At 62.4% G+C, this 57337-nt stretch carries 51 protein-coding genes, 1 tRNA gene and 1 pseudogene (1 of these 53 cut by a window edge); 22 read left to right on the top strand and 31 right to left on the bottom strand.

The features are described 5' to 3' along the window. The 3 genes in view from hisS to aspS are tightly spaced (at most 46 nt apart) and all read left to right on the top strand, a layout consistent with a single transcriptional unit that may run on beyond the window. On the top strand, window positions 1–622 hold the 3' portion of the coding sequence (gene hisS / locus LAN70_13855; GenBank protein MBZ5512235.1) for a histidine--tRNA ligase. Its footprint begins 743 nt before the window's first position; only the last 622 of its 1365 coding nucleotides appear in the window; its start codon lies beyond the left edge, outside the window; the stop codon is at window positions 620–622. Window positions 623–668: 46 nt separating this feature from the next. Beyond that, window positions 669–1568, top strand: coding sequence for a class I SAM-dependent methyltransferase (locus LAN70_13850; protein ID MBZ5512234.1), 900 nt, complete (start codon window positions 669–671; stop codon window positions 1566–1568). A gap of 3 nt (window positions 1569–1571) precedes the next feature. Beyond that, on the top strand, window positions 1572–3419 hold the full coding sequence (aspS, locus tag LAN70_13845; protein ID MBZ5512233.1) for an aspartate--tRNA ligase: 1848 nt from the start codon (window positions 1572–1574) through the stop codon (window positions 3417–3419). A 164-nt stretch (window positions 3420–3583) separates the two neighbouring features. Here aspS and LAN70_13840 read toward each other — a convergent pair whose 3' ends face one another. Next, complete coding sequence (locus LAN70_13840; GenBank protein MBZ5512232.1) at window positions 3584–3997, bottom strand: DUF2846 domain-containing protein; 414 nt, start codon at window positions 3995–3997, stop codon at window positions 3584–3586. A gap of 386 nt (window positions 3998–4383) precedes the next feature. On the opposite strand from LAN70_13840, the gene mutL reads away from it, so the two are divergent. The 4 genes from mutL to LAN70_13820 all read left to right on the top strand — a co-directional run bounded on the left by mutL (window position 4384) and on the right by LAN70_13820 (window position 9516). Next, the gene (mutL, locus tag LAN70_13835; GenBank protein ID MBZ5512231.1) at window positions 4384–6483 is read left to right on the top strand and encodes a DNA mismatch repair endonuclease MutL; all 2100 of its coding nucleotides are present in this window, start codon (window positions 4384–4386) and stop codon (window positions 6481–6483) included. 95 nt (window positions 6484–6578) lie between these two features. Beyond that, complete coding sequence (locus tag LAN70_13830) at window positions 6579–7481, top strand: hypothetical protein (protein MBZ5512230.1); 903 nt, start codon at window positions 6579–6581, stop codon at window positions 7479–7481. Between the two features lie 60 nt (window positions 7482–7541). Continuing rightward, window positions 7542–8222 (top strand): (d)CMP kinase, encoded by a 681-nt coding sequence (gene cmk, locus LAN70_13825; protein MBZ5512229.1) that lies wholly within the window; start codon window positions 7542–7544, stop codon window positions 8220–8222. 46 nt (window positions 8223–8268) lie between these two features. Continuing rightward, a complete protein-coding gene (locus LAN70_13820) occupies window positions 8269–9516 on the top strand; it encodes a serine/threonine protein kinase (GenBank protein ID MBZ5512228.1) in 1248 nt (415 codons plus the stop codon). A 22-nt stretch (window positions 9517–9538) separates the two neighbouring features. On the opposite strand, the gene malQ is transcribed toward LAN70_13820, so the two are convergent. The 9 genes from malQ to cofG form a co-directional block, all read right to left on the bottom strand. Next, window positions 9539–11086: a 4-alpha-glucanotransferase gene (gene malQ / locus LAN70_13815; protein ID MBZ5512227.1), complete on the bottom strand. Its 1548-nt coding sequence runs from the start codon at window positions 11084–11086 to the stop codon at window positions 9539–9541. 170 nt (window positions 11087–11256) lie between these two features. Continuing rightward, window positions 11257–13248: a peptidyl-prolyl cis-trans isomerase gene (locus tag LAN70_13810; GenBank protein MBZ5512226.1), complete on the bottom strand. Its 1992-nt coding sequence runs from the start codon at window positions 13246–13248 to the stop codon at window positions 11257–11259. Window positions 13249–13395: 147 nt separating this feature from the next. After that, window positions 13396–14091 carry an NADPH-dependent F420 reductase gene (gene npdG / locus LAN70_13805; GenBank protein ID MBZ5512225.1) on the bottom strand — a complete coding sequence of 232 codons (696 nt, stop codon included), beginning with the start codon at window positions 14089–14091 and terminating at the stop codon, window positions 13396–13398. Window positions 14092–14239: 148 nt separating this feature from the next. Further along, window positions 14240–15517: a 5-amino-6-(D-ribitylamino)uracil--L-tyrosine 4-hydroxyphenyl transferase CofH gene (cofH, locus tag LAN70_13800; GenBank protein ID MBZ5512224.1), complete on the bottom strand. Its 1278-nt coding sequence runs from the start codon at window positions 15515–15517 to the stop codon at window positions 14240–14242. A 42-nt stretch (window positions 15518–15559) separates the two neighbouring features. Further along, window positions 15560–16078, bottom strand: coding sequence for a DUF1579 family protein (locus tag LAN70_13795; GenBank protein ID MBZ5512223.1), 519 nt, complete (start codon window positions 16076–16078; stop codon window positions 15560–15562). Between the two features lie 55 nt (window positions 16079–16133). Next, window positions 16134–16886: a coenzyme F420-0:L-glutamate ligase gene (cofE, locus tag LAN70_13790; protein ID MBZ5512222.1), complete on the bottom strand. Its 753-nt coding sequence runs from the start codon at window positions 16884–16886 to the stop codon at window positions 16134–16136. A 397-nt stretch (window positions 16887–17283) separates the two neighbouring features. Continuing rightward, window positions 17284–17949, bottom strand: a complete 666-nt coding sequence (gene cofC / locus LAN70_13785; protein ID MBZ5512221.1) for a 2-phospho-L-lactate guanylyltransferase — start codon at window positions 17947–17949, stop codon at window positions 17284–17286. Next, window positions 17946–18935: a 2-phospho-L-lactate transferase gene (gene cofD, locus LAN70_13780; protein MBZ5512220.1), complete on the bottom strand. Its 990-nt coding sequence runs from the start codon at window positions 18933–18935 to the stop codon at window positions 17946–17948. The genes cofC and cofD overlap by 4 nt, the downstream gene beginning before the upstream one ends. 9 nt (window positions 18936–18944) lie before the next feature. Further along, window positions 18945–20978 carry a 7,8-didemethyl-8-hydroxy-5-deazariboflavin synthase CofG gene (cofG, locus tag LAN70_13775; protein ID MBZ5512219.1) on the bottom strand — a complete coding sequence of 678 codons (2034 nt, stop codon included), beginning with the start codon at window positions 20976–20978 and terminating at the stop codon, window positions 18945–18947. Window positions 20979–21129: 151 nt separating this feature from the next. Here cofG and LAN70_13770 point away from each other — a divergent pair, with 151 nt between their 5' ends. Both LAN70_13770 and LAN70_13765 read left to right on the top strand, forming a co-directional pair. Beyond that, complete coding sequence (locus tag LAN70_13770; GenBank protein MBZ5512218.1) at window positions 21130–21963, top strand: XdhC/CoxI family protein; 834 nt, start codon at window positions 21130–21132, stop codon at window positions 21961–21963. A 65-nt stretch (window positions 21964–22028) separates the two neighbouring features. Next, window positions 22029–22105, top strand: a tRNA-Arg gene (locus LAN70_13765). 103 nt (window positions 22106–22208) lie between these two features. Here LAN70_13765 and LAN70_13760 read toward each other — a convergent pair. Continuing rightward, window positions 22209–22802 (bottom strand): hypothetical protein, encoded by a 594-nt coding sequence (locus tag LAN70_13760; protein MBZ5512217.1) that lies wholly within the window; start codon window positions 22800–22802, stop codon window positions 22209–22211. Window positions 22803–22903: 101 nt separating this feature from the next. Continuing rightward, window positions 22904–24439, bottom strand: coding sequence for a B12-binding domain-containing radical SAM protein (locus tag LAN70_13755; protein MBZ5512216.1), 1536 nt, complete (start codon window positions 24437–24439; stop codon window positions 22904–22906). Window positions 24440–25291: 852 nt separating this feature from the next. Between LAN70_13755 and LAN70_13750 the strand changes: the two genes are divergently transcribed. The 3 genes from LAN70_13750 (at window position 25292) to LAN70_13740 (ending at window position 26557) form a co-directional block, all read left to right on the top strand. Continuing rightward, window positions 25292–25486 carry a hypothetical protein gene (locus LAN70_13750; GenBank protein MBZ5512215.1) on the top strand — a complete coding sequence of 65 codons (195 nt, stop codon included), beginning with the start codon at window positions 25292–25294 and terminating at the stop codon, window positions 25484–25486. A 513-nt stretch (window positions 25487–25999) separates the two neighbouring features. Continuing rightward, the gene (locus tag LAN70_13745) at window positions 26000–26209 is read left to right on the top strand and encodes a hypothetical protein (protein ID MBZ5512214.1); all 210 of its coding nucleotides are present in this window, start codon (window positions 26000–26002) and stop codon (window positions 26207–26209) included. A gap of 78 nt (window positions 26210–26287) precedes the next feature. Beyond that, on the top strand, window positions 26288–26557 hold the full coding sequence (locus tag LAN70_13740; protein ID MBZ5512213.1) for an RNA-binding protein: 270 nt from the start codon (window positions 26288–26290) through the stop codon (window positions 26555–26557). 175 nt (window positions 26558–26732) lie between these two features. On the opposite strand, the gene LAN70_13735 is transcribed toward LAN70_13740, so the two are convergent. The 4 genes from LAN70_13735 to LAN70_13720 form a co-directional block, all read right to left on the bottom strand. Further along, window positions 26733–27467: a hypothetical protein gene (locus LAN70_13735; GenBank protein MBZ5512212.1), complete on the bottom strand. Its 735-nt coding sequence runs from the start codon at window positions 27465–27467 to the stop codon at window positions 26733–26735. Window positions 27468–27593: 126 nt separating this feature from the next. After that, window positions 27594–28280 carry a hypothetical protein gene (locus LAN70_13730; protein MBZ5512211.1) on the bottom strand — a complete coding sequence of 229 codons (687 nt, stop codon included), beginning with the start codon at window positions 28278–28280 and terminating at the stop codon, window positions 27594–27596. 205 nt (window positions 28281–28485) lie between these two features. Next, window positions 28486–28887 (bottom strand): peroxiredoxin family protein, encoded by a 402-nt coding sequence (locus tag LAN70_13725; GenBank protein ID MBZ5512210.1) that lies wholly within the window; start codon window positions 28885–28887, stop codon window positions 28486–28488. A 160-nt stretch (window positions 28888–29047) separates the two neighbouring features. After that, the gene (locus LAN70_13720) at window positions 29048–29341 is read right to left on the bottom strand and encodes a hypothetical protein (protein ID MBZ5512209.1); all 294 of its coding nucleotides are present in this window, start codon (window positions 29339–29341) and stop codon (window positions 29048–29050) included. Between the two features lie 163 nt (window positions 29342–29504). On the opposite strand from LAN70_13720, the gene LAN70_13715 reads away from it, so the two are divergent. Then, the gene (locus LAN70_13715) at window positions 29505–31415 is read left to right on the top strand and encodes a multicopper oxidase domain-containing protein (protein ID MBZ5512208.1); all 1911 of its coding nucleotides are present in this window, start codon (window positions 29505–29507) and stop codon (window positions 31413–31415) included. Between the two features lie 38 nt (window positions 31416–31453). On the opposite strand, the gene LAN70_13710 is transcribed toward LAN70_13715, so the two are convergent. Together LAN70_13710 and LAN70_13705 are read right to left on the bottom strand one after the other, a co-directional pair. Further along, window positions 31454–31789: a type II toxin-antitoxin system PemK/MazF family toxin gene (locus LAN70_13710; GenBank protein ID MBZ5512207.1), complete on the bottom strand. Its 336-nt coding sequence runs from the start codon at window positions 31787–31789 to the stop codon at window positions 31454–31456. Continuing rightward, a complete protein-coding gene (locus LAN70_13705; protein ID MBZ5512206.1) occupies window positions 31783–32031 on the bottom strand; it encodes an AbrB/MazE/SpoVT family DNA-binding domain-containing protein in 249 nt (82 codons plus the stop codon). Before LAN70_13705 ends, LAN70_13710 begins: the two co-directional genes overlap by 7 nt. Before the next feature lie 477 nt (window positions 32032–32508). Between LAN70_13705 and mtgA the strand changes: the two genes are divergently transcribed. Then, window positions 32509–33141: a monofunctional biosynthetic peptidoglycan transglycosylase gene (mtgA, locus tag LAN70_13700; protein MBZ5512205.1), complete on the top strand. Its 633-nt coding sequence runs from the start codon at window positions 32509–32511 to the stop codon at window positions 33139–33141. 136 nt (window positions 33142–33277) lie between these two features. Here mtgA and LAN70_13695 read toward each other — a convergent pair whose 3' ends face one another. The 5 genes from LAN70_13695 to LAN70_13675 all read right to left on the bottom strand — a co-directional run bounded on the left by LAN70_13695 (window position 33278) and on the right by LAN70_13675 (window position 36775). Next, complete coding sequence (locus LAN70_13695; protein ID MBZ5512204.1) at window positions 33278–33520, bottom strand: zf-HC2 domain-containing protein; 243 nt, start codon at window positions 33518–33520, stop codon at window positions 33278–33280. Beyond that, window positions 33521–34132 (bottom strand): sigma-70 family RNA polymerase sigma factor, encoded by a 612-nt coding sequence (locus LAN70_13690; GenBank protein MBZ5512203.1) that lies wholly within the window; start codon window positions 34130–34132, stop codon window positions 33521–33523. It abuts the gene before it with no gap. A gap of 341 nt (window positions 34133–34473) precedes the next feature. Then, on the bottom strand, window positions 34474–34926 hold the full coding sequence (locus LAN70_13685; protein ID MBZ5512202.1) for a hypothetical protein: 453 nt from the start codon (window positions 34924–34926) through the stop codon (window positions 34474–34476). A 9-nt stretch (window positions 34927–34935) separates the two neighbouring features. Further along, a complete protein-coding gene (locus LAN70_13680; protein MBZ5512201.1) occupies window positions 34936–35364 on the bottom strand; it encodes a LytTR family transcriptional regulator in 429 nt (142 codons plus the stop codon). A gap of 211 nt (window positions 35365–35575) precedes the next feature. Further along, window positions 35576–36775, bottom strand: coding sequence for an aminotransferase class V-fold PLP-dependent enzyme (locus tag LAN70_13675; protein ID MBZ5512200.1), 1200 nt, complete (start codon window positions 36773–36775; stop codon window positions 35576–35578). A gap of 274 nt (window positions 36776–37049) precedes the next feature. Here LAN70_13675 and LAN70_13670 point away from each other — a divergent pair, with 274 nt between their 5' ends. Together LAN70_13670 and LAN70_13665 are read left to right on the top strand one after the other, a co-directional pair. After that, the gene (locus LAN70_13670; protein ID MBZ5512199.1) at window positions 37050–38333 is read left to right on the top strand and encodes an MFS transporter; all 1284 of its coding nucleotides are present in this window, start codon (window positions 37050–37052) and stop codon (window positions 38331–38333) included. A gap of 175 nt (window positions 38334–38508) precedes the next feature. Then, a complete protein-coding gene (locus LAN70_13665; GenBank protein MBZ5512198.1) occupies window positions 38509–39282 on the top strand; it encodes a phosphate ABC transporter substrate-binding protein in 774 nt (257 codons plus the stop codon). A 53-nt stretch (window positions 39283–39335) separates the two neighbouring features. On the opposite strand, the gene LAN70_13660 is transcribed toward LAN70_13665, so the two are convergent. Beyond that, window positions 39336–39497, bottom strand: coding sequence for a hypothetical protein (locus LAN70_13660; protein MBZ5512197.1), 162 nt, complete (start codon window positions 39495–39497; stop codon window positions 39336–39338). Between the two features lie 154 nt (window positions 39498–39651). Between LAN70_13660 and LAN70_13655 the strand changes: the two genes are divergently transcribed. After that, the gene (locus LAN70_13655) at window positions 39652–40239 is read left to right on the top strand and encodes a GNAT family N-acetyltransferase (GenBank protein ID MBZ5512196.1); all 588 of its coding nucleotides are present in this window, start codon (window positions 39652–39654) and stop codon (window positions 40237–40239) included. A gap of 26 nt (window positions 40240–40265) precedes the next feature. Here LAN70_13655 and LAN70_13650 read toward each other — a convergent pair whose 3' ends face one another. Further along, window positions 40266–40928 carry a PilZ domain-containing protein gene (locus LAN70_13650; protein ID MBZ5512195.1) on the bottom strand — a complete coding sequence of 221 codons (663 nt, stop codon included), beginning with the start codon at window positions 40926–40928 and terminating at the stop codon, window positions 40266–40268. Between the two features lie 344 nt (window positions 40929–41272). On the opposite strand from LAN70_13650, the gene LAN70_13645 reads away from it, so the two are divergent. The 4 genes from LAN70_13645 to LAN70_13630 all read left to right on the top strand — a co-directional run bounded on the left by LAN70_13645 (window position 41273) and on the right by LAN70_13630 (window position 45169). Continuing rightward, window positions 41273–42163, top strand: coding sequence for a universal stress protein (locus LAN70_13645; GenBank protein ID MBZ5512194.1), 891 nt, complete (start codon window positions 41273–41275; stop codon window positions 42161–42163). 69 nt (window positions 42164–42232) lie between these two features. Next, a complete protein-coding gene (locus tag LAN70_13640) occupies window positions 42233–42454 on the top strand; it encodes a hypothetical protein (protein MBZ5512193.1) in 222 nt (73 codons plus the stop codon). 88 nt (window positions 42455–42542) lie between these two features. Further along, window positions 42543–44384: an adenylate/guanylate cyclase domain-containing protein gene (locus LAN70_13635; protein ID MBZ5512192.1), complete on the top strand. Its 1842-nt coding sequence runs from the start codon at window positions 42543–42545 to the stop codon at window positions 44382–44384. Further along, complete coding sequence (locus LAN70_13630; GenBank protein ID MBZ5512191.1) at window positions 44381–45169, top strand: DUF928 domain-containing protein; 789 nt, start codon at window positions 44381–44383, stop codon at window positions 45167–45169. The genes LAN70_13635 and LAN70_13630 overlap by 4 nt, the downstream gene beginning before the upstream one ends. 23 nt (window positions 45170–45192) lie before the next feature. Here LAN70_13630 and LAN70_13625 read toward each other — a convergent pair whose 3' ends face one another. The 6 genes and pseudogenes from LAN70_13625 to LAN70_13600 form a co-directional block, all read right to left on the bottom strand. Continuing rightward, on the bottom strand, window positions 45193–45864 hold the full coding sequence (locus LAN70_13625; GenBank protein MBZ5512190.1) for a hypothetical protein: 672 nt from the start codon (window positions 45862–45864) through the stop codon (window positions 45193–45195). Continuing rightward, complete coding sequence (locus tag LAN70_13620; protein MBZ5512189.1) at window positions 45851–46351, bottom strand: helix-turn-helix domain-containing protein; 501 nt, start codon at window positions 46349–46351, stop codon at window positions 45851–45853. Before LAN70_13620 ends, LAN70_13625 begins: the two co-directional genes overlap by 14 nt. 558 nt (window positions 46352–46909) lie before the next feature. Continuing rightward, window positions 46910–50233: a CHAT domain-containing protein gene (locus LAN70_13615; protein ID MBZ5512188.1), complete on the bottom strand. Its 3324-nt coding sequence runs from the start codon at window positions 50231–50233 to the stop codon at window positions 46910–46912. A gap of 24 nt (window positions 50234–50257) precedes the next feature. Beyond that, on the bottom strand, window positions 50258–51268 hold the full coding sequence (locus LAN70_13610) for a dihydroorotate dehydrogenase-like protein (GenBank protein MBZ5512187.1): 1011 nt from the start codon (window positions 51266–51268) through the stop codon (window positions 50258–50260). Continuing rightward, a pseudogene (nifJ, locus tag LAN70_13605) lies at window positions 51265–54839 on the bottom strand (pyruvate:ferredoxin (flavodoxin) oxidoreductase). Before nifJ ends, LAN70_13610 begins: the two are co-directional and overlap by 4 nt. A 145-nt stretch (window positions 54840–54984) precedes the next feature. After that, the gene (locus LAN70_13600; protein ID MBZ5512186.1) at window positions 54985–55173 is read right to left on the bottom strand and encodes a DUF2934 domain-containing protein; all 189 of its coding nucleotides are present in this window, start codon (window positions 55171–55173) and stop codon (window positions 54985–54987) included. A 372-nt stretch (window positions 55174–55545) separates the two neighbouring features. Between LAN70_13600 and LAN70_13595 the strand changes: the two genes are divergently transcribed. Then, window positions 55546–57337 (top strand): DNRLRE domain-containing protein (locus tag LAN70_13595; protein MBZ5512185.1); only part of this gene is annotated, 1792 nt, incomplete at its 3' end.

The raw sequence follows: 57337 nt of genomic DNA, 5'->3' as shown, positions 1-57337 counted from the left end.
CCCGCAAGACCAGCCCATTATCGCCAAGCTCCCCACGATCGGCAAATTTCTCGACGAGCCCTGCCGCGTGCATTTCGGCGAAGTCCAGCGCATCCTTTCCGGGCTCAACATCCCATTCGTGCTGAACGATCGGCTGGTCCGAGGCCTGGATTATTACGAAAAAACCGCTTTTGAGTTCACCCATGGAGCGCTGGGGGCGCAGAACGCGATCCTGGGCGGAGGAAGGTACGACGGATTGTCGGAGACGCTGGGGGGACCGCGGGCGCCGGGAATCGGGTTCGCGATTGGCGAGGACCGGCTGATCCTGTCGCTGCGAGAGACCGCGGAAGCGCTGGCGAAAAAGCCGGACGCGTACATCGCCCCGCTCGGCGCCGGCATGAATGCCGAGGCGGCGAACCTGGCGCGCGAGCTGCGCCGTCACGATCTGATCGTCGAACTGGGCGATGAGAGCTTCCGGCTGAAGAAGTCGCTGGAGACGGCGAGCAAGATCGGCGCGCGCTACGTGGTGATCGTCGGAGAAAACGAGGTCAAAGCCGGCGCCTTCGCGCTGAAGAACCTTGCCAGCGGCGAGCAGGTGACGGTGCCGCGGACGGAACTCGCAGCGCGAATTCAAGCTGCGTAGGATGCCGCGTGTAAAATGATGGATTGCCCCGGCAGGGGCGGCCATCATGTCTGTTTCCAAGCCACAAGCGAAGCCGTTGCAGGGCGATGCCGCTCTGGTCGGCAGGCATTACGATTCCTGCGTGGACGCGGAAGCGGCGCGCCTGGAGAAGTATTCACCGGTCGAGTACGCCATCACGTTGCGCTACTTCTCCCGCCTGCTGCCGCCGGGAATCACCATCGCCGAGGTCGGCGTTGGCACCGGACATTACGCGGAATTTTTCGCGCGGCGCGGGTGCACGCTGCACCTGGTGGACGTTTCCGAGGGCCTGCTGCAGGCGGCGCGTCATCGGCTGCGCTCCTCCGGGCTGGAACAGAACATCGGCTCGGTCCACCGCGCCTCCGGCACGGATCTGCCGCTGGCCGACGCCAGCATGGACGCGGTCCTGTTGATGGGGCCGCTTTACCACCTGCGCGACCCGCAAGACCGGGAACAGTCAGTGTGGGAGGCGGCGCGAGTACTGAAAGCGGGCGGGCTGGTCGCCGCCGCCGCCATCAACCGCATTTCGTTTCTCCGGGACATGTTCCGCTACATGTCGGACCCGTTCACCAAGGACTTCTTCGACGCGCAGAGCCAGGAAGCCAGCCGCACATTGCGTCAAGACCTGCGCGGCCAGTTCGTTGCGGACTTTCTCAAGAGCGGCAATCTCGATCCCGAGCACGCGCCGCCCATCGGGTACGCGCATCTGACCACGGCGACGAAATTCCATGCGCTGTTGACGGCGCACTTCGAGGAGCTTGCGCTGGTGGGCACGGAATCGTTCACCGCGCCCTGGCAGGACAAGCTAGCGTCGATGCCCCCGGAAGAGGCCGCCGGCTGGCTCGACATCGTGGAGGCCACCGGCCAGTGGCCGGAAGGCATGGCGTACTCGGACCATTTCCTGTTTATCGGCCGCAAGATGAGCTGACTTATGCTCGACTTTTTAGGTGATCTTCGACGCACTCACACCTGCGGTGCGCTGCGCGCCGGCGATGCCGGATTGCGCGCCGTGCTCATGGGATGGGTGAACCGCCGGCGCGACCTCGGCAACCTGATTTTCATTGACGTCCGCGACCGCACCGGGATCACGCAGGTGGTGTTCGACCGCGAGCGCAGCCCAGGCCTGCACGACAAGGCGGCCTCGCTGCGTTCGGAGTTCGTGATCGCGGTGATCGGCAAAGTCGAGCAGCGCGATCCGGGCACGGTGAACCGCAACATCGGGACCGGCGAGATCGAGGTGGTGGCGGAAGACCTGCTGCTGCTGAACGAGTCGAAGACGCCGCCGTTCCTGCCCTCCGAGCCGACGCTGCCCAATGAAGAAGTGCGGCTCAAGTACCGCTACATTGACCTGCGGCGCGCGGCCATGCAGGCCAACATCGAGCTGCGGCACAATGTCGCGGCGGCGATCCGGCAATATCTCGCCTCACGAGGTTTCCTGGAAATCGAAACGCCGTTCCTGACGCGCTCCACCCCCGAAGGCGCGCGCGATTTCCTGGTCCCCAGCCGGGTGCAACCCGGCAGCTTCTATGCCCTGCCGCAGTCGCCGCAGTTGTTCAAGCAGATCCTGATGATCTCGGGCTTCGACCAGTATTTCCAGATCGTGCGCTGCTTCCGCGACGAAGATCTACGCGCCGACCGCCAACTGGAGTTCACGCAGATCGATTTGGAGATGAGCTTCCCGCAGCAGGAGCGGGTGTTCGAGGTCACCGAGGGATTCCTGAAGGCGGCGTTCGCGGCGGCGGGCGTCACGATCCCGACGCCGTTTCCGCAGATGACCTACGACCAGGCGATCCGCTTCTACGGCACGGACAAGCCCGACCTGCGCCTGCCGCCGATGTACGAGGTGGGCCACGCGCTGCCGGCGGAGATGATCGCGCAATTGAAGGTCGCGGCGGACGCGCCGGTGATGGCAATCCGCATTCCCAAGGTAGGCGAGCTTTCCCGCAAAGAGCGCGACGAAATCAAGCCACTGTTCGGCCAGCGCTCCGAGGCCAAGGTTTTCGAGGATTTCAAGCGCCTGGAAAAATCGTGGCCGGAGGCGCTGGAGAAAGTGCGGCACATCGCCGAGGCCGTGGCGGATGACTTGATCGTGCTGGTCGCGGGTCCGGAGCGCCCGGCGGAGCACAAGTCCGAAGGCGGAGTGAAACCGGAGGTCAAGCAGCACGATCGTCCGGTGTACACGGCGGCGGGCGCGCTGCGCCTGGCGCTGGGGCAGAAATATGCCGAGCGGCACAAGGCGTACGCCGGCGCGCGCAACGATGCCGCGTCGTACCAGTTCCTGTGGGTGACCGATTTTCCCATGTTCGAGTGGGACGAGGATGGCCAGCGCTGGGCCGCGGCGCATCATCCCTTCACTTCGCCGCACGAGCAGGACATGGACAAGCTGGAGAGCGATCCGGCGTCGGTGCGCGCGCTGGCGTACGACGTGGTGCTCAACGGCACCGAGTTGGGCAGCGGCTCGATCCGTATTCACCGGCAGGACATCCAGCAGAAAATTTTCAAGGCGCTGGGCATGACGCCGGAAGAGGCGCAGGCGCGGTTTGGATTTTTTCTTGAGGCGCTGACCTACGGCACGCCGCCCCACGGCGGAATCGCTCTGGGTCTGGACCGGATCGTGATGATCCTGGCGGGCGCGGATTCCCTGCGCGAGGTGATTCCCTTCCCCAAGACCGCCCGGGCGGTGGACCTGATGATGGACGCGCCGACGCCGGTGAGCAATCAGCAGTTGCGCGAGCTGAGCATCGAGGTGAAGGCGAAGAAAGAAAGCGCGGGGGAGTAATTCGCCATTTTTACTACTGTAGTAGTAATTACGGCGAATAATACTACTTTAGTAGTATATATCGCACCCGTGCCGAGGCTGCGATTGCAGATCTTGCCCCGGATACCGGGCCACACCGGCCAGAGCGGGACGGTGATCGAGATCGCGCCTGGCGATCTGCTCAATCATTGCCCGCCTGCTGGGTTCCGACACACGCCGGCGACTTGGTCGGCTTTGAGTGGTTCCAAGCGATCAATCTGTTGTCGCGCCTGCACCGCATCGACAAGCTCGAACGTTCCATTCTCACTGAACGGACCTGTCGTGCCGACGACCCGAAGGAAGTAGTCCCCGCCAGGCTTCACTTCCAGATCAATGCCGGTCTTGGCGTTATTCGAGGTAAACGTGTGTTTGCCGGCGGCGACGTTCATTTTTACGTACTTCCCGCCCTGCACCGCTGCGATGCGTTGCCCATCGCAGAACGCGATCGGCTTCCAGCCCCGGTGATGATCCACCAATCGGAAGATCGTGACGGTGCCGACGTCCCCCGCCGCAGCAGAACACACCAGGAAAAACGTGAGAAGAACAGCGCGTTTTCTCAAGAGCCACCTACCCCATTCCATGGAATGCTGGATCGTACCACCGGCAGTGGCCGTGTCAAGGTAAGCCGCCCATTCTCGATTGTCGATTATCGATTGCCGATTGGGAAAACCTGGATCGGTTCTCGGTTGGCGGTTAGCGGATCAAACCCATTGCCGATTGCCGATTGTCGATTGCCGATTTGGAAAGCAGATCCCTCCCCTTCGGCTTCGCTCAGGGCTAAAGGCGCGCTCGGGATGACACTCCTTAGGGAGGCGGCGAGCTTCCGGGAGGCGGTGAACTTCTGCTCATGCTTTTGCGACGGAAGCAAGAACTGACGACCGAGAACCGAAAACCAATGACCGACAACCTGTTTTTCGTATACTGCGATTGACCTCACACTCTTGCCATGGGCCGCATTCACATTCTCCCCGAGCACGTTGCCAACAAGATCGCCGCCGGCGAGGTGGTGGAGCGCCCGGCTTCGGTGGTGAAGGAACTGCTGGAAAACGCGCTGGACGCGGGGGCGCGGCGCATTCGGGTGCAGGTGGAAGGCGGCGGCAAGAAGCTGATCCAGGTCACCGATGACGGCTGCGGCATGGTGCGCGACGATGCCCTGCTGGCGTTTGAGCGGCACGCGACATCGAAGATCCGCAGTGCCGACGATTTACTGACGGTCGCGACCCTGGGGTTCCGCGGCGAGGCGCTGCCGTCGATTGCGTCGGTGTCGAGACTGAGGCTGGAGACGTGCGCGGCGGATTCAGAACCATCCCCACCCTATCGCTCCACCTCGACTGCGCTCGGGGCAGGCTCCACCGGGAGCGATAAGGGTGGGGCAACTCTCGTTCCGTCTGGCACGGTGGTCGAGATTGCGGGGGGAAAAATCCTGCGGGTGGAGGAAGCGGGGCTGCCGGCGGGGACCTCGATCACGGTGCGCGACCTGTTCTTCAATGTGCCGGCGCGGCGGAAATTTCTGCGCTCCGAATCGACCGAGCTGGCGCAGATCGCTTCCCTGGTGACGCACTACGCGCTGGCGCATCCGGACAAGCATTTCGAGCTGCATTCGTCGGTGAACGCGATGCTGATCGCGGCGCCGGTGGGGTCGCACCAGGAGCGCATTTACCAGGTGTTCGGGCGGGAGACGCTCGATCAGTTGCTGCCGTTGGCGGCGGTGCTGCCGCTGGCGCGCGTGGGTCTGCCGCAACCACCACCGTGGGCAAAGCGCGACGAAGACGAACCGCAGGAAAAGTTCGTGCCGGGCGAGTTGCGGCTCCACGGGTTCGTATCCAAGCCGGAAATTCAGAAGCTGAACCGGAATTCGATGTTCGTGTTCGTCAACGGGCGGCTGATCCGCGACAAGGTGGTGCAGCACGCCCTGACCGAGTCCTACCGCAACATCCTGCCGCCGACGGTGTACCCGGTCGTCCTGCTGTTCCTGGAGTTGCCGAGCACCGAGGTGGACGTGAACGTGCATCCATCGAAGGTGGAGGTGAGGTTTCGGCAGGGTTCGGTGGTGCACGACTTTGTGCGCGACTCGGTGAGAGCGGCGCTGATGAAGGCGCGCCCGGTGCCGCAGTTCACCCGAGAGATCACGGCGCAGCCGACGGCGTCGCCGGGTCTCACGCCCGGTGCGAGATTTCCCGAAAGCCCCCACCCTGTCGCGCCCCCTCGCTTCGCTTCTGGGCAGGCTCTCCCAGGCGCGACAAGGGTGGGCCACCCGGGTGAGCTCGGAATCACGCAGGCGGACGCGGATTTTGCGCTGCGCGCGCCGACACTGCCGCCGGTTTCGCAGCGGCTGGAATTTCAGGGCTCGATTGAGGTGGAGGGCAATGCGGCGGTCCCGGTCGCGCGTTTTGCATCGCAGGCGGTGGCGCCCGACGGCGGATGCGGGCGCGAACTTGCCGATCTGCCGCCCAGCGATGCGCCGCCGTTCGAATCGCTGAAACCGCTGGGGCAGGTGCGCGAGTCGTTCATCCTGGCGGTGAATGAAGAAGGGCTGTGGATCATCGATCAACACGTGGCGCACGAGCGCGTGCTGTTTGAGAAAGTACTGCGGCAGCGCGCGGCCGAGCGGGTGGAGTCGCAGCGGCTGCTGATGCCGCTGATCGTGGAGCTGTCGCCGCAGCAGCAGGCGATCTTTGCCGAAATCTGCGACGAGTTGCGGCACAACGGCTTCGACGCGGAGCCCTTCGGATCGCGCACGGTGGCGGTGAAGACCGCGCCCGCCGGCGTGGACGCCGGCGACGTGGAACGCATGCTGCACGAGTTGCTGACGCAGTTCGAGCGCGAAGAGCAGGCGCTCAACCTGGAGATCGCGCGGGCGCGCATCGCCGCTTCCATCGCTTGTCACGCGGCCATCAAGATCAACACGCCGCTGACCGCGGACAAGATGGAATGGCTGCTGCGCGAATTGGCCAAGACCGAGTGCCCGTTTTCATGTCCCCACGGGCGGCCGGTGGTGTTGCGGTATTCTGTTCGCGACATCCAGAAAGCGTTTAAGAGGATCTGACGATCGGGTGATCTGATGATCGGGTGATCGGGTGATCTTGAACCCGCACCCATGGTTGTCGCAAATCGCCCGATCGCGCATGCACTACATCAGCCATGACTGAACAGGAATTGCAGCAAGCTCGACGTCAAAAATGGCGCCTGGACGGGCGCGGCATGCGCACGGTGGAGGAGGCGCGCGAGTTCATGGAAAGCGTCGGCATGTGCCTGCTGTATCCCACCAAGCCGGCGGTGCTGGCGCCGACGTTTCTGGGGGCGTTGGCGGGAACCGACGAGGGGTTGCCGACGGCGAAGCTCGCGTTTGCCGACGCGCGGGCACATGAGGCGATCGAGTTGATGGTGCGCCTGCTGCGCGAGAAGGCGGCGTTCGAGGGCAGTGTGTTCGGCGAAGCCGGGTTTCTGGTGTCGGAGGCGGTGTTCCCGTACCTGTACGGCGCCTTCGGCGACAAGAATCCCCGGCAGACGCCGAAGCCGGGAGCGCACTCGGAGTACTCGCCGCTGGCACGCGACGCGTTTGAGGCGATCCGAACGCATGGTGCGATGTCCAAGCCGCGCTTGCGCGAACTGCTCGGCGGCGAACCATCGGCGCCGGCACTGGACCGGGCGCTGAACGAGTTGTGGTCGCGGCTGCGGATCACGCGGGTGGATTACACGCCGGAAGAGGGCGCGAAGTGGGACGCGCTGTATCGCTGGGCGCCGGACCGGGTGCGGGCGGGAATGCATACCTCGCTGCCGGAAGCGCTGTCGGCGCTGGTGTCCAAATATCTGGAGGCGGTGGTGGCGGCGGAGCAGTCGGAGGTCGAGGAATTTTTCGGGCACATGGTGCCGAAATCGCGGGTGAAGGAGGCGATCAACGCGCTGCTGGCGGCGCGCGAGTTGAGTTTCGTCAACGTCGGGAAGAAGTCGATGGTGCAGGTGGCGCAGAGAAGAGAGGCATTCGTGGCGAAAGCACGTTCGGCGCAACGTGTTAGCGAGTGGCCAAGAAAGCATAGATCCTGAGTGCGCCAAAAGCGGGCGCACTCAGGATGACGCCTTCAAGGGTTATCGATAGATCGAGGAATGGCGGAAGAGAGCAAGAACCTGGTGATCGCGATTGATGGGCCGGCGGGAGCGGGCAAGAGCACGATTGCGTCGCGGCTGGCGCGCAAGCTCGGCTACGTGAACCTGGAAAGCGGAGCGATGTACCGCGCGCTGGGCCTGAAAGCGATCGAGAACGATGTCTCGTTCGACGACGAAGGCGCGCTACTGGAGCTGGCGCGCAATTCGCGCATCGAACTGCAGCCGCGGGTGGACGGCAACCGCGTGCTGCTGGATGGACGCGATGTCAGTGAACGCATTCGCGAGACGGATGTGACCGCAGCGGCGTCGCGCGTGTCGGTACACCCGGCGGTGCGTACCTACATGGTGGCGCGGCAGCAGGAGATGGGCGCGCGCGGCGGGGTGGTGATGGAAGGGCGCGATATCGGGACGGTGGTGTTTCCCAACGCCGACGTAAAGATCTTCCTGGAAGCGGCGCCCGAGGTGCGAGTGGAGCGGCGGCTGAAGCAGGGCAGCGGCGAGGAGAAAGACGTCGCGGCGGAGTTGCAGCAGCGCGACCAGCGGGACCGAACGCGGGCGGCGTCGCCGCTGGTGGCGGCGCAGGACGCTGTGGTCTTGGATTCGACGCATCTCAGCATCGATGAGGTCGTGGAAAAAGCGGAGGCGTTGGTCAGGGTGAAGATGAAGGTTAACTGGAGCTGAGAGCGTTACCATGGAGCAGTTCGCAAACGTAGTGTTGGAGTAAGTAATGGCGCAACAAACGCCTCGTCAATTCAAGACTGCCTTCGAGACCTACGAGTTCGTGCAGCAGGTTGGTGCTGGTGGAACCGGGGCCGTGTTTGAAGTAACCGCGTCGGACGGAGAGCACTACGCGCTAAAGGTGTTGGACAAGACCAAGGCGACACGCGAGAAGCGGAAGCGGTTCGAGAACGAGATTCACTTCTGTTCGACCGAGCGGCACCGCAACATCATTCACGTTCTAGGCTCCGGCATCACCGAAGACGAATCGCCGTTCTACGTTATGCCGCTGTACCCGAGCACGCTGCACAAGGTCATGGCCGCTGGAATCAAACCTGCTGATGTGTTACCGGTATTTGACCAGTTGCTCAGCGGACTTGAAGCCGCCCATCTGATGGGCGTGTGCCACCGCGACTTGAAGCCCCAGAACATCCTGCATGACCCCAAATCAAACACTTATGTTCTGGCGGATTTCGGAATTGCCAGGTTCGGGGAGGCGGATCTGCACACTCTCGTGGAAACCGGCAAGCATGAGCGATTGGCAAATTTCATGTATGCAGCACCTGAGCAGCGCGTCCCTGGCCGCGTGGTAGGGCAGCCGGCTGACATCTACGCAGCGGGACTGATTCTTAACGAAATGTTCACCGCTGAAATCCCGCAGGGTGCCGGGTTCAAACCTGTGGGGGCAGTCGCGCCCGATTTTGCCTACTTAGATGGGCTCGTCGACGCCATGAGACAGCAGGTTCCGGAGCGGAGGCCCACTGTTGCAGCGGTGAAGGAGGAACTGATCGCCCGTGGCAACGAATTCATCAGCCAGCAGAAACTCGATGCGCTGAAGAAACAGGTGGTGCCTGAGACAGACATTGACGATCCTTTGGTCAGGAATCCAATTACGCTGATCGCACCAGAAGATTACGATAAAGACCAGCTGGTGCTGAAGCTCAGCGGTGCACCCAACCCGCAATGGATTCGGCTTTTCCAGAATCCGAGCGGCGGCTACACTTTCATTGACGGAATGGTGCAGCCCAACCTTTTTGCCTTTCACGGTATTCGCGCGGTCATCCGCATTGCCGACGAACGATACACTCAGCGGGCCGTAGACTATTTCAAGCAGTATCTGCAGCAGGCAAACACGGCTTATGCTGCTTGGGCTCAAGAGCAGCATCGACAAGAAACTGACGCGAAGCGACGCGAACTTGCTCGCAGGGTCGCGGAAGAAGAGAAACGACAACGAGTACTCTCGACGCTGAGGGTATGACGGACGGGCCAACCACGCGCTGTCATGCCGCGAAATCTTCGCTCGCTTCTCCGGGGCGCTGCTGATCGGCGGATGGAGCGGCGGAGTTGCGGTCGCTGACCGCGGAAAGCCGCGCCAGACGTTCGGCGTATTCCGCCTTCAAATCCCCCGGACGATAACGCCAGGTCCAGTTGCCGTCGCGGCGGCTGGGAACGTTCATTCTCGCCTCGCTGCCCAGCCCGAGAACATCCTGCAAAGGAACGACGGCGAGCCGCGCGGGCGAAGTGATGGCAGCACGAATGAAGGCCCAGTGTATGCCCGCGGGATCGCTGCCGACGTAGTCTTGGGCAGCGCGGCGCTCCTCGCCCCAGATGGAGTTGAACCAGCCGAGGGTGGTGTCGTTATCGTGCGTGCCGGTGTAGACGACGCTGTTGGGCGGGCAGCGGTGGGGCAGGTGGATGTGCGCGCCGGGGTTGCCGAAGCCGAATTGCAGCACCTTCATGCCGGGGACGCCGAGCCGCTCGCGGAGGGCGTGGACCTCGGGGGTAATCATGCCGAGGTCTTCGGCGATGAACTGGAAGCCGCCGAGGGCCTGGCGCAATACCTGGAAAATGTCGTCGTTGGGACCGCGCACCCAGCGGCCATGAATCGCGGTAGGCTCATGCGCCGGAATTTCCCAATAGGACTCGAAGCCGCGGAAGTGGTCGAGACGCAAGTTGTCGCACAGCTCGAGCGCCCACTTCATGCGTTGCACCCACCAGTCGTAGCCGCGCGATTGCAACACGTCCCAGCGATAAATGGGGTTGCCCCAACGCTGGCCGGTGGCGCTGAACGCATCGGGCGGCACGCCGGAAACGACGGTGGGATTCAGTTGGTCGTCGAGCTGGAAGAGATCGGGATGCGTCCACACATCGGCGCTGTCGTAATCCACGAAGATGGCGACATCGCCAATGACGCGAATGCCGCGCCGGCGTGCGGCCTGATGGAGGGCGCGCCACTGCTCGAAAAATGCGAACTGGGTGACGCGGGAAACGTCGAGGGCGGCGCCGAGTTCCCGGCGCACGCGGGCCAGCGCCTGCGGCTGGCGGCGAGCGAGGTCGCGCGGCCACTGGTTCCAGGCGCCGCGCGGGTAACGGTCGCGGAGGCGAACGAAGAGGACGTAGTCGTCGAGCCAGAAGGCGTTGTCGGAACAGAATTTTTCATACCGGCTGCGCGCGGCAGCGCCGGCGTTGGCCAGGAAGTTGCCGGCCGCTTCCCGCAACAGCGGCAACTTGATGGCGCGCACGTGGTCGTAGTCAATCGCTCCGTGGTGTTCCGACAAAACCGCGAGGCGGCCGCGGTCAATCCAGCCGGCATCGGCGAGTCGTTCCAGGCTGACGAGCAGCGGATTTCCGGCAAAGGCGGAGATGGAAGAATAGGGAGAGTTGCCGATCGCCATCGGCCCCAAAGGAAGGATCTGCCACAGCGTCTGATGGGCGGCGGAGAGGAAGTCAAGAAATTCATAGGCGGCCGGGCCGAGGTCGCCGATGCCGCCGCGCGCGGGCAGCGACGAGGGATGCAACAGGATTCCGGAGGCGCGTTCGGAGATCAAATTCAGCTCTCAGCTATCAGCTGTCAGCTATCAGCCGTCAGCGTCAGTTTAACGATTGAGTCAGATGCCTGCGAAGGGTCAAGCCACAACGCTCACGACTTCGGTCCCAAGCTTGTGTCTCTCTGGTCAGCTTGAGAGCTGATAGCTGATAGCTGACAGCTGCCTTCGCGTTAGTAGCCGGTTTCGGAGCCCTGGGTCGGCGTCGTAATCCGTTTGAGCTCCTGCTGGTTGATCTTGATCTTGCCGCTTTTCTCCATCTGCTTCTGGAGGTTGGTGGCAAAGACCTCGAGGAACTCGTTGCGCTTTTTCTGCAGGAGCTGGTCGCGCAGCCGCTCCTTGGAGGCGGCAAACTGCGCCGGCGGCGGCTCCTGTTTTTCCAGCAGGGCGACGACGACGCCGTTGCGTCCGGTGTTGATGGGCGCGCTGATCTCGCCCGGCTTCATTTCAAAGACGGCCTGCGCCGGACCGGAGAGCGAACCGAGGTCGGGCACCTGGCCAGTCGGTCCGACCAGATCGCTGGTCTTCACCGTGGCCCCGACTTCCTTGGCGGCCTTCTTGAGGTCGTGCAGGGAGCGCGCTTTCTCCGAGAGCTCAGCGGTTTTCTGCTGCAGCATCTGGGCCGACTTGTCGCCCTTGAACTCCTGCTCGACGCGGGCGCGGATTTCCTCGAAGCTGGGGCTGCGCGCCGGCTCGACCTTGGTGACCTGGTAGATGACGTATCCCGCCGGGATGTGGACACGGTCGGGCGCGCTCTTGTCGCGCGCCCCGAAGATGGCGGACATCAACTCCGGCGCATTGCCGACGCCGGGCAGTGAATCGGTGCGTGTGAACAGGCCGGTGTCCACGACTTCGAAGCCATTGTCCTTGGCCGCCTTGTCGAGGCCGGCGGTGCGGGCTTCGTTCTGGGCCTTGGAAGCGAGCGCGTCGGCACGGCTGGCCGCCTTGTCGGAGGCGAGCTGCGGCTCGATCTGCGGCTTGACCTCGTCGAGCGGCTTGACGTGCGCGTCCTGCTTGTCATCCACGTGGATGATGTGGAAGCCGAAGGTGGAGCGCACGATGCCGCTGGTCTGGCCCTTCTGCATAGAGAACGCCGACTGCTCGAATTCGGGGACGGTCTGGCCGCGCTGGATCCATCCGATGGAACCGCCGTTGTCCTTGCTGCCGGGATCTTCGGAAAATTTCTTGGCCAGCTCCGCGAAATTGCCGCCGGCCTGCACCTGCTTGAGGACGGATTCGGCCTTCTCGCGCGCCGCCTTCACCGCCGCCTCGTCCACCTTGCCGTCAGGACCGGGCGCCGGCGTCTTGATCAGAATGTGGCGGACGTTCACCTGCTCGGGCACACGGTATTGGTCGCGATGCGAGTTGTAGTACTGCTGGAGCTCCTGGGGCGTGACCTGCACCTGCTGCCGCACCCGGTTGGTGTCAATCACGATGTAGCGCGCCTGGCGCTTCTCGGGAATGGCGTTGGCGTACTGCTGCTTGTGCTGGTCAAAGTAAGCCTTCAGCTCGGCGTCGGTGGGGTGGACCTGCTTCATCAGGTCTTCGAGGGTAACGATGGCGTAGTCGAACTTGACCTTGGTGTTCTCGCGCTGGTACTGCTGCGCCAGTTCCTGATCGGAGACGGTGACGCCGCCCTGGATCGCGGCGGTAAGCTTGCGGATCAGTAGGTCGCTCTTGAGCAGCGCCTCGAAGTTCTGCACGCCCATGTTGAAGTTCTGCTGGATGAAGTTCTCGTAATTCTCCTGGCCGACGAAGGTGCCGCCGGGGAACAGCGCCGAGGCGAAGCTGCCGTGCTGCAATTCGCTCTGCAGCTCGGCGTCGGTGACTTTGAAGCCCATGCGATGGGCCTCGGCGACCATCGCCTTCTGGACGATAAGCTGCTGCGCCGCGCGCTGCATCAGGAACGGCATGAACTGCTGCGGGAAACCGCGCGGGAATTGCTGCTTGCCCATTTGACGGGCGGCGTCCTGCACTTCGCTGACGGTGACTTCCTGGTCGCCGACCTTGGCGATGATGTTGCCCTGCGGGTTGCCGAAACCGAAGGCATCGCCGAGGATGCCGCCCGGGATGAGGGTGATGGCCATGGCGCCGCAGATGACGACCAGCAGCCCGCCAAGGACAATCTTCTTCACCTTGCCGGGGGTTTGCAGAAATCGAATCATGGGTCTAGTTGCTCCAGAAATACGTGCGCAATCATTTCATTATAAACGAGAGAGCGGAGCGGGACTGAGGTGATGGCATTGGTGATTTAGTGATTTGTGATTTAGTGATTTCGATAGATCAGTAGATGGCAAACAGAAATCGCTAAATCACAAATCACTAGATCGCACATCTTCTTCGATTCCCGTGATCCTCAAACCCGCCGAATGCACTTTGTGGCGGATGTTGAGGGTGATAAGCAGGGCGGTGATCTGCTCCACGATGCGCGTGTTCTCCAATTTGCCGCCGTCGAGCGGGCGCGCGCCGGGAATCTTGCGGGCAAGCTCGTAGGCGACTTCTTTCGCCTTCTCGTGGTCGGTGCAGACAATGACGTCACATTCAACGGGCAAATCGGCTTCCAGCAGCGCGGCCGAGATGTTCTGAAACGCGCCCACGACCGCGATGCCCTGCGGCACCATTTCCGCGGCTTGCTGCGCCGCCGAGCCCTGCCACACGCCGAGCACGCGCGAGCCGCGGTCGCCGACGCCGCTGGCCAGCGGTACGGTGGCGCAGACCAGCACCGTGCCGGGGCGGAAGTGATTGCGCAACTGCTTGAGGATTGCTGCCTGACCCTCGAAGGGAACCGCCAGCACCACGACATCGGTGGCGCGGACGGCGGCGGAATTTTCCATGCCTTCGACGACGGCGTCCGGTCCAAGGCGGCCGCAGAGGTCCTGGGCAGTCATGCGGGCGCGGTTCTCGTCGCGCGAGCCGATGATGACGCGCAGCCCGGCGCGCGCCCAGCGCGAGGCCAGGCCGCGTCCTTCGGGGCCGGTACCGCCGACGATGGCAACGGTGGAAAGCATGAGAGTTTCAGTTTCAGTTTCAGTTTCAGCTGTTAGTTCCCAGCTTTGCCATGACGACACGCAAAACCGAGATTCCTCGGGGCTTCGGCGCTTCGCGCCTCGGTCACGGCTGAAGCCGTGACCTACCGAGCCCCTCGGAATGACAAAACTAAATGGGCTCGTGCGGCACGGCTCCCTCGACTTCGCTCGGGACAAGTTCCGCCGTGCCCTTCCCGAAAGCCGTACCCTTCCCGAAAACATTGGCATTCCCGACTGCTGTGTCATCCATCAATTTCAATCTTGTGTAGGTGGTATTGCGCTCGGCGGGGGTGCGGCCGAGTTCGCGAATGCGCTCGTGGAACTGCTCCGGGCTGAGGTACTCGCCGGAGGTGGCGCCCGCCAGCCGCGAAATGCTTTCCTCCATCAGCGTGCCGCCGTAGTCGTTGGCGCCGGCGCGCAAGCAAAGTTGCGCCGTCTCGCGGCTGAGCTTCACCCACGACACCTGCACGTTGCGGATGGCGCCGGCAAGCATCACCCGGGCCAGGGCGTGGATCTTCAAATGCTCGGCGAGCGTGGGGCCGGGACGCGCCATGCCCTCCTGGAACAAAACCGTGTTCTGGTGGATGAAGCCAAGCGGCACAAACTCGGTGAAGCCGCCGGTCTGAGCTTGAATGTCGCGCAGCAGCAGCAACTGGTTGACCCAGTGTGCGGTGGTCTCGATGTGGCCGTACATCAGGGTTGAGGTGGAGCGGATGCCGCACTGATGCGCGGTGGTGATGATCTCGCGCCAGCGCGCGGTGGAAAGCTTGTTGCGGGAGATGAGCGCGCGGACGTCGTCGTCGAGAATTTCGGCGGCGGTGCCGGGCAGGGTGTCGAGGCCGTTGTCGCGCAGCATGGTGAGGTAATCGCGCGTGCTCATGCCGGTAAGCTCGATGCCGTAGGAGACCTCCATGGGCGAGAAGGCGTGGGTATGCATGTCGGGCACGGCGCTTTTGACGGCGCGGAGAATGTCGCGATAGTAGAAAGGCGGCAGGCCACGCGGCAGCCCGCCCTGAATGCAGACCTCGGTGGCGCCGCGCTGGCGAGCTTCACAGGTGCGGCGGGCGACGTCTTCGAGGGTCAGAAAATAGGAGTCTTGTTCGCGCGGGCCGCGGCTGAAGGCGCAGAACTTGCAGCCGACGAAGCAGACGTTGGTGAAATTAATATTGCGATTGACGACGTAGGTGACGACGTCGCCGACGATGGAGCGGCGCAATTCGTCGGCAGCAACGGCCAGGGCAAGCAGGTCAGAATTTTCGGCGGCGGCGAGGCGGAGACATTGTTGGCGCGTGAGGCAGGCGCCGTCGTGGGTTTCGAGCACGGCCTCCAAGGCAGCGCGGATGTCCGGCGAAGCTTGCTGACAAACGTCGCGCCAGCCAATCGTTCCCAGGTGATTGAAGTCCGTCATTCGATGCGGTCTCGCGGTCATTTGCCCTCTGAGGCGCCGTGTTTATTCAGGCTTGACGGCCTGCTGATCGGCGAAGCTCTTCCACTTCCCTGTCGCGTCTTTGTTTTCCAACTGGAAGCGCCAGCTCTTCGCCTGCGGGTTCCAGGTGAAGGTATTGTGAAACGGCCCGTCAGCATATTCAAAGGTGAAGCGGATGCTGTTGCCCGAGCGCGTTCCGTAGCCGAGGAACTCGGAGTATCGTCCCCCATAGATGTCGAGCCAGTGGGCGACATAGCGTTCGCTAGTGTTGTCGTAGCCGATATAGACGTCGGCCTCGTACGGCGGCTGGCCCGGCGCTGCGCTGACGGCCTTCTCGTGGAACCGCAGGAACTGGTGGTTCAGCACCCACTCCGCTGTTAATCGCATTTCGAGCTGCCGGCCCATCACTGGACCGCTTACCTTCCACTGGCCTTGCAAGTTGTCGAGCAGGTCGTCGTGGAAGATGCGATTGGGTCCGTCCAGTGGCTCCTGGGCCATCGCGAAGAATGCGAACATCAGCAGGAACACCGGGAGTCTTTTCATAGCAGCGAAACTCGATACAAACATCCGTGCCTCCGGGCAACATCTCCTCTGATCGTCAGCGAAACAAATCGCGCTTCGCGGGGCGGATCAGGTCGCGACCGCGGCCGCGTCCCGGCTCATAGTCGAACCCGCGAATGATACACGCCGGCAGGCGCGAGAGCTTGCCACAGGCCAGCCCGGCCATCCCGGCCAACTCGTCGGCAGCGGCTTCCAGGCTCACCCGCAGCGGGTAACCGTAGGGATCGCGCTGCGCGCGGTAATCGCGAAATGCCTTCATGCCGGCCACGCCGATGGCCGCCTCCGCCAATCCTTCGCGCCACGGGCGCCCGAAGGTGTCGGTAATGATAACCGGAACGGCGAAGCCCAGGCGGCGCCGCAATGCGCCATAGATCCGCTGCGCCGACTTGTCGGGGTCATGGGGCAGCAGCACCGCGCTGTGCCCGCCATCCACGTTGGACACGTCCACGCCGCTGTTGGCGCAAACGAAGCCGTGCGGCGTCTCGGTGATGAGCACGTTGCGGCGGCTGCGGACCACGCGCGCCGCCTGCGCCAGCCCAAGTTCGACGACGCGGGCATCGAGGTGGTGGAGCTGCGCCCGTCGCCGCGCCGTCGCCCGCGGGCGCACCTGGTCGAGGGCGATGATCTGCCCTTCGGCCTTGGAGACAATCTTGTGGGTGACAACCAGGATGTCGCCGCGCCGGAACGATATGCGCGCGCGCGTCATCGCCGCGCGGATGATGTCCGGAATCGAGTCTCCCGGCAGGACTTCCCCGATGCCGGGAACCGGTATGGCGGTGAGGGGAGACATGAGGCGGAATAAATGTATCAGGGAGTACTGAGTACCGAGTACTGAGTACCGAGTACCGGGACGTGAGGGGCTATCAAAAGTGGTGAGGAGGAATTATTTCCTGTCTATTGTCCGGACCGGCGGCCTCCTGGCTCGTCGAAAGTTTGGCTGCGGGCGGAGCAGCGGCGGGATTCAATCCGGTCAGCCAAATACGTGCCGAGATAAAGCGTAATGAAGGACAGCGACGTCACCGCTAGAAACGACATCATCAGGCGCCTCCGGAAATGAACCCCATCCGGGGAAGACAATATCGCGGAGGGAAAGGCGGGAAAATGTCACGCGGGTAACATCGCTCGTGACGAAGGTAACCTGGCGGCGGTCAGCGCCGACCCGGGCTCACGGCCCGGGACTTATCTTTTCAAGCACTTGCCTTGCCGCGCCAGCGCTCCGGAAGCTTCCACTCGCAGAGCAGCTTCTGGGTGAGGGTGCGCATGGGAAAGCCGAGCAGTTGGGCGAGGTCGGCGGGACGGTCAATGTCGAGCGCGATCCCGGGAAGATCGGCGTTGTCGAGCACGACTGAGGTCTTGCCGGTAGCGCGCGCGGCGGCGTGATGGGGCAGGAAGCTGTCGTTACCAAAACGCAGCGGGAACAACGCGCACGGCCGGCGCAACACCGCGTTGGTGCCGCGGGCGTCGGCGGCGGGCACCAGCACCGAACCTTCCTCGGGCATGGCCGCGAGCACCGCCTCGACTTCGCAGGCGCGCAGCAGCGGAATGTCGCCCGGCAGCACCATGGTGAACTGGGCGCCGCGCTTTTCCGCCTCGGCAGTGGCCATGGCAATGGCGTCGCTCTCGCCGAGATTGTCGTTGTCAACGATGATCTGGAAACCGTAGTGGCGCGCCAAGCCGGTGGCGAAGGCATCATCGGTGACAAGAGCAATGGCGGGCCGGGGCTTGACCTCCGCCAAGGCAGCACAGACGTCCTTCAGCATGGTGCGCGCCAGCGTGGTGCGCTGCTCCTGGGTCAGCACCGAGGCGAGCCGCTGCTTGGCGGTGGACATTTCCTTCACCGGAACCAGGATCATCGCGCCCTGCCTGCTACCACCCCATCGCGCGCGGCGCGCGCTGGGGACCCCAGTGCGGCGCGCGCCGGGATGATGGCCGAAACCGCCGCGCGCGCGAGTTCGGCTTTGGCGTTGTCGGAATCCATGATGGTGTTGGTGAAGGTGACGTGAATGCCGAGCTTTTCGATGTCGGCGGCGTGCGGACGATCGCGCTCGTCGGCGATCAGCGCGTCGAGAAAGTCTTGATAAGCTTGTGCGACGCCGGCGATCGAGACCGGCAACTGTTGCGTCTTCATCAATTCGCCGGCGGGGCCGGACACGGCAGCGCCACCGACGATCGGGCTCACCGCGACCACCTGGGCCGCGGTCTGGCAAAGCGCAGCGCGAATGCCCGGCACGCTGAGGATGGGGCCGATGCTGGTGATGGGATTGCTGGGTGCGATCAGCACCGCCGCGGCGTCACGGATCGCTGCGACGACACCGGGCGCGGCCTGCGCTTGTTCCGCGCCCACGAAACGCACGCCCTTGGCCGGCACGCGGTAGCGCTCGCGCACGAAGTATTCCTGGAAGCTCAATTCGCCGGCGTCGGTGAGGACGCGCGTCTGCACGCGGTCGTCCGACATCGGCAGGATGCGCGCGCGTACGCCCATTTCCGACGCGATCTCCGAAGTGGCCTCGGTGAGCGTGTGCACGGTGAGCAGTTGGGTGCGGCGGAGATGGGTGGCCAGGTCGCGGTCGCCGAGTTGGAACCAGGCCGGCGCGCCGAGCTGCCGCATGCGCTCCAGGCAAGTGAAGGTGTCGCCCTCGACGCCCCAGCCGCGCTCGCGACTCAGGATGCCGGCCAGCGCATAGGTGATGGAATCGAGATCGGGGGAAACGTGCAGCCCCCACCAGGTGAGGTCATCGCCGGTGTTGACGATGGCCGTGACTTCTTCGGGCGGCACAACGCGCACCAGTCCCTGGACGAATTTTGCGCCGCCGGTTCCGCCGGTGAGTACGGTGATCATGGTTGCGGTTTACGGTTCACGGTTATCGGTTATCGGTTGAATTGCCGAACTGCCGGATCGAGAAGCTGCGGACGGCACGGTGGCGTTCGGCACCGTAGGGGTCCCCTTCGACGAGCTCAGGGCAGGCTCTCGACTCGGGCGTGCGCCCTCGCTCGGGATGACACCTCTAAAAGGAGGCACTTGATTCGCAGGGAGACCCTGGGCTGAGCTCGTGCTCATGGCGTATCCGTCCGCATCCGCCGCGGCGCGCGTTTTCTGCGCGGCCGGACCTCCGGCCTGTGCGACGTTCTCCAGAAACTCCGGATAGACCGGCAGGCGCTGGCGCAGCGCACACCCGGCAGCGCGGGTACGCTCTTCCAGTTCGCGGAGATGAGGCCATGGGCGCTCGGGATTGATGTAATCGGGCGTGAGCGGCGAAATCCCGCCCCAGTCGTTGATGCCCGCCGAGAGCAGTTCGTGATAATTCGGCGCGGACAGGTTCGGCGGCGCCTGAACATTCATGTTACGCAGAATGAGCCGCGCCACGGCGACGGTGCGCAGCATCACGCCCATGCTCGGCTCGGCACGGCGCGACATCGGGATCCCGGCTTTCACACGGAAATTCTGCACGATTACTTCCTGGATGTGCCCGTAGCGGCGGTGCAGTTCGGCGATGGCGAACAGCGAGTCCACCCGGTCGCGCGCGGTTTCTCCGATGCCGACCAGGATTCCGGTGGTGAACGGAATCGCCTGACGGCCGGCGGCCTCGATCACCGCCAAGCGCAGCGCTGGCGCCTTGTCGGGCGCGCCGCGGTGGGCCGCCAGTTTCATGAGCTTGTCGCTGGTGGTTTCCAGCATCAGGCCGACGCTGGGCGAAACCGCGCGCAGACGCCGCAGCCATTGCGGGCTCATGAGGCCGGGATTGGCGTGGGGAATGGTGCCGGTCTCGCGCAGCACCAGCTCGCACATCGCTTCCAGATAATGCAGAGTGGATTTGTACCCGAGGCGGCGCAGGGCAGCGCGCATTTCCGGGAAGACGAGTTCCGGCTTGTCGCCCAGGCTGAACAGCGCTTCGCGGCAGCCCAGGCGCTCGCCTTCGCGGGCCACGCGCAGGACTTCGTCGGGCGTCATGGTGTGCGCGCCGGGCTGGCCGGGATCGCGCCGGAAGATGCAGTAGCCGCAATAATCGCGACAAAGATTGGTGAGCGGCAGGAAGACCTTGCGCGAGTAGGTAATGACGCCGGGTTTGAATTGCTCTTTGAGGCGGATGGCGGTGGCGAGCAATTCGGGCAAGTCGCGATCAGTGCATTGGATGAGGTGCAGCGCCCGCTCGGGCGTGACCGGGAGGCCGGCGCGGACCTCGTCGAGATAGGAAGAGAGGCGTGCCGTCCCTTCGGGACTTTTCAAGCGAGTCGCCGGTCGCCGGTCGCCAGTCTCCAGGCGAAAGGTCCTGGCGACTGGAGACTGGCGACTGGAGACTGCGGCGTACTCCCGCACGCGAGCGCGGTACGCAGCCGGGCTGTCGAGATCGCGCCAGATGGCGTCGGTTGCGACCGGCACCGATCTGACGCGCGCGGCATCGCGGTACACGATTTCGCGCGCCGTCTGCGATTGTTCAAATTCCGCGCGCAGCTCCGACGCAAAGATCACCGGATGTCCGCCGCGACGCTTGCATCTCGGTATCGCGATCGCTTGCCCGGTTAAGCGCGTGCGGAATGCCGCCGCCAGCTTCGCAATCACCGGGCGCGTGAGCAGTGGATAATCCACCGGGTAGAGCATGAAATCGGCGCCGGGCGCGATCCCGGCAAGAGCTGCCTGCAGCGACGACATCTGTCCCGCACGCCAGTTCGCGTTGACCACGACGCGCGCGCCGGCAGGGATGAATTCGCGCACGCGCTCCGCCTCACTACCCAACACGACAACCGGGGCTTGCAGCGCGGCGCAGTTTTCGACCGCGATTTCCAGCGCGGTTCTGCCGCCGAATCTGGCCAGCGCCTTGGGGAACCCCAGGTCGGAGGCGCCGGCGGCCAGGATGATCGGAACGATGGTGCCGTCCCCACGCATAAGGGCTGAGCTTACATCAAACGCGGCGTGGGGCGCTTCTCTTGCTCAACTGAAGGCCAGAGGGCGGAAAGACCTACATCTGCCAAGAACGCGGATGGGGGGCACCCGTGACTTTGACTTGCCCCGGTTCATCCAACATAATCGATGCGCGATGGATATTTACCAGGAGATCGTGGGGTTGCGGCAGGCGGGGCGGCGCGGCGCGCTGGCCACCATCACCAACGTCCGCGGCTCGATCCCCTCGTTCCAGACATCGAAAATGCTGGTGCGCGACGACGGCTCGATCGTGGGCACGATCGGCGGCGGCTGCGTCGAGGCCGAGGTCTGGCAGGCGGCGCGCGAGGTGATGGAGCAGGAAAAACCGCGCACCCTGACCTTCAACTTAAACGAGAATCCGAAGTACGATAGCGGGCTGGTTTGCGGCGGGACGCTGGAGGTGTTCATCGAACCGGTACTGCCCATCCCTGTGCTTTACCTGTTTGGCGCCGGGCACGTTGCCTACAACACGTTCAAGGTGGCGCGCGGCGCGGGGTTCGACGTGGTCATCGTGGATGACCGCGAGAGCTATGCCAACCGCGAGCGCTTTCCCGACGCGCGCGACGTCATCGCCGAGGACTTCGACCAGGCCTGCGCGCGGCTGGCGCCGAATGAGAATTCCTACATCGTGATCGTCACCCGCGGGCACCGCGACGATATGCGCGTGCTGCGCTGGGCGGTCACGACTCCGGCGCGCTACATCGGCATGATCGGGTCGCGCCGCAAGACCATCTCCATCTACAAGGAACTGGAAAACGAGGGGCTCGATGCGGCGCTGTTTGAACGCGTCAATGCGCCGGTCGGGCTGGAAATCGGGGCGGTCACTCCGGAAGAAATTGCGGTGGCGATTGTCGCCGAACTGATCGCGTTCCGGCGTAATTGCGAAACGGCGGTGGCGCGCAAGAAGCTCGCGCAGAACCAGGAAAAACAAGTACCGAGTACCGAGTAGGGGGTACCGAGCGGAAAAGGCTGTGGCGGCCAGAAACCGGATGGCCACGGTATAATCAAAAACGCGCGCCCGTAGCTCAGCTGGATAGAGCGATTGCCTCCGGAGCAATAGGTCGGGAGTTCGAATCTCTCCGGGCGCGCCAGTTCTTTTTAAAGCGCACACCGGCGGTCCCATATCAAAGTCAACCGTGGGCGGCGAGAGTTCCCGCTGCCCGCGATTGCCTGGAACGATCCGGAAGAAACCAACTACCTTCGGCGGCCGCCCGCGTTGTATCCCTCAGCGTAACCGGCTCTGTAACCCTCCCGGAAGGCGTTTTTGTACGCCGTCTCGCTGCCCATCGAAGAGTTGTAGCCGCTGGTTCCATTCTGGTAAGTGCTGCTGTAGGTAGGACGATTACTGTGGCCGTTGTTGCGGTCCGCTCGTCCGTAATCCAAGCCAGTCTTGAAACCATTGTCGTAGGCCAGGCGCTGGACATCGTTGCCGTATGGGCGATTGCCGGTGGGCCCGCGCTGGCCGGGCCGACCTTGGTATGTGCCGTGGCCTTGATAAGCCTGGTTGTAACCGAATTCGTAGGCGCGCCGGTCCGCGTCATTGTTGGGATGCACACGGTAGCGGAGAGCGCGGTGGTTGTCGCGGTCTTCCTGCCCGTGTTTCAAGCCCTGCTGGTAATTGGGGTTGTTGGCGTAGGCGTTGTCGTTATTCTTGTCGTTGTCGTGCCCGCGGCCGTGCTCGAGCCCTTGCTCCGACTGATACGCGGCGGCGATAGCCGGCGCACTCAACACAGTCACGGCAAATGCCAGGGCCAAAGCCCACACGGCGTGACGCAGATTCAGTTTCATGGGAAACCTCCAATCTTGATGTTGATTTGAGGCCACATTCGTCAGTATCTATTCTGACGCCTTCAATAGCTGGTCAGTATTGAACACATTGCGAGTCCCAATCAATCTGCGGCAACGGGTAGCATCTCCTTGTCTGCCTGGGGAACTTGCAGGTGCGGCAGGGGGCGGCCGGCGAACAGGAGCCGACAGGGCTTCGCCAGCCAGCGTGCCCATCGCGCCGACGAAGATTTCCTCGCGCTGTCGGTCGCAATGCCGGTATCGGCGTACATGTGCCGGTAGATCCTGGAAATGAGCAGAAACGCCACGCGCCCCTTCTGCGACTTGATAAACCGGGAGCGTTTCCAGATGGAGCGCCACGTATAAAACTTGTCCCACACGGCCTGGGTCTGGCGGCGGATCTCCTCTGCCGACATCACCGGGTGCGGCCAGTAAAGCTTGGGACGAAGAGCAGTGGGGATGAGCCACCGTCGGGTGATCGGTATGCCCGCAATGGTTTCGGGCGTGTCTCCCAGAGTCTTTTCCCATTTAATAAAGTCCACGGTGCCGGGAAAGGGCGTGAGCATCACAAACTGCGCAAATGTGATTTCGGCCCGCTCGGCTACATCCTCGGTGGCCATGAACGTGGCGGGATTGTCGCTGGGCAAGCCAAAGATGAACGATCCGAGCACATGGACACCGTGGCGCCGGAAGGTCTGAAGACGCTCCACCAGGTGTTCACCCGCCAGATTGAAATCCTTGTAAACGTCTTTGAGACCTTCGGGGGTGACCGATTCCACCCCCACCAAAGCGCCTATTATGTGCGCTGCCCGCATGGCGTCGAGAAACTCCGGATCTTCCGCGGCTTCCATGGTGATCTGAGTGAAGAAGCGCACGTCAGGCAGCTTCGCCAAACGCGACATGAGTTCGAAGCGTTCCGCGCGCAGCGATTCCAGTTCATGCAGACGGGCTGAGTTGTTCTGTTGCGCGGCCAGGCGCAGGTCACCGAGGGTTACCGGATAAAAGTTGTCGTCGGCGAGCGCGATGAAGCGGAAGCCCAGCCGGCGCAATTCGACAATTTCCTCGATCACGGCATCGGAAGAACGCTGGCGGGGGCGCTGGCCGTCGGTGCGCCAGACGGAACAGAAGGAACAATGCTTGGGACAGCCTCGAACGGTTTGCACCGAAGCCCACATGTACCGGTTCCGCGGCAGCAAGTCCCAGCGTGCGGGAGAAAACTGGCTCGCCTGGATGCGGCCGCCGGCATAGGTCGGCTGGGGAGCGCCGCGGCTGCAATCTCCGAGAACAATGGGCCAAGCCTGATCGCCATCGCCCTGGACAACGGCGTGGGCGCCGCCGAGCTCGGCGGCCTCTTCCGGATATAACGTCGCGTGAATTCCGCCGAAGACCACGTAGGCGCCGCGGTCACGGGCCATTCTCCCAATCTCGTAACCGCGCAGCGCGTTCGCGGTATGCACGCCGATGCCAACCACGTCGCCGGGTTGAATGCTGGCCGGATCAACCTGGACGAGGGTCTCGTCCACGATCGCCGGGTCTCCATAACACTTCGGGGTTGCAGCGGCCAGAACATACAGCCATCGCGGAGTAATGACGGCTGTTCCGAACGACACATCACTGGGGTTTACAAGGTGGACCTTCATGCGCCCATGACCCGTTTCCTCCGATTGAGTGCCGGCTAGTCGTGCAGGATGACGTTCAGCAAAGAACCGTGAATCTGCATCGCGCCGGCGCTGTATGCAACATTGCGTTGTCCTCTTTGACGGAACCCGAAGTGCCGTGACCCTGGGCCGGCGGAACGGCAAGTCTGTCAGAGCGGTTCCGGATGAATATTTCGAACTGCGGCGCCTTGAAACGCCGGTTTGCTCCAGAAGGCAAGGCCGCCGTAACCCTTAATCCAGCGGCAGGAGCGGAGGTTGAGAGTAACCAGTATCGCGGTCGACTGCGAATACAGGGGGGTGTGCACTAACGCACGCGGAGACTAATGATACACGACTTTGTCCGATAGCGGGCAGAAGGAGTTTTGGCCGAGCAAAATTGAACAGTCCCTGGCTTGGCGCGGGCGTAGGATGATTTCAGGTGCGCATGATGGAGAATTTCAAAAGCAGCAGAGAGGCCGGTGCTTGGCAGCCCGGCCAAAATCTAGCGTTCTTGATCATCGCCTGCGGAATGATCCTGGGCGGGGTGCTCGTGTTTCTGCTCTGATCGCGGACCAAGCACGCGCCACGGTCCCGCCTGAAAGGTGCAAAACCGATGAGCGACAATCACGTGACCTACGAGGGCGTGACCTACCATCTCGTGGAAAACCTGCCACCCCTGAAGTGCCACGTGGTAACGTGCTCCTGTTGCGGGGGAGTGGGCCAGATGTACGGACGAAGGTGCAGAGAATGTAAGGGCCGGGGTCTTGTGTATCCGCCACTTTCGGATGCGCGAACTGAAAGTACAGGTGGTTAGAACGAGGTTTGCGCTAACCGAGGGACGGCGAAGGGAGACGAATGTCGAACTCCAAGTTGCAAGCAGCCATCGACGAACTGGAAAGGCTTTACGGGACCGTCAAGGCTTTCAAAGCGCGCAATGGGACGCTGCCGAATCCCGACAGCGATGCCGGGCGCGCCGTGTTAATCCTGGAGGCGTTCGCCGATGAACTGAAAAAGATGCAAATCGGACGACTGGTCTACGCCGAGATGTAGCCACTGCTGGGCCGCCGGCCCCCGCGCCCCACGAGTTTGGACGGATTGTGGGCGTGTTCCGGCGTCGCAATCACTGGCTAGAGTGGCGGCGACGATTCAACGTGGGCGCGACTTGCTTGCTTCTTCTGGCGCGCTGTCACCCGCGGTCCGGGTGCACTCAATGCCGCGCACAACTCGCGATTGCGTTTCCGGCGAAGGATCTTCTTCTTGCGCAAACGCCCGAATCTCGATTTATCACCGTTGCGTTCCGACAAGCAGTTGCTCCTGTTCTCTGCGCCCCGTCTGCCGCTCTTGAGGAGAACCGGCCCATTGGCCGGGGCGTGTTCCACCTAGTATGGCCTCATTGCCTGGTCGCGTTTGTGCAAAATTGACCACTTTCAGCGTCAGCACAGGCGTAGGATGAGAGAGGTGCCCACATGGGAAGGTCGGAAAGCTTTCCAGACGCAGGTCTCAGCGGCTGGAACCGAACCCGATTCCGTGAGTGCCCCAATATCGTTGCGAAAGGGACTACCCATGATGAACACCAAGTTTGTTGTCAAAGTGAACCGCGTCGGCAGGCGCACGGTTGAATACGTGCAGCGGATTGACGCGATTCCCCTGCGGACGACCACCAACCTCAAATTGGCATTGGTAATGGGAAAATTCACCGCCGAAGACGTTATCAAATCGATTGCTACTCCCCGCTGCAAACCGGAGTTAATTTCGGTACAGGTCATCGCCTGACAATTGATCGCGGGAGGGTGTGATCCTGCGCATCGCATGGGCCAAGGCTCACCACGGGAGCTTCGGAAAGGAATTCTTATGAAAAAACTTTATGTTGGCAATCTCTCGTTTTCCACGACAGAGAGCGATCTGCGCGAAATGTTCGCAGCCTTTGGCGCGGTGGCAACCGCTTCGCTGGTGACTGATCGGGACACCGGCCGCTCGCGCGGATTCGGCTTTGTCGAAATGACCAACGACACCGAGGCAGCCGCCGCCATTGCAGCATTGAACGGCAAGGATTCGGGCGGACGTCCGCTCACGGTCAACGAGGCGCGGCCCAAGAAGAGCGGCGGTGGCGGTCGCTACTGATATTGGCCTTGCATTACCCCGCGATCGCGTTTTGATTACGCCTGGAAAACTCACAACTGTACCGATGCCGAATCGTTCAGCGACCAATGAGTCGTAGGCCGCGGTCATTCACGTCGAGTGTAGAGGAAGATGAGGCCGGCGCAACGCCGGATGCCGGCCGCCGCCGGATCGAGAGTTAATCCTTCTTGGCGATCTTTACCGCCCGTCCCTTGCGATAGGTAACGGTCAGAGCGTGACCGCCGTTGGGGTATTTCACGATTTTCACGTCGGGATCGGTTTGTTGCGGCTGCGGGACGCCCATGCCGACCGCGAAGTCAGCCTGGAATTCGTTCATGCCGAGTGTGACCTCGTGGTTGCGGATCGCCTCCCAGGTCTCCGCCGGCCAGAAGCCGTAGAGCTGGCGCGGATCTTCATAAAAAAACATCTGGTCGGCATAGATCTGGAACGAGCCGCCGGACTCGGTGCCCACCGGCACGGCGTAGCTGCGTCCGGATTTCTCGAAAATCGCAGCAATCTGGTGATAGTTGGGCTTGTTGGGCGTGGGCTGCGCGACCACGTTGGTGATGTGCAGCTCCTCAATTGGCCCGAGCAGGCCCGCTTCGTGCACGAAATCGGCGCGCCGCCTGGCGGAGTCGTAGGGATAGTAGGTGTAGCGGTAGCCCTCCTGCACCCAGACGGGCTGCCTGGTCAGTTCGCGCGCGGAAGCCAAGTCGTACGCATGCAGCTTGCGCGGCACCACGTAGGCTTCGCGATTCAGCGGGCGAACCGCCGCTTTGGGCTTGGGGGCCGCCGGGCGCGTGCGCTCGCGGAGGATGAAGTACAGCCGCACGCCGGCGGCGACCAGCGCCACCAGCAGCAGGAATTGCAGCAGTTTTGCCGCCGTGGATTTGCCGCGCTTGCGTCGTGCCATGAACCGGGCTCCAGGCTGCACAGGCTGCAGGACGTATCCCTGCAAAACCGCCGCCTAATCGCCATTGTACCGACGTTGGTCGCCTGAGGTGAGCGACAGAAGTTCATCGTGCAGCGCAATCAGGAATCAATCGGCGGCCGCCGAAGACGAACTCCGTCCACGCGCCATCTGCCACAGCAGGTCGAAGATGGCCGCCGACATCAGCAACAGCGCCAACCCGAACCACGGCCAGTTGAATCGCGCGGGCAGCATGGTGCGCAGCGCCGGCTCGCCTCCGGAGACCGCGCGCATCGAGTCCTGCATAAAGACCGCCAGGGCCAGCAGAATCCCGACGGCATTCAGCGCCAGCGACCAGCGCGAAGGCCAGAAGCGCGCCTCGCCAAACTGCGTGACCAGGGTACCTCCCACCACCATCAGCGCCGCGATCGTCACCGGCGCGATCACCGGCGCCCACCACGGCAGCGGGATGAGAAACAGAACGTCCCAGTCGAGGAGCGACTGCGGCCACCCGGCAATCATCGCCAGAAAAACGTAGTAGAGGATGTCCCACACGCCGAAGGCGATCAGCGAATACGACAACCGCGTGCGCCAGTTGCGTCCCGCAAGCCAGCCAACGGCAAACAGCATCAGCAGCGTGGCCAGCTCGCGTACGAGCTCGGTATTGCCCAGCGCCTGATGCCGCGGCAGCGGGTTGAGCTGGTAAGGATTGACGCGGCCCACCAGCATCCGCAAGTACACCACGGTGGCGGATTCCATCCACCCCATCGCCGTGCCGAACAACACCACCACGAGCCAGCGGTTTCGCTCCGACATGAATGTATTTTATGGGATGAAAACGCTCGGTGCGCGGGTACGCAGTTCAGAGTCCGGCGCCATGTCTTCCCGGAACGATGGCGGCTAGCCTGGATTTCCACGGTGGGGAATCGTTCTAGCAGAGATATGGTCGATCCTCGCTGCGCTCGGCCGGGACACGCGCTCACATCATCAGATGCAGATTGAGTAGGGCCCGGCCGTCAACTCATTTTCGCGGCGAGACGAGGCCGTAGCGGAACATGTTGCGCAGCGCGCGCAACATGGCGGGGCGCAGCGTTCGCTTGGCCGCCTGCGTCGCCTGGGTGCGCACGCACGCCAGCACCTCGTCGGCGCCGGCGCGATGTCGCACGTCCTCGATGGAGGAGAGGCGCACGCGCCGCTCGCCGTCGAGCACGAACGTGGCCGGCACGGCGATGCCGCCCTTCTCGCGAGGATTGAACAAATCCCAGTCGCGCACCACCTGCCGCTCGACGTCGCACCAAATTGGGAAGGACACGCTCAACGTCCGCCGCAGATGCTCGGTGCGCTGCGGCTCATCCACCGACAAAGCGGCGACGCGATATCCCGCCCGCAAAAAGGCGTCCGTACGGTCGCGATAATCCGCCAACTGGCGGATGCAGAAGGGTCACCAGTGGCCGCGGTAGAAAACCAGGACGCACGGAGTCAGGGACGACAAGCTGCGCTTCTCGCCCGTCGAATCCGAGAGCACGATCTCGGACGCTACATCACCAACGCGCGGTGCGCTCATGGCCACACGATTTCTCAGTTTAGCGCGCGTACTCGGCGCTGATGTCGCGTAAGGCCTCGATCGTGCCGCGCCGGCTGGCTTGGTCGGCAAAGCGCTCGGCAATGCGTGAGAGCGTGGAGAAGATCTGCGTGCCGCGATAGATAAACCCCGGCGCCTGCTCCCACGCGGTTTCGAACTTGTCCGGATACTCGGCGGCGAGAACCGCCAGCCCCACGGTGGCCAGCGCGATCCCGGCGGGGCGGCGACCCTTGATGAACATCAGAGCGCCCGCGCTCAGCGACCCAATGACCAGTGCTTTTCTCCACTTCGGCATGACTTTCTCCATGACCTGCTCCCCGCGGCGGTTTCCAAGCATTGAAACAATCATAAACCGTCGGCCTGGTTCGCGAAACGCGCTACTGAGGCCCATCTTCCTATTGACAGCATGATCCCATTTGGCGAACAATCCACGCACCTAATTCCTGCGGGGTGGCTCAATGGTTCGTCTTGTCTGTCGCGCGGTCTTGGTGTGCCTGTCCGCGCTGGCCTCAGTCGCAGCACAATCCGCACCGGTTGCGATTGTTGCCAACCAGAACCGCATTCCCGCCGGCAAGCTGGAATCCGGCGTCCTCAATGTGCAACTCGAGATCGTGCAAGGCGCCTGGCACGCCGAGGCCGAGGACGGACCGCGGTTGAACTTGCAGGCGTTTGGCGAAGCCGGCCACCCGGCGCAGATACCCGGCCCGCTGCTGCGCGTGCCGCAGGGCACCAAGATTCATGTGACCGTGGCCAATAAAGTGAAAACGAAGGCCACCGTTCATGGCCTGAACACCCGTCCCGGCGATGACAAGGACGCGCTCGAAGTTCCGCCCGGCGAAACCCGCGAGCGTACCTTCCTCGCGGGCGATCCCGGAACGTACTTTTACTGGGCGCGCACCACGGCGCCTCCGAACGTTCCGCCCCTGGGGGTGCTTCGGCAACCAGTTTTCGAGGATGCCCACCTGAACGGCGCCTTCATCGTGGATCCGCCGGGCGTGGTCGCCGCCGACCGCGTGTTCGTGATCAATGCGATGTTCGTCAAGCCCGATGTCACCCACGACAACTTCGAAGTCGTCAGTATCAATGGCAAGTCGTTTCCGTTTACCGAGCCGCTGGAATATACCGCCGGCGACACCATCCGCTGGCGCGTGATCAATCCCAGTTTTGCCGTACATCCCATGCACCTGCATGGCGCGTTTTTCAAGCTGCTCAGCCTCGGCGACTCGGAGAAGGACGCCCAATTCGCACCCGGCGACCGCCAGTCAGTGGTCACCGAAGCCATGCGGCCGGGCAGCACGATGATGATGGAGTGGTCGCCGGAGAACGCCGGACGTTGGCTTTTTCATTGTCATTTTCAGTTTCACATGTCGAGCGACGAACGCCTCCCGGTTTTCACGCGCGTCATACCCAGCCAGTACGGCCCCGAAGAGCCGGCCGTTGCCGGCCACCAGCACCACGGCGCCGGCGCCATGGAAGCGATGCATGACATGGCCGGCCTGGTGCTCACGATCAACGTGAAACCCGCGGCGGGCACGCCGCCCGCGGCCACTGCCGGCAAACCGGCGCGCAAGATCGATCTCATCATCGAGCCCAACGTCGAAGCCGCCGGGAAGGAACCGAAGTTCTCCTGCTCGGTGCGCGAGAAGAACAAGGTGCTGGTGTCGGAGGACCGCGCCGTCGGGCCGCCGATTGTGGTCACGCGCGGCGAACCCACCGAGATCACCGTTCTCAATCATCTCAAGGCGCCGACCACCATTCATTGGCACGGCCTGGTGCTGGAGAGCTACTACGACGGTGTGGTCGGCGGTGGCGTGGGAGACCAGGTCACGCCGGCGGTTCCGCCCGGCGGCAGCTTTGTCGCCCGCTTCACGCCCACTCGCGCCGGCACTTTTATCTATCACACGCACGCGGCCGATCCGAACCAGCTCAGCGGCGGCATCTACGGCGCGCTCATCGTGCTGGAACCCGGGAAACCGTTTGACGCCGAACACGACAAGCTGCTGGTCATCGGCACGCGGGATACGTTCTTCTTTGCCAAGCGCATCACCATCAACGGCATGGAGAAGCCCCAGCCGATGACGCTCGCCACGGGCGCAACCTACCGGCTGCGCCTGATCAACATGGCGCCGAATCTGATCGCGAACTTCCGCCTCGGCAGCAAGGACAAACCCGCGACCTGGCGCGCTCTGGCGAAAGACGGCGCCGATGTGCCTCCGCGCCTGGCGCGCTCCGGCGATGCGGTCCTGAACATCACATCGGGTGAAACGTACGATTTTTCCTTCCGCGCTGATTCACCGGGCGAGATTCCTCTTGAAATCGAGAACCCTCTCAGCCAAGCAAAACTGCTCAGCGCAATTGTGGTGCACTAGGCTGAAGGCGTTCGAGGGCGGATCCGGTCGATTCGATGTTACAAGCGGGTGAACATTTCCAGCAGCGTGGTGGTGGCCCGCTGCGCGGTACTGGTCGAGACGGTTCCGAGCTTTCGCACAAGTCGCTGCCGGTCTACGGCGCGGAGTTGGTCCAGAGCCACCTGTCCACGTTTTCCATGAAACCGTACCGGCACTCGTGTGGGGTAGGGGCGCGTGACGGTGGTCATGGGAGCAATCATAACCGTCTGCAGATGCCGGTTCATTTCATCCGGCGAGACCACTATGCAAGGGCGCGTCTTCTGAATCTCAACACCCTGGGTCGGATCGAGCGACACCAGCCAGACTTCGTCCCGGCGTGGCGGTTGACTCACCATTTCCATTCCTTGCGGTCGAACTCATTGGGTCCGGTCTCCAGAAGGAGTTCGTCGTGTACAGCCCGTCCAGCGGCACGGAACGCTTCCTCCCATCCTTGACGCGGCCGACGTTCCGGAGAAATCACCAGGCAATCATTCTCGACTCGTAAGTCGACGGTCTCGCCCAACCCGCATTGCTCGATGAGGGGCTTGGGAATGCGAACGCCGCGGGAATTGCCGATGCGGACAAGGTCGGTCCTCATGCCTCGATTACCTCTGTAATTACATTGTAATCACAGCGGACGCTCGCCGGCAAGAGGCAGCAGGGCGAGGGCGCGCGTGACGGGCGCGTTCGTGAAATTCCCATCCTTCGCGAAACCTAGCGCAAGGGTGGCCACACGCCAGTTCTCGGTTATCGGCTTTCGATTGTCGGTGGTTACTCTCGAAAGTGGATCGCTGCCGAGTGGCCCGTCATCCGGGCCCATTTCACTTCCCACAAGCCGACTTCTCGGGACTGATCCTACTTTACCTTTGTAGCGGGGTTCAATGTGATTCAGGACCAAGGGGCTTTGTCCCGAGTGGCCTGAGTAGAACGCAGCACTCCGTGTTCGCGCGCGCAAGATCGGCCATAAGCGGCAGCCCAACCCAGGCTGTTATTCTGCAATGTGACTCCAAGGCCAAACCCACACCCCAAGACCCCGCTGCGGAAGGGTTTCCTCCGATCCTTTGTTCGATGGCTTATCACCGGCGTGGTGCTCATTTGGGTGCTTGCCGCGCTGATGCTTGCGGCCGCCCGGTGGATCGACCCACCGACAACCGCGGTGCACATCCAGCGCCGCTTGCAGGCCTGGATTCACCACACGCCGTATCACGAACGCTACAAATTCATTCCGCTCGGCCAAATCTCGCCCGATCTCCAGCACTCTGTAATCGCCGCGGAGGATGCGCGCTTCTACCAGCATCATGGGTTCGATTGGCACCAGATCCAAATCGCTGCCGAAGAGGATTTGGAAGGCGGTCGCATTCGCGGAGCTTCCACCATCACGCAGCAACTCGTAAAAAACCTATTCTTCGGAACGGGCCGCTCTTTCCTCCGCAAGGGCGCAGAGTTCACACTGGTACCGGTGGCCGAATTCGTCCTCGGCAAGCGGCGCATTCTGGAGATCTACCTCAACGTGGTCGAATGGGGCCCTGGTATTTATGGTGCAGAGTCGGCGTGTCGTTACTACGATGGAACCGCGGCCCGGAATATTGGCCGGCAACAGGCGGCACGGCTTGCCGCGATTCTGCCGGCTCCCCTGAAGCGACGTCCCGAGCGCATGAATAACTACAGCGAGCTCATTCTCGAGCGGATGCGCCAAATGGGTTGGTAATCGTGAGCAACATTTTACCCATGCTGCGCCTATGATTCCTCTCGCATTGGGTTCTGGCCGGATGGTCGTCGGTTCGGAGATTACTATCTCGACAACAGAGCATATGGCCGGAATCGACGCGCAGGATGCGCGCGCGCTAGCGGCTCGAGGCAAGATGTGCGGCGAACTTGGTGTAGAGGCGCCGGCTGAAGTCGGCGGGGAGGGCGAAAGCGCGGTTGTCGCCGATGAGGACGAGGACGTTGTGGGTGCTGTCGAGCAGCGCGGCGCAGTGGCGGCAGTGGGCGAAGTGCTGCTCCATCCGCTCACGCAGCCCGGGATCAACATCGTGATCGAGGTAGTTCGAGATCTCGCGCCAGATCTCGTGACAGCTCACTTGCATCTATTTCCCCTTCCGCTTGAGATGCCAGCCACTCAGTTCGGTAACAAGACGGTCGCGCATTTGCAGCCGCGCCCGTAGCAGGCGGACCTTCACGTTGCCGGGAGTAATGCCCAGGATTGCGGCGGTTTCGGCAACGCTGAGCAGTTGGACGTCGCGCAGCACCAGCACCTCGCGGTACTTATCGTTCAGCGCCGCCAGCGCCCGCGTCAGCGCCTCGCGGAGTTCCCGCCGCTCCAGCGCCTGGGAGGGAATTTCGCGCCAGTCGCGGAGTTGGATGGGAACATAGTCGGGATCGTCGGGAGCGTCCAGAGATTCCAGGCGTACGCGCTGGCGCGAGCGCAGGCGCATGCGCGACTCGTTGATGGCAATGGTCACCAGCCAGGTGCCGAAGCGGGCGTCGCCGCGGAACTGGTGCAGGTTGCGGAACGCCTTGAGGACCGTGTCCTGGGCGACGTCCTCGGCTTCGGATGGATCCTGGAGAATGGAGTAGGCGGTGACGTAGATGGAGCGTTCGTGCGGCCGAACCAGGTCATAGAAAGCCTCGGAGTCGCCGGCGCGGATGCGTTCGATGAGCGCCTGCTCGTCGGGGCGAGGCTGAGGTTGCGTGGCCAATTCTTTTTTCGTTTCGTCCCTACGGTGTCTGTGTCATAGCCGTGCCGCGCCGCTGGCGCTCACGAGTTCTGTTCCACTTTTCCCACCGCTGCCGCGGTGGGCTAACGAATTTCGCCGCTCCGCGGCTGGTTTCGGTTCGCTTTTGGACCACTGCAACGCGCGAAATCGAGCTATGACACAGACACCTACGGGACTCAGGATCATCTTCCAAGTTTTACCCATGGCTATCGCCCCTTCGACTTCGCTCAGGGCAGGCTCTGGGCTACCAGCGCACGTCCCCATTCGGCTTCGCTCAGGGCAGGCTCTGCGGGACTGAAGCCTGGGGTCGTCTCCGTTTCCGTCTAGTGATGCCAGCCGGGGTAGACGCTGGGATGGAGCACGAGCTCGGATAGGACCATGAACAGCGTCAGCACGGAGGCGGAGAACACGATGCCGTTGCGCAGCTTGTCGCGGAAGCGCAGCGGCTTGATGCGCCATTGCGCCTCGGGCTGGCGGCGAAGCCGGCGCGCGTTCCTGAGCACGAACAGGTTGAACAGCGAGCCGATGGCCGCTAGTGCGAGCAGCGGCAGACGCACCAGCTCGGAATGAAGCCAGGAAGCTTGCAGCACCAGTCCGGTGGCGGCGCCGGTGGTCAGAATGGAAATGCGGTTGGCGAAGACAAAGATCGCGCACCCGGTTTCAAACAGCAGGATGGGAAGCGAACCCAGGACGATGGAATAGCGCGGCGCCTTGGTTTCGAGTTTCGGTTCCGGGATGGGCATGGCAGGAGCCGAGGGCGAAGCCGTGACCGACATGAAAACACCTCAACTGATGGGATGGCCGGTCGAGGCGGAAGTCGGCAAAGAATTTTTCGCATGTCCGGCCTGCTCCAGCATCTTGCGCACCGCCGGTTGATAGCCGCGGCTCAGGGGCACGCGCGCTCCGTCGCGCAGCACGACGCTCATGCTGCCGCGCGCGGGCATGTGGAACTGCTGCACCCGCGACAGGTTGACGATGGCATTGCGGTGCACGCGCATGAACTGGCGCGGGTCGAGCGACCCTTCCACGGTCGCCATGGTGGCGCGCAGCAGGTGGGTGCTGAGGCCGACGTGCAAGCGGACGTAGTTGGCCGCCGACTCGATCCAGTCCACCTGCTCGACCGGAACGGCAAAGACGCGCGCGTCGAGCTTGACGACAAACCGCTGCAGGAACTTGGGCTGAGTATCAGCGGACGGAACAGATGGCCGATCCATGGGGAACCTCAGCGCTGAATTCAGATTGTTCATGGTGAACCCCCGCCGCGGAGCCATCCTCAGGATCCGCGGGACACAGTAAGCCTGTGGTAGTAGACCACGGCAATCGAAAAAGGTTACGGGCGGGGGTTTGTAAAATCTTTTGTAACAATTGCGGGGGCGGCTGGCGGCGATTGGCGATCGGCCGTCGGCAACAACGGGTTACGAGTCCTCACCGCGCGAGCACGCCTTCGGCGGCGGGAACGGCGGGCTTGCTGAGCACGTCCATCGCGGCCTGCACGCCACCGGACTTGTGCGCGACGCCGGCGGCGCGCAACCCCATCTCAACCCCGGAGAGCGTGCCCATCAGCATCAGGTCGTTGAAGTCGCCGAGGTGGCCGATGCGGAAGACCTTGCCCTTCACCTTGCCGAGGCCGGCGCCGAGCGACATGTCGAATTTCTCGAGCGCGATCTTGCGGAAGGCGTCGGCGTCGTGGCCTTGCGGCATGAGCACGGCGGTGACGGAGCTGGAGTACTCTCGCGGATCGAGAGCGAGATTCTCCAGTCCCCATCCTTCCACGGCGGCACGAGTGGCGGCGGCGTGGCGGTTGTGGCGCGCGAAGACGTTGTCGAGTCCTTCCTCGTGCAGCATGGCGATGGCTTCCTTTAATCCGTAGAGCAGAGTGGTGGCGGGCGTGTAGGGAAAGTAGCCGGCGGCGTTGTCCTTGAGCATCTGCTGCCAGTCCCAGTAGGAGCGGCTGAGGCGCGCGGTCTGGTTGGCGGCGAGCGCTTTTTCGGATACGGAGTTGAAGGCCAATCCCGGAGGAAGCATCAGGCCCTTCTGCGACCCGGAGACGACGACGTCCACTTGCCACGCGTCCTGGTTGAGTTCACAGGAGGCAAGCGAGGAGACGGCGTCAATCATGAACAGCGCGGGATGCTTGGCGGCGTTGATGGCCTTGCGAATTTCGGGAACGCGAGTGGTGACGCCGGTGGAGGTCTCGTTGTGCACGATCATGACGGCTTTGAACGCGTGATTGCCGTCTTCGCGCAGGCGGCGCTCGACGTCGGCGGGATCAACGCCATGGCGCCAGTCGCTAGGAACGAATTCCACATCGAGCCCGTGACGGCGCGCGACCTGCTGCCACAGGGTGGCGAACTGGCCGGTTTCATACATCAGGACCTTATCGCCGGGCGAAAGCGTATTGACGATGGCGGCTTCCCAGCCACCGCTGCCGGAAGACGGAAAGATGATCACCGTGCCGGAGGTGCGGAAGATGGATTTGATGCCGTCGAGGACTTCGTGGCCGAGGCGGGCGAAGTCGGGACCGCGATGGTCCATGACAGCGGCGTGCATGGCGCGCTGGATGCGGTCGGGAACGTTGGTGGGGCCGGGAATTTGCAGGAAGTGACGGCCGGGGCGATAGGTCATGACGCGTGCCTCACAAGCGATGATGTCGGATGATAGCGAACCTGCTATTGCGACATAGGGAACAGGAAAATGCAAGCGAAACGGGAGGTAGTCGGTAGTGCGGAAAACCCAACCTTTGGCAAATCACTTCACTGAGCGAAATATATTTCGCCCAAAATCCGCTTGCTTGCCGCGAAAAACAGGCACATCATACTCCGCCCGCCAGGGTCAGGTGATTCGCTCTTCGGTCTTTATCAGGTGATTCAATTCTCGTTGTTACCAGGAGAGATTCCCCATGCGTCCACGTCTGGTCCGTGCGACGAACGTCGTGCTCGGACTGCTCTGCCTGATGTACTTCCTGACCTACGTTGACCGGGTCAATATCAGTACCGTGGTTGCGTCCAACCAGTTCCTGAAGGAAATTCCGCTGAGCAAGGTGCAGATCGGGCTGGTGTTCTCCGCCTTCGCCTATCCCTACCTGCTGTTCCAGGTGATCGGCGGCTGGGTAGCGGACAAGTTCGGGCCAAGGAAAGCGCTCACCATCTGCGGCCTGATCTGGGCCGGCGCAACCATCGTCACCGGCCTGGTGCACGGCATGGTGGCCCTGTTCGTCGCCCGCGTGATCCTGGGATTCGGCGAAGGCGCGACCTTCCCGACCGCAACGCGCGCCATGTCGTACTGGATATCGAAGGAACGGCGCGGGTTTGCGCAGGGCTTCACGCACGCCTTCTCGCGGCTGGGGAATTCGCTGACGCCGTGGGTGGTGGCGACGCTGATCGCGGCGATTTCGTGGCGCGCTTCGTTCCTCATCATCGGCTGCATCAGCATGTTCTGGGCGCTGGCCTGGGGACTTTATTTCCGCGACAAACCCGGCGATCACCCCGGCATCACGCAGGAAGAACTGGCGACGCTGCCAACGCCGGCCACCAAGGCGAAAGTGCAGGTGCCCTGGGGACCGCTGATCAAGCGCATGGTCCCGGTCACCATTGTCTATTTCTGTTACGGGTGGATCCTGTGGCTGTTCCTGAGCTGGATCCCGTCGTTCTTCAAAGGTCAGTACCAGCTCGACCTGAAGAAGACGGCGGTCTTCGCTTCGGGCGTGTTCTTCGCCGGCGTGGTGGGCGACACGCTGGGCGGAATCGTCAGCGACAAGCTGTTCGAGAAGACGCACAGTCCGCGGTTCGCGCGCTGCAACATGGTGGCGGTGATGATGTTCCTGTGCGGCGTTGCCATGGTGCCGCTCATGTATACGCGCAACATCAATGTGGTGGCGTGGGCGCTGACGTTCGGCTTCTTCTTCGCCGAGATGACGATCGGCCCGATGTGGGCGATCCCGATGGACATCGCGCCGAAATTCGCGGGCACGGCGAGCGGGCTGATGAACACCGGGTCGGCGCTGGCGGCGATTGTGTCGCCGGTGGTGGGCGGCTACCTGATCCAGAGAACAGGAAACTGGACGCTGCCGTTCAAGGTGTCCATCGGCGTGATCCTGGTAGGAGCGATCTTGTCGTTCACCATGCATCCGGAGCGTCAGTTCACGGACGAAGCGAGCCCGGCGGCCGCGGGAACGGGCAGGTGAGCGCGTGCGTGAAAATCAGTGTCCATCATTGAAGACCCCCACCCTGTGCCGCCCCTTCGACTGCGCTCGGGGCAGGCTCACCCGCGCGGCACAAGGGTGGGGCAACCGAAGGCAGCTTCTTGCGGTCGCGGCTGTCGTTATCGTGTTGATGGCAACGGCGGCGTTAGGCGGGAACATGCAACAGGCAACATCCAACAAGGCGGTGGAGAAAACCGGCGCGCGTACGCTGAGCTACGAAGGCGCGACCACCATCGGGACCAAGATCATGCCGGAGGCGGCCAAGCTGTTCGCGGCGCGCACGGGCGTGACCTTCAGCCAGATTGGCGGCGCCGGCGCCGATGCCGGATTCCGCGCGGCGGAAGAGCGTCGGGTGGACCTGGGCGGCGTGGCCCGGGAATTGACGCCGGCAGAAAAGAGCAAGGTCGCGGGCGCCGTGGTGATCGGGTACGACGCGATGGGAGTGTTCGTCAACGCCGGCAACCCGGTGAAGGCGCTGACGCGCGCGCAATTGAAAGAAATCTTTGCCGGACGGGCGACCAACTGGAAAGTGTTCGGCGGGCCAGACAAGCCGATCACCGTGTACAGCGAAAAGCTCACCGGCGGCCGCGCCACGGTGAAGGCGTTCAAAGACATGGTGCTCGGCAGCGAGCCTTACGGCCCGGTGAAAGAACGGGAGGACGCCGCCGATTACATGAAGGACGTAGCGACGGATGAGACCGCGATTGCGGCGTCCTCCATGTCGTTTGCCGTGCCGGGTGTGAGGGCGATCGCGGTGGACGGCGCGCCTCCGACGACGGCGGCGGTGCAGGACGGTTCGTATCCGCTGAAGCGCCCCCTCATCTTGGTCACGAAGGACCCGCCTGCCGGCGACGTGAAGGCCTTCCTCGACTTCATGCTCACCAAGGACGCACAGGCGATCGTGGGAAAAAACTTCGTCGCCGCGAAGTGAATACCGGACAGAACACCCGTACGGGGCCGACAACGGCGATGCCGCGGCAGGTGTTAAGCCGCTTTGCGGTGCTCCGTATGCTCGTGGTGCCGGCGCGGCTTGGGTTGGCGTCGCCGCAACGACAGCCCACCACCCCACAGAATGATAAAAACAGCGCTGACCAGCAGGGCGCCGAAAAGCAGCAATGTAAGCGTCATGGCCGTAAGGTTGGTCATCGCAGCACCCTCCACAATTAAGGATGCACGCAACGCCCTTTACGCGCAGTGACGACCATCACGCTGCGGAAGTGAGGAACCCGTCTTGGGAATGGCAGCGGGGCGGATCGAGACCCTAAACTCATAAGGACTCCGAGAGAGGTAGGCATGCGACATGACTCCCTTCACCGCCCCCATCACTCTGCGCGGACGGCACGCGTCCCTGGAACCGCTTTCCGCCGCGCATCACGACGACCTGGTGGAAGCCACGCGTGACGGCGAACTCTGGAAACTCTGGTATACCGCGGTTCCATCGCCGGAAGGGATGCGCGCCGAAATCGAGCGCCGGCTGGAGCTGCAGCAGGCCGGCTCAATGCTGCCGTGGACGGTGCGTAGCCTGGCCACCGGCAAGATCGTCGGCATGACGACGTACATGAATATCGACGCCAAGTACCGGCGTGTCGAAATCGGTTCTACGTGGTACGCAAAATCGGCGCAGCGCACGCCGCTCAATACGGAATGCAAACTCATGCTGCTGACCCATGCGTTCGAGGACCTGGCGTGTATTGCGGTCGAATTCCGCACCGGATTCTTCAACCATGCCAGCCGGCGCGCGATCGAGCGCCTGGGCGCGAAACAGGACGGCATCTTGCGGAGCCACCAACTGTATGCCGACGGCAGTCTGCGCGATACCGTGGTTTTCTCGATTGTCGCTGCCGAATGGCCGGCCGTGAAACATCATCTGGAGTTCAAGCTGGCGTGAACGGTTGGAGTCGGCGGCCCCAGTAGCTAATCGTATTCACTGGCAAAGTCGACCTTCCAAAAATCCTCATCCGCCAGGAACTCAACTCCCACCTCAACCAAGCCGCCCGCGGCCCACACATGCTGAAAGACAACGCGCGCGCGCGCACCGCAATTATGCTCCGGTGACCAGAGATAGACCTCCTGCCCCACGGTGTAGGCCGTGCGACAGACCAGCAAACCGCCATTTCTGCTTACCAGCACAGAATCCGCGGATTCCTCCTCGTGCGGGCCGGCGCCGTCCACGGACCGGATGGTGAGGTGCGTACGATAGGGCACACGACTGCTGCGACGGGCGTAACCAAGCATCTTCTGGGTGAATTCTTCCAGATGCTGCCGGGCCTCTTGATCCAAATCAATGAATGCCACCCCAAAATGCCGTTGCGGCACGACGTAGATGACGCGGCCGAAAGCGTGAATTCGAAAACCAGTGGGAAGCTGGAACAGCATGGCCAATTCGGTCTGCAGGTCGAATCGCTCGCGGCAGGACGTGAGCACTCCTCCCACGCTCAGGTTGTCGATGCGGCCGACCACCGGCGGACCGACCGTGTCCTTGGTGTAAATGTCCACAGGAGCAAGGATGGGAACCCGGGCGTAGCGGCGTCGCGCACGCCACTGACGTTCGCTGCTGGATGGAACGCTCTGGCTCATGATCGGAACCGCTCTCTATCTGCCAAGAGTCTGTAACCAACCCTGTCAGACTCGCACCCGGCGCAATGTCCCACCGCGCCTGCTGTGCCGAACTATATCAGCCCCGGGAACCGTGCCAAGTCCCGAGTGACAGCCCCCGAAAGTAACCTACATGGCCTCCTAGCGGGCTGGGAAGCCTCAAAACGAGGTATTCATAGGATGGGCGGCGGCTGTCCCGACGCAGTTCCGAAATAGGACAGAGACGACGCTGCCGTGCGGTTCGTCACCGCGAATGCGCCAAGAAGCGCTTACCATTCCAGGTAGCAGAACGGGTGCCTCTCGCACCATGCCGGAGGAGGTGTCCCATGGCAGTCGTAAGCTCGCCACCCCTCGTATCGCTGCAAAATATCCTGGTCGCAACCGATTTTTCGGCGTGTTCACAGATGGCGCTGCACTGCGCAGCCGTACTGGCGCGGCAGGCCAAGGGAAGCGTATGCCTGGCGCACGTACTCCCATTCGCCCCCATGTCTCCCATCCCCATGGATGCCGCGCCGGTGTTCCCCGTCACGATCGCCAAGGATCCACGGTTTCGAATGAAGGAACTGGTGTCCTCACCGGAAATGGCCGGCATCGCACGCGAAACCCTGCTCGGCCAGGGAGACCTGTGGCTGGTACTGCAGGGCATGATTGAGCAACATGACATCGAATTGGTGGTCATCGGGACGCACGGGCGCGAAGGCCTGAAGAAGCTGGTGCTCGGTTCCGTAGCCGAAGAGGTCTTCCGGCGTGCGCCTTGCCCGGTGGTGACCGTCGGGCCACACGTTGCGCCCGAGTGTTTCGAGCAGGGCCGGCTGCGTCGCATCCTGTTCGCCAGCGATCTTTCGCCGACGTCTATGCACGCGCTGCCCTATGTCACCTTGCTGGCGCAGCAGCAGCAGGCGTCGCTGACGTTTCTTCACGTCCTGGCCAGCGCCGTTCCGGACGCAGACTTCGACGCGACCGCCTGGGTCGAGCGCGAGCGCGAGGAAGCGCGGGAGCAGTTGCGGCAGGTCGTGCCCGCCGGCAGCAAAGCCGACGTCGTTGTTGAGGTCGGCATCCCGGACGAGATCATCGTGCGGGTGGCGCGCGCCCAGAATGCCAGCCTCATCGTCATGGGCCTACGTTCGCAATCCGTGTTCGCGGCCACGCATTTGCCCTGGTCGACAGCGCATCGCGTGGTTTGCGACGCGCATTGCCCGGTGATGACTGTGAGGTAGGACCCGAGAAGGACGCGCACCCTCCGCGTCCCTCCGGTTTAATTCGGATCGTTCTCGGGCTGGTGAAACATGATCGCCGCTCATCGCCATGACTTTCATCGCGCTCCCCTGGGCTGGACCTCGGCCATGAACCTGTTCAGCCTGATGTTCGCACTGCTACTGGCGCTGGCGATTGTCGTGCTGCTGCTGTTGTGTTTCTACCTGATGCAGCGCCAGGCGCCGCCGGCACAGGCTGAGCCGGCACACACCGCGGCGTTGCAAGACCGCACGGTGGAGATAAGGATGTGGTGAGGACCTCCGGAATCAGCTAGTATCCACAACCACCGGGTCTCCCGGTGACCGTTCATTTCCGGCAACGTAGAGCTCAGAGGTCGCCCGGATGCAGGTTCGAACTGCAATCGCTGCGGTGCTGCTGGCATTGTTGGTTTGCCTCCTGGCTCTGGCCCTGGCGCAGACCGCGTTCTGGAAGGGCATCGAACTGCAGGGTTACGACTTCCTGATCGCGATGCGAGGGCCGGCCCCGCCATCCGACAGAGTTGTCATCGTTGATTTCGACGAGCAATCCGTATTGGCCCTGAACGCCTTTCCAGTTCCGCGGCCGCTGTTGGCGGAAGTGATCAGCAGGATCGGCGCCGGGAGTCCCGCCGTGATTGGCCTGGACATCATCCTGGACCGCCCGCGCGATTCCGCCGCCGACCAGCATTTGGCTGCGACCATGGCACAGGCGGGCAACGTCATCCTGGTCAGCGAACGTGGTTTCGGGAGCCTGTCGCGCAATGAGCCGCTGCCCGGATTCGAGTCGGCGGCGGCGGGCGTTGGCTTCGGCGATCTGCCCCAGGATGACGATGGCACAGTCCGGCGGATGCACCTGTTGCTGCGCGAGCCAGGCTACGAGCGGCTTGCCTTTCCAATGGCGGTCGCTTCCTATGCCACGGAACAGTCTCTGCGTCCCGGGGGAAGCGGCTTTCTGCGCTTCGGCACAGCCGATATTCCGCTCGCTACAGAGCACCCCTATTCCGCGCTGGTTGATTTTCATAACTCGCTTCCGGCGGCAGTTGTGCCGGTCAGCCGTCTGCTGGCACCGGGGTTCGATGCGAACATCTTCCGGGGGAAAATCGTGGTGATCGGGCAGAGCAGCGAGATGGGCAAAGACCTGTTCTCCACGCCGGCATTCCGCTTTCGAGCTTCGAGCAATGGTCGCAGCCTCCTCTCGGGGGCGGAAATTCACGCCGCGGCCATCGCCAGCCTGCTCGACGGCCGCTTCCCACGCCGTACGGCAGTCCCGCTGCGATGGACGCTGAATTTCCTGCTCGCGGCCGTGCTGATTCTCCTCGTGATGCGGGTGCGGTGGTGGCTCGGGGTGGCAGCCTTCCTGGCTGCGACGGCTGGGGTTCTTGCCGCCGCAGGATGGCTGTTTTCGCATCAGCAGCTGTGGGTGCCTTTGGTCAGCACGGAGGCATGCCTGGTGTTCGGCCTGCCCATGGCGTTCGGGTATCGCTACCTGGAAGAGCAGCGGCTCAAAGTTCGCAGTGAAGCCGAGCGCCGGCAATTGATGAACCTGTTCGAGAGGTACGTGTCCGCCGATGTGGCGGCTGAAATCTGGAAGCGGCGAGGCGAAATCGTACTGGCCGGCGAGGAGCGGGTGGCGACTGTCCTGTTCTCCGACATTCGTAATTTCACCGCCCTGACGGCCGGGCGGCCCTCCGCCGAGGTGCTGGCGTGGTTAAATCGGTATCTCACCGCCATGACTGAAGTCGTCAAGGCCAATGAAGGCTTTCTCAACAAATTCATTGGCGACGGCATCATGGTCATCTTTGGCGTTCCGTTGAGCCAGGGCGAGAAGGGGGATGCCTGCCGCGCTGTGCAGTGCGCCTTGCAGATGCTGGAGCAAGTGGACGTGCTGAACTCCATCATGGGGACGGAAGAACCCAGGCTGAAGATTGGAATCGGCATTCATACCGGCATACTGACCGCCGGAAATGTCGGTTCGCCGGAACGGCTGGAGTACTCGGTGATTGGAGAGACCGTAAACCTGGCTTCACGCCTGGAGTCACTGACGAAGGAGTTCAAGACGGCAATCGTGATGAGTCCGAGCACATGGGAACGAATCCGCGAGAGCTTTCCCTCGGTGCCCCTCGGCGAAGCAGAGGTGCGAGGGTTCAGTGGCAAATTGATGCTCTACGGGGTGAAGAGCGAGAGAGCTGTCGGAGTGCCATCATGAAATTCTTCAGGCTGCTATTTCTCACCAGTGTGCTGTTGACCGCCAACCTTGCCATCGGACAAGGGCAGCCGCCCTCCCCACCGCCGCCGCCGCCCAAGCCGCCCGAGTCCACCGCCAAAGATGCTCCCAAGCCGCCCCCGCGCAAGCGGCTGGTGGCGGATCTTTCCGGCTTTGAGATGAGCGATCCCAACCGGACCCGCAAGCAGCGCGCAATGCTGGGTGCTACGCGAGGCGGACCATCGCGCCTGCCTCTCCTGCTGGCGCCTGACCTGGCGAAGTTCTATGGCAGCTCGCCGCTGTTTGCCTGGCTGTATCCGGGCCGCACCGAGGGCTTCGAACTCGTGCTGCGGGACGACGACGACAATGAGATCCTGCGCCAACAAGTGAGCACAGCGGAGTTCCGCCTGAAGGATGCTCGCTTGCAGCCAGGAAAAACTTACTACTGGAGCGTGCGGTCTTTTCCGCCATTGGTGGAGTCCAGATTCTCGCAAGCAGCCGGTTTCGTGGTTGTTCCCGACTCCGAACGGCAGCAGATTGAAAAGGAGCTGGCGGCCATCGCGCAAGCGGACAGCTACCCGGCAGGAACAGCACGCGCCCGCGTATTGGTGAACCACCGTCTCTGGTACGACGCGATCGGCGCGTACAGCGATCTGATCAAGCAGTTCCCTGACCGAGCCGAACTGTACGAGGAACGGGGGACGGTCTACGCCCAGATTGAGGTGACCAAGGCACAGGCAGACGCGGATTTTGCCCGCGCCGATGAACTGCAGGCGAAGAAACGGTAGTGGGACAAATCCGTGTTGCTGCGTTAATTCGGCTTCTTGAGGATTTCTTCAAGCTCGCCAATCAGCCTTATGTGGTCGTCTGTGTGTAGCGGGGCTTTTGCGTAGTAGCGATTCTCTCCAAATGGAGCACCAACCTTGCGTTCAAGAGTGAACGGCGCAATCTTGAACGCTAAGTTTGATGCGTCGGCCCAAAAGCTTAGACCGCCTACTTCAAACGGCGGTGCGCCTTGCGGATCAGCACTCTTCGTCAACTTAGCTGCAAACTCACTCAGCCGCGCATTCAAACTGCTCAGAGGCTGATCGAGGCGAATCGTAATCTCACTCAGATGTGACTTGAGTCGCACCATGTCGGGCTTGAACGTGAGACCAAATTCTGCTGCGGCTGATTTCAGTACATCTTCAATGAACGCATCGGTATCCCGCGTTGATGACCATGTATTCGCGACTATTCCATCCGTATAAATCGTCAATTCAACATCGACAAAAATCTCTTCCCTTGCTTGGAATCTTCCCCGTTTGAACGCTAATCCTTTCGTGTCGTCAAAATCGGTGGGTGACGACGGGGCTTTCTCGAAGTTGTAAGAATCTTTGAGCCAGTCAATCAACTCGTCCATTACGCTCTTTCCGCGCGGATTCAAATCGTTGATGTCAAATAACCACGTGGAACGTGCGCTTAGAACATTAAGCAGTTGCATCTCTGTCCCTCCTGCGGGTTCCCTCTTCGCCTCTGGCAAGAGCTCCCTCTTTGATTCGAGGCGGTATCACTGCGCCGAGTTCACGACTCAGGCCACTAGGCTCTTGCCTAGGCGCTGATCCAAGAGCCATTGACTTATTTTCAGCCTCGAAGTTCGCGACCTTAACAGATTCTTCCGACAGTTCTATAAACCACTTGCCAAGTTCGCTGAAAGGAACAAATTTGCCGATGAACGCTACATCGAAACCAGCAGCGATACGGATAAGCGTATTCAGAGTTAGATTGCCGTAATTCGGATTCTGGGCACGCGAAATAACACCCTGCGTCAGTTTTGATTGCTGAGCGAGTTGCTCTTGGGAGAGTTTATGTTGCTTTAGCAATGCACGAATCTGAAAAGGGATTCCACGCTTCACCTGTGCAGCGACGAATTCCTCGCGATATTCCTTGTCATCCGCGAACTTGTGCCAGAGGTCGTTAAAGGTAGTCATTGACTTCTCCCATTCCTAATTCGAACTCCCGCTTGAATCTGAATGCCAACTTGAATGCGTTAGGTGGCAGCCACATTCGACCGCTCTTTTCATAGCCGACCAGAAAAACAAATTCACGTTCTCTCGGTCGCCATACTCCCAATGGCCTAAACCTGCGCTTCACTTGGCCGCTCGGACTTCCTGGTTTAGGGAATTCAACGTTGAATCTGACTTCCGCGAGGCCCAAGTGTTCGCCTTCGAGTTCCTTGAATTCCCTCGTTCCAATCCAAACATCCGTTCCTTTCAGGATGCCAACGGTGAATTCAAACGCGGCGCGGACTTTGGGATGTTGCGCGTTGTACCAATCGCGGATCGGGCATCCTGCACCCTTTGGGTGGTACGCAATAAACCGCCACGGCGACATGGTATCCAGGAGCCTTTCACAATGTAATATTACATTCTATCCTTGGAATCGTCAATGCAATATTGCATTATTTGACTATATTGCTGAATATAAAAGGTCAACCAACCACCCAAGCACCGAGGAGACCTGCAAACCGAAGAAACCTGGAAAGTGATTTACTTCCACTCACCTTGCAGAACGAAGGCAGCCCAGAGAAACGGAGCGCGCCACTTTTCCTGCTTCCACATTTCGATCTGCGCCGCGCGTAATGCTGCCGCCGGGCGCAAGTGGCGGCTCCCCAGCATGCCCTGGTAGAAACGCTCCATTTCTTCCGCGGTCGCCTGATCATTCACGCTCCACAAGCTCACCACCACGCGGGGTGCTCCAGCGTACATGAAGCCGCGCGCCAGGCCGATAAAGCCTTCGCCCCGCACTTCCTTGCCCAGGGCGGTCCGGCAGGCGCTGAGCACCACCAGGTCGGCATTGAGCTTCAGATTGAAGAGATCGTTCAAGCGGAGAAACCCGTCCTGGGGAGCGCCCTTATCGTCGAACAACGACAACACAATGCCCGACAATTCCGGATGCGCGTCGTTCACCACTCCGTGAGTGGCGAAGTGGACGATCTGGTACTGACTGAGATCCTTGGAGATTGCGGTTGACCGGTTGGCGGCGAAGTCGAGCGCGGCAAATCGCGATTGGGGCGGGGCCAGGCGAAGAATGGTTTCTGCTTCCTGGCGAGTGAAGGGGAGCCGCTCCAGTCCGAGAAGGCTCACGGTGTCGGGGATTTGTCCGGTGGGGGTAGCCGGGGGGACTTGATCTTGCGGGACAGACTGCACAAAGCCGCGCGTCCCGCTACTTGCGGGCGCGACGCTTCCGGGGACGCGACCGTCCTCGCGTTCAAAAACAGGATCGGCAAACACGGCAAGATTTCTGGGGGCTGAGTGCCGGCCGGCCACATCTCGCCGAAGCAAAGCCAGCGTCGAGGCCGAGGGCACGCTGACAATCTCATGGCGCACGATCAGCGGCTCGTAAGGCTCGGTGGCGCCAGCGTCCCGACTGGGCGAGGGCAGCGCCGCAAAGGGCACAATCTGCAAAGCGCCGTCGCCCGCAATCAGCAGGCGCTTGCTTCCCAGCTCATCTTGCACGGGTCCTAGAAGGATCTTGCTCAACGCCCAGGCAGTCCTCTGGTAGTCGTCGGGCGCGGAAGGCCGCCGGCCGATGATGGTTCGATATAAACGCACCGCCAAGGTTTCGATCTCACCGCGTCCCGCCAGCTCAAAGCTGGTCAGCCCCGAGGTGGTGACTGCCCACAGGTAGCTGCGCTGCTGGCCCATGGCATATTCCAGGAGCACAGTATCGGGATCCAGGACCTGTTTCTGGATGGCAGAAACGCCCAGCGGCTGAGGCTGGGTGAGGGCTGCATAATGAGGGCTGCCGGCGCGGATTTGCGCTTCCACCTGCTGATACTCGGTACGCAGCGCTTCCAGTTCCTTCTGAAGTTCACGCGCCGGTTCGCCGCCGTCTCCGCTTGCCAGCAGGCGAATTTCCGCGGTCTGCTTCTCTTCCAAGAGCTGCCGGAGATGAATCTCGCGCTGCAACAACTCGGGATTCACACCCTGGCGCAGATCGACCTTGGCTTCGCTGAGCAGATCGAGCAAACCGCGCGCCTTGGCGCGTTCATGTGCTTCCAGCGCCTGGGCGTTGTAACCCTTGTCGGGGTTCAGACGGTGCTGCTGCATCAGCAGGTCGACATAAAACTCGTAGGCGTGCTGTGCGGTGGCGAGATAGGTGGTGCGCAGTTCACGGCTGGCGATGTTGGCCCGCCGTAACTCGATGATTGCCAGGGACGCTTCGACATGAGTGCGAGCGGAGGTGAGATCGCCCACGGCCTGTTCGGATTTGGCGGTCCAGAAGAGAGCTTGGGATTCTCCAAGCTGGTCGTGCACCGCCTGGTAAAGAGCCACGGCTTGCCGGTAGTAGCCGAGCGCGGTTTCGGGCTGCGACAGTGCAGCGTACGCGAAGCCGACAGCGTTCAGCGCCTGGGCTTTGGAGCGGCGATCCCCCACCGCCTGCCGTATTTCCAGGGCTTGCTGATAGAAGGTGAGTGCCTGCTTGGGCTGCCCCTGCACGTCGTATGCTCCGGCCAGCGCGTAGAGCGCACGAGCCTCTCCCAGGCGATCGCCTCGGGCACGGTGGAGCGGAACTTCGCGAGCAAAACAGTCGAGAGCCTTCTCGTTCTGGTCGAGCGATTGATACGAAACGCCGAGGTGATAGAGCGCCTCGGGCTCGAGTTGTCCGCTGTCGGCGGACGGCATCAGCTTGAAAGCTTGATCGGCGTAGCTCAATCCCCTGCTGTCGTCCCCCAAGGCAACGTACACGCTGCTGATTCCAGCCAAGGCGGCAGCTTCCAGTCCGGGTTCGTGTAGCGCCCGCGCCAGTTGCAGCGCCTGCCGATCGAACTCCAGAGATTTCTCCAGTTCTCCTGCTTCGTACTGAACGATGCCGATCCGAAGCAGCACCGTGGCCTCCATGAGCCGGTCCGCGAGCGAGCGAAACAGGTTCAAAGCGGCGGTGAGGTCGGCGAAGGATTGCTTCATCTCACCCCGTTCTTCGTAGAGCAGGCCGCGGCCGACCAGAGCCATCGCTTCCTTGGGCTGGTCACTGATGGCATGAAGAGCGGGAATTGCCTGATCGTAATAGGCGCCGGCGCGCGCATCGTCCCCCACAGCCGCGTACGCGTCCGCCAGGTTGTAGAGCGTGCGCGCCTCCCAAGGACGATCGCCCAGGTTCCGGTACAGCGGGAGCGCCTGAAGGTAGTAAGGGATTGCGGCCTGCTTCTGATTCAGCAGGTCGTTCAAGATGCCCAGCATGTAGAGAGTCGAGGCCTGGTTTCTCCGGTCGCCAATGGCACGCCAAAGCGGAAGCGCCTGGCCGAAGTAGTCCAACGCTTGCTGCTTCTCATCGGTTGCGAACGAGACCCGGCCGAGTCCCATGAGCACCGAAACTTCACCCTGGCTGTTCTTCAACTCGCGGCAAAGCGGCAGCGCCTGCAGATACGTATCCTGTGCCGACTTGAACTCGTGGTTTGATTCGTAAGCACTGCCAAGGATGACCTGGACAGCGGCTTCATCGGCGCGATTCCCAAGGCGCCGAACCAGAACCAGTGCCTTGCGCAGGTAATCTGCTGCGCTCGCCTTATCTCCCAAGGTAAGACTGGCGGCGCCGAGGCCGGCAAGCAACTCCGCCTGTTTGCCGGCGTCCCCTAGGTGCTCGTACAAAGCGAGCGCTTCCTGGGCTTTCACGATGGCCTGGCGTATGGAGTCCGGCGTTCTCTGCGCGAACAACTGCATCGCCTGGGCGTAGGCCTGGTCGGCGGCGGTGCGGGTGTCCGGTTGCGACTCCTGAGTCGAGGCTGTACTGGTTGAAAGGGTTAGCGAGGTTGCCGCGGCAGGCAGGATCGCACCCAGCAAGGCAAGCAACGCGAGGCGGAAGATCATCATCGCCCCATCCCTCTCGGGCACAACTCAGTGAGCCACCTTCTTCATGGCGTAAGAGCTCAAGACGCGCATGTAATTGGCGCGTTCGAAAGCCGCGGGATCGGCAATCGACTTGCGCGCCATGCTGCCTTGCATCTGGCGGATGGATTCGTATTCGTGCTCTTCCATCCAGCGGCTGAGGTCATGCAAGACATGGCGGATGTGGCCAACGCCGTTCTCCAGCAGCGCCGAGGTCATCATCGCCACCCGCGCGCCCACCATCATGCTCTTCAGCACGTCTTCGGCGGTATGCACGCCCCCGGTGATGGCCAGGTCGGGGCGCACATGGCCGAACAGGATGGCCACCCAGTTGAGCCGCAGCAGCAATTCGTAAGAATGGCTTAGCTCCAGGCGGGGCGCCACCTCGAGCTGCTCCAGATCGATGTCCGGCTGATAAAAGCGGTTGAACAGCACCAGGCCATCCGCTCCGGCCAAGTCCAGGCGGCGCATCATGTGCGGAATGGAGCTGAAGAAATGCCCCAGCTTGACGGCCAGCGGCACCCGCACCGCCGCCTTCACCTGGCTTACCACGTCGTAGTACATCTGCTCCACTTCCGGACCGGACAGTTCGGGATTGGCGGCCACATAGTAGGTGTTCAGCTCGATGGCGTCGGCGCCGGCTTCTTCCATCATCTTGGCGTAGCGCGTCCACCCGCCAATCGAGCTGCCGTTCAGGCTGGCGATGACGGGAATGTGGACCGCCTTCTTCACCCGCGCCAGGTGTTCCAGGTAGGCTTCGGGTCCGTGGTTGTAGTTCTCCAAGTCGGGAAGGTAGTGCAGAGACTCGGCGAAGCTCTCGGTGCCCTGTTCCAGAAAGCGGTTCAGCTCTTCGCTTTCGATTTCGATCTGCTCCTCGAACAGCGAGTGCATCACGACGGCAGCCGCGCCGGCTTCTTCCATCTCGCGCACGGCCTCGACTTCCCGCTGCAGCGGCCCGGCCGACACGACGATCGGGTTCTTCAAGTGCAACCCCAGATAGCTGGTAGAAAGATCGGTCATTGCTTGCCTCCTTTGGTCGCCAGGACGGCCGCCGTCAGGTCTCCGCCGGCGGGAAGCGAAGCCAGCTTCTCGTAAAGATCCCAGCGGCTGCGCACGTCTTCCTCGGCCTCGTGCAGCAGCTTCTTGGCGGCTTCGGCATCGGCATGGTTGAGGATGCTGAACCGGGTCTCGTTCAACATATAGGTCTGCAAGGGCACGCTGGGCGGGCGGGAATCGAGTTGCAGCGGATTCTTGCCCTGCTTCACCAGTTCGGGGTTGTAGCGGAACAGCGGCCAGTAGCCGGACTGCACCGCCAGCTTCTGCTGATCCATGCCGTACATCAGGTCGTAGCCGTGGGCCACACAATGGCTGAAGGCGACGATCAGGGACGGGCCGGCGTAAGCGTCGGCCTCTTCGAACGCCTTCAGGGTTTGCATGTCGCTGCCGCCCATCGCGACCCGGGCAACATACACGTTGCCGTAGTTGACGGCCATCAGCGCCAAATCCTTCTTGGCGGTTTCCTTGCCGCCGTAGGCGAAGCGCGCCACCGCCCCGCGTGGCGTGGCCTTGGATCGCTGGCCGCCGGTGTTGGAGTAGACCTCGGTGTCCAGCACCAGCACGTTGACGTTCTGTCCGGAAGCGAGCACGTGGTCCAGCCCGCCATAGCCGATGTCATACGCCCAGCCGTCGCCACCGACGATCCACAAGGTCTTGCGCACCAGGGCATCGGCGACGGCGAACAGATCGCGGGCCTCGAGGCTGTCCAAGCCCTTCAGCTTTTCGTTGAGCCGGCGCACGTGCTCGCGTTGCCGCTCGATGCCGGCGTGGGCCGACTGGTCGGTGGTCAGCAGGGCGGCTGCCAGTTCACCGCCGATCTTGGCTTCCAGCCGCTGCACCAGGCTGCGCGCGGCCGCAGGCCGAGGCCAAATTCGGCGTTGTCCTCGAATAGCGAATTCGACCACACAGGTCCGCGGCCCTGGGCGTTCACCGTATAGGGTGTGGTGGGCAGATTGCCGCCGTAGATGGAGGAGCAGCCGGTGGCGTTGGCGACCACAACGTGATCGCCGAAGAGCTGCGTCATCAGCTTGATGTAAGGCGTCTCGCCGCAACCGGCGCAGGCTCCGGAAAATTCGAACAGCGGCTGGAGCAACTGCACGTCTTTCACCTGGCCGGTCTTCAGTTGCTCGCGGTTGGCTTCGGGCAGCGAGAGGAAGAAGTTCCAGTTTTCGCGCTCGGGTACGCGCAACGGCGCCTGCGGCGCCATGTTGATGGCTTTGTGCTTGACTTCGGTCTTGCTCTTGGCCGGGCATATCTGCACGCACAGAGTGCAGCCGGTACAGTCCTCCGGCGCCACCTGCAGGGTGTAGCGCAGGCTCTCGAACTCCTTCCATTTGGGCTTGGCGTACTGGAACCCGGAAGGCGCCCTGGCCAGCAGTTCGGGTTCGTAAATCTTGGCGCGGATCACCGAGTGCGGGCACACCATCACGCATTTTCCGCACTGGATACACAGTTGCTCGTCCCAGATCGGGATCTCGAGGGCGATGTTGCGCTTCTCCCACTGCGCGGTGCCGGTGGGGAAGGTGCCGTCCACGGGCAGCGCGCTGACCGGCAGCAGGTCGCCTTCGCCGGCGATGATGCGCGCCGTGACCTTCTGCACGAAATCCGGCGCCAACGACGAAACCGGCGGTTCCAGGCGCAACTTGCTGGTCGCCTGTGCCGGAAGCTTGACTTCGTGCAGGTGCTCCAGGGCGGCATCCACGGCGGCGAAGTTCTTCTGCACCACCGCGTCGCCGCGCTTCTTGTAAGTCTTCTCGATGGCCTTCTTGATGGCGGCGATGGCGTCTTCGCGCGGCAGCACTCCGCTGATGGCGAAGAAGCAGGTCTGCATGATGGTGTTGATGCGGCGCCCCATGCCGGCTTCTTCCGCCACCGGGTCGGCGTTGATGACGAACAGCCGCACCTTTTTTTCGAGCAGATCCTGCTGCATGGTGACCGGCAGGTGGTCCCAGACTTCTTCCGGCCCGTAGGGGCTGTTGAGCAGGAAGGTGGCGCCGGGCTGCGCCAGCTTGAGCACGTCGAAGCGCTCCACGAACGCGAACTGGTGGCAGGCGACGAAACTCGCCTGGGTAATGAGATAGGTGGAGCGGATGGGCCGCGGCCCGAAGCGCAGGTGCGACACGGTGAGTGCGCCCGCTTTCTTCGAGTCATAGACGAAGTAGCCCTGGGCGTAGAAGTCGGTGTCCTCGCCGATGATCTTGATGGAGTTCTTGTTGGCGCCGACGGTGCCGTCCGATCCCAGGCCGTAGAAGACGGCACGCACGGTGTCAGGGCTCTCGGTGGAGAACTCGCGGTCGTACTCCAGGCTGGTGTGGGTGACGTCATCGATGATTCCGACGGTGAAGTGGTTCTTGGGCTGCGGTTTCTTCAGTTCGTCGAACACCGCCTTTACCATCGGGGGATTGAATTCCTTGGAAGACAGCCCGTAGCGTCCGCCAATCACACGCGGCATGGACTTGAACGGGCCCTTGCCCGAAGCCAGCGCCTCACTCAATACCGTGACCACGTCCATGTAGAGAGGCTCGCCGGTGGCGCCAGGCTCCTTGGTGCGGTCGAGGACCGCGAGCGACTTGGCGCTGGCGGGCAGCGCGGCCAGGAAATGCTCCTCCGAGAATGGCCGGTAGAGGCGGACTTTGAGCAGCCCGACCTTTTCGCCGTGCGCGTTCAGGTATTGCACCGTTTCCTCGGCGGCTTCGGCGCCGGAGCCCATCATGATGATGACGCGCTCGGCATCGGGCGCGCCGACATAGTCGAACAGGTTGTAGCGGCGGCCCACCAGCTTGGCGAACTTGTCCATCGTCTGCTGCACGATGGCGGGGCAGGCCAGGTAGTAAGGATTGCCGGCTTCCCGTGCCTGAAAGAAGACGTCGGGATTCTGGGCGCTGCCGCGCAGCACCGGACGGTCGGGAGAAAGCGAGCGCCGACGATGCGCGTGGACCAGTTCCTCGTCGATCATGGCGCGCATGTCGTCGCCGGACAATTGCTCGATCTTCGCGACTTCGTGCGAGGTGCGAAAGCCGTCGAAGAAGTGCAGGAAGGGGATGCGCGCCGCGAGCGTGGCGGCGTGCGCGATCAGCGCGTGGTCCATCGCCTCCTGCACCGAGTTGGAAGCCAGCATCGCGAACCCGGTCTGCCGGCAGGCCATGACGTCACTGTGATCGCCGAAGATGGAAAGCGCGTGCGTGGCCACGGTGCGGGCGGCCACGTGAATGACCGCCGGCGTGAGCTCGCCCGCGATCTTGTACAGGTTGGGGATCATCAGCAGCAGGCCCTGCGAAGCGGTGAAGGTGGTCCCCAGCGCGCCCGCCTGGATGGCGCCGTGCAGCGATCCGGCGGCGCCGGCTTCACTCTGCAGCTCCACCACCGTGGGCACCACGCCCCAGATGTTGGCCTGACCTTTGGCCGCCCACTCGTCGGCGAATTCTCCCATGTTGGACGCCGGGGTGATCGGATAGATCGCAATTACCTCGCTGGTTTGGTAAGCGGAATGCGCTGCAGCTTCGTTGCCGTCGATTGTGACCATCGGCCTTTTCATGAGTGCTGGTCTCCCTGAATGATTCGTCATGCGGAGTCTGCCTTGGACTCCAGTCTTGCCGGCGGGACTGAAAAAGAAAGAGCCGTTATAAAGCGAGCCCGCGGAGCTTTTGACCGGACTTTCCAGGGCGGAGATTCTGGGTTGATTAAGCGGCGCTGGCTCCTTCTTGCCTGCCGAGGATCTCCGCTTCGGCCTGCAGCCAGTCGTCGAGTTCGTGGCCGACTTCGCAGCCACGGGATTCATAGAGTGCATAGGCGCGGAGTCGGATTTGTTTTTCCAATTGAGTGGGATCGGGAATCGTGCTGGTTCGTGCGGAGCGCTTCGTGGTCCTCATGGTCGCCCCCGATGAATTTGTAATTCGAATGCGAGTATATGCCGAGTAGGAATGAGGTTCAAAGGCCCTAAAATTCGTGCAATTTTGGGACAAAATTCCCAGGGGCCGCTGTTCAAGAAAGCTCACACGGAAAAATCACATGCCGACGAAGGTTTCTTCTTGACTTGTTTCCCAAGAGATTGACAATTCCTACCCATAACTTCTCCGATGAGCGGTCAAACGTAGTGCCTACGCTCTGAGGCGCGGCCCCTTTCCAAGCCAACTGGGCCCCTTAACTTTCATCGAGCACCGACGCCGGGCGATCTTCGAGCGCAACGAGCTTCTAGGTCTTCAACTCGGTTGCTGGCGACTCGTTCGTCGGAGAGGAGAGGTATGAGTATCAACGTACCTCGTGGGCGGTACCTGCTTGCAGTTCTCCTCGCGCTGGCAATGTTGGCTATGGTTCCAGCCATGGGCTTGGCCCAGGCGCCTGTCAGCGACGACACCTACGTGACGCAGACCAGTATTAACAGCAATTACGGCACGGTGAAGTCGCTCGCCGTGCAAGCAGGTACGCAGCCAACGTACACCTACATGACGTTCAGCACAGCTCAGGTGCCCAATGGCTCGAGCCTGACCAAGGCGACATTGAGGTTGTTTGTCACCGCGGTCGCGACCGCCGGCGCGTTCGACATTCGCCTGGCGAATGGCCCGTGGTCGGAAGGGGCACTCACGTGGGCGAACCAGCCGGGTGGAGGTCCGGGCTCGATTCTGCTCGCCGGCAGTTGTCCTAGCCCGATTCCTAAAACCGCCGACCCGACACATCCGTTGTGCATTACCAAGGGCCAGGTGAACGACTACATCATCATTGATATTAGTTCGCAGGTGCAGGCGTGGGTGACGAACCCGGCTTCCAACTACGGCATCGTTCTGGTGCCTACGCCGGGCTACTCGACTTCGATCACGTTCGACAGCAAAGAGACCACCACGACCAGCCACGATCCTTCATTGAATGTTGTGGTCGCCGGCGCTCCCGGTCCAGCCGCGACGGTCACGATCGGCAGCACGGCCACGGGAGCGGCGGGCACGCAAGCGAGCGTCACCAACTCCGGAACGCCTTCGGCAGCGATGCTTAGTTTCACCATTCCGCAGGGCGCGACGGGGCCACAAGGTTCCGCGGGGGCGGCGGCAACCGTGACGGTCGGCTCAACCATCACGGGCGCGGCCGGCACGGCGGCGAGCGTGAGCAACGCGGGTACGACGTCGGCAGCCATCTTGAATTTCACCATTCCTCAGGGCGCGACAGGAGCAATTGGTCCGAACGGGCCACCGGGTGCCCAGGGTGCGCAAGGCCCCGCAGGTCCTCAAGGTCCTACCGGCGCGGGCGCAACTGCCAAGGGAGCATTTGTCGCTGACACAAGCTATGCGCCGAACGATGTCGTGAACTATGGCGCCGCCAGCTACATCGCGTTGTTGCCCAACAATGCGACGTCGCCTCCAGACCATGACATCACGAACTGGGCGGTGTTTGCGGCATCAGGCCCAAAGGGAGATAAGGGCGATACCGGTACCGCCGGGCCGCAAGGAGTGCCGGGACCACAGGGTGTGCCAGGTCAGCAGGGCCCGGTTGGTCCGCCCGGAGCGCAAGGGCCGCAAGGTCAGCCAGGCGCAACGGGTGCAACCGGGCAGGGCTACACCTGGAAAGGCTCGTGGTCGTCGTCGACGGCATACGTGGCCTACGACTGCGTATTTAATAGCGGTTCCCTGTACGTGGCGCTCGCCGCGAATACCAACGTGCCTCCGGGGACCGATGCTACCAAGTGGGACCTGATGGCGCAGGCGCCGCTGGGCAACTTTGTTGACCTGGGATCCACCCAGACGATCAGTGGCACGAAGACGTTCAGCAGCACCATTACCGGCAACATCAGCGGCAGCGCGGGAACGATCAGCGGCACCATCACCAAATCGCAGGTTTCGGATTTTCCGGCGCTGGCGACGGTAGCCACCACCGGCAGCTATGGTGACCTGCTGAACCGTCCAGCGCTAGCTGCCAACATCGCGGCATCGTCGCACAAGTTCCTGGTATCGTACAACGCGACCGCAGGGACGTTCACGGCGGCGCAGCCGGCACTCGGCGATCTGAGCGATGCATCCTCAGTGATGACCACCTCCACCGCGGTGCAGG

Source organism: Terriglobia bacterium (assembly GCA_020072845.1).
In the GTDB taxonomy this organism is placed as follows: Bacteria; Acidobacteriota; Terriglobia; order Terriglobales; family Acidobacteriaceae; genus JAIQGF01.
Note: the sequence above shows the minus strand (reverse complement) of the source record. Positions and strands in the feature narration are given on the sequence as shown.

Coding starts and splice junctions, on each gene's coding strand:
- LAN70_13650 (MBZ5512195.1), bottom strand. CDS start 40,928: ATGAGCCAGAGCGTTCCATCCAGCAGCGAACGTCAGTGGCGTGCGCGA.
- LAN70_13640 (MBZ5512193.1), top strand. CDS start 42,233: ATGATCGCCGCTCATCGCCATGACTTTCATCGCGCTCCCCTGGGCTGG.
- LAN70_13740 (MBZ5512213.1), top strand. CDS start 26,288: ATGAAAAAACTTTATGTTGGCAATCTCTCGTTTTCCACGACAGAGAGC.
- npdG (MBZ5512225.1), bottom strand. CDS start 14,091: ATGCTTTCCACCGTTGCCATCGTCGGCGGTACCGGCCCCGAAGGACGC.
- LAN70_13750 (MBZ5512215.1), top strand. CDS start 25,292: ATGTCGAACTCCAAGTTGCAAGCAGCCATCGACGAACTGGAAAGGCTT.
- LAN70_13715 (MBZ5512208.1), top strand. CDS start 29,505: ATGGTTCGTCTTGTCTGTCGCGCGGTCTTGGTGTGCCTGTCCGCGCTG.
- LAN70_13695 (MBZ5512204.1), bottom strand. CDS start 33,520: ATGCAAGTGAGCTGTCACGAGATCTGGCGCGAGATCTCGAACTACCTC.
- LAN70_13665 (MBZ5512198.1), top strand. CDS start 38,509: ATGCAACAGGCAACATCCAACAAGGCGGTGGAGAAAACCGGCGCGCGT.
- LAN70_13610 (MBZ5512187.1), bottom strand. CDS start 51,268: ATGACCGATCTTTCTACCAGCTATCTGGGGTTGCACTTGAAGAACCCG.
- LAN70_13615 (MBZ5512188.1), bottom strand. CDS start 50,233: ATGATGATCTTCCGCCTCGCGTTGCTTGCCTTGCTGGGTGCGATCCTG.
- cofE (MBZ5512222.1), bottom strand. CDS start 16,886: ATGTCTCCCCTCACCGCCATACCGGTTCCCGGCATCGGGGAAGTCCTG.
- LAN70_13685 (MBZ5512202.1), bottom strand. CDS start 34,926: ATGTCGGTCACGGCTTCGCCCTCGGCTCCTGCCATGCCCATCCCGGAA.
- LAN70_13600 (MBZ5512186.1), bottom strand. CDS start 55,173: ATGAGGACCACGAAGCGCTCCGCACGAACCAGCACGATTCCCGATCCC.
- LAN70_13620 (MBZ5512189.1), bottom strand. CDS start 46,351: ATGACTACCTTTAACGACCTCTGGCACAAGTTCGCGGATGACAAGGAA.
- LAN70_13850 (MBZ5512234.1), top strand. CDS start 669: ATGTCTGTTTCCAAGCCACAAGCGAAGCCGTTGCAGGGCGATGCCGCT.
- LAN70_13720 (MBZ5512209.1), bottom strand. CDS start 29,341: ATGCCGAAGTGGAGAAAAGCACTGGTCATTGGGTCGCTGAGCGCGGGC.
- LAN70_13770 (MBZ5512218.1), top strand. CDS start 21,130: ATGGATATTTACCAGGAGATCGTGGGGTTGCGGCAGGCGGGGCGGCGC.
- mutL (MBZ5512231.1), top strand. CDS start 4,384: ATGGGCCGCATTCACATTCTCCCCGAGCACGTTGCCAACAAGATCGCC.
- cofH (MBZ5512224.1), bottom strand. CDS start 15,517: ATGACGGACTTCAATCACCTGGGAACGATTGGCTGGCGCGACGTTTGT.
- LAN70_13810 (MBZ5512226.1), bottom strand. CDS start 13,248: ATGATTCGATTTCTGCAAACCCCCGGCAAGGTGAAGAAGATTGTCCTT.
- LAN70_13755 (MBZ5512216.1), bottom strand. CDS start 24,439: ATGAAGGTCCACCTTGTAAACCCCAGTGATGTGTCGTTCGGAACAGCC.
- LAN70_13635 (MBZ5512192.1), top strand. CDS start 42,543: ATGCAGGTTCGAACTGCAATCGCTGCGGTGCTGCTGGCATTGTTGGTT.
- LAN70_13675 (MBZ5512200.1), bottom strand. CDS start 36,775: ATGACCTATCGCCCCGGCCGTCACTTCCTGCAAATTCCCGGCCCCACC.
- aspS (MBZ5512233.1), top strand. CDS start 1,572: ATGCTCGACTTTTTAGGTGATCTTCGACGCACTCACACCTGCGGTGCG.
- LAN70_13660 (MBZ5512197.1), bottom strand. CDS start 39,497: ATGACCAACCTTACGGCCATGACGCTTACATTGCTGCTTTTCGGCGCC.
- LAN70_13630 (MBZ5512191.1), top strand. CDS start 44,381: ATGAAATTCTTCAGGCTGCTATTTCTCACCAGTGTGCTGTTGACCGCC.
- LAN70_13830 (MBZ5512230.1), top strand. CDS start 6,579: ATGACTGAACAGGAATTGCAGCAAGCTCGACGTCAAAAATGGCGCCTG.
- LAN70_13680 (MBZ5512201.1), bottom strand. CDS start 35,364: ATGGATCGGCCATCTGTTCCGTCCGCTGATACTCAGCCCAAGTTCCTG.
- LAN70_13710 (MBZ5512207.1), bottom strand. CDS start 31,789: ATGGTGAGTCAACCGCCACGCCGGGACGAAGTCTGGCTGGTGTCGCTC.
- LAN70_13735 (MBZ5512212.1), bottom strand. CDS start 27,467: ATGGCACGACGCAAGCGCGGCAAATCCACGGCGGCAAAACTGCTGCAA.
- cofG (MBZ5512219.1), bottom strand. CDS start 20,978: ATGCGTGGGGACGGCACCATCGTTCCGATCATCCTGGCCGCCGGCGCC.
- LAN70_13655 (MBZ5512196.1), top strand. CDS start 39,652: ATGACTCCCTTCACCGCCCCCATCACTCTGCGCGGACGGCACGCGTCC.
- LAN70_13645 (MBZ5512194.1), top strand. CDS start 41,273: ATGGCAGTCGTAAGCTCGCCACCCCTCGTATCGCTGCAAAATATCCTG.
- LAN70_13795 (MBZ5512223.1), bottom strand. CDS start 16,078: ATGAAAAGACTCCCGGTGTTCCTGCTGATGTTCGCATTCTTCGCGATG.
- LAN70_13745 (MBZ5512214.1), top strand. CDS start 26,000: ATGATGAACACCAAGTTTGTTGTCAAAGTGAACCGCGTCGGCAGGCGC.
- LAN70_13670 (MBZ5512199.1), top strand. CDS start 37,050: ATGCGTCCACGTCTGGTCCGTGCGACGAACGTCGTGCTCGGACTGCTC.
- cmk (MBZ5512229.1), top strand. CDS start 7,542: ATGGCGGAAGAGAGCAAGAACCTGGTGATCGCGATTGATGGGCCGGCG.
- cofD (MBZ5512220.1), bottom strand. CDS start 18,935: ATGATCACCGTACTCACCGGCGGAACCGGCGGCGCAAAATTCGTCCAG.
- LAN70_13760 (MBZ5512217.1), bottom strand. CDS start 22,802: ATGAAACTGAATCTGCGTCACGCCGTGTGGGCTTTGGCCCTGGCATTT.
- cofC (MBZ5512221.1), bottom strand. CDS start 17,949: ATGATCCTGGTTCCGGTGAAGGAAATGTCCACCGCCAAGCAGCGGCTC.
- LAN70_13820 (MBZ5512228.1), top strand. CDS start 8,269: ATGGCGCAACAAACGCCTCGTCAATTCAAGACTGCCTTCGAGACCTAC.
- LAN70_13730 (MBZ5512211.1), bottom strand. CDS start 28,280: ATGTCGGAGCGAAACCGCTGGCTCGTGGTGGTGTTGTTCGGCACGGCG.
- LAN70_13625 (MBZ5512190.1), bottom strand. CDS start 45,864: ATGCAACTGCTTAATGTTCTAAGCGCACGTTCCACGTGGTTATTTGAC.
- LAN70_13705 (MBZ5512206.1), bottom strand. CDS start 32,031: ATGAGGACCGACCTTGTCCGCATCGGCAATTCCCGCGGCGTTCGCATT.